This window comes from Flavobacterium sp. DSP2-3-1, from assembly GCF_049896865.1.
Lineage (GTDB): Bacteria > Bacteroidota > Bacteroidia > Flavobacteriales > Flavobacteriaceae > Flavobacterium.
This window is the reverse complement of record NZ_JAFCVD010000003.1, coordinates 230685-288355: the sequence shown is the minus strand read 5'-3', so window position 1 is coordinate 288355 and position 57671 is coordinate 230685. Positions and strand designations below refer to the sequence as shown.

At 33.8% G+C, this 57671-nt stretch carries 53 protein-coding genes; 35 read left to right on the top strand and 18 right to left on the bottom strand.

The features are described from left to right. Positions 1 to 232 precede the first annotated feature (232 nt). From corA to ACP7AT_RS05200, 12 genes are all read left to right on the top strand, one after another. Complete coding sequence (gene corA / locus ACP7AT_RS05255; RefSeq protein WP_426063294.1) at positions 233 to 1303, top strand: magnesium/cobalt transporter CorA; 1071 nt, start codon at positions 233 to 235, stop codon at positions 1301 to 1303. Between the two features lie 52 nt (positions 1304 to 1355). Then, positions 1356 to 3449, top strand: coding sequence for a phosphate acetyltransferase (pta, locus tag ACP7AT_RS05250; RefSeq protein ID WP_426063293.1), 2094 nt, complete (start codon positions 1356 to 1358; stop codon positions 3447 to 3449). Between the two features lies 1 nt (position 3450). After that, positions 3451 to 4650 carry an acetate/propionate family kinase gene (locus ACP7AT_RS05245; protein WP_426063292.1) on the top strand — a complete coding sequence of 400 codons (1200 nt, stop codon included), beginning with the start codon at positions 3451 to 3453 and terminating at the stop codon, positions 4648 to 4650. A gap of 98 nt (positions 4651 to 4748) precedes the next feature. Continuing rightward, the gene (locus ACP7AT_RS05240; protein WP_426063291.1) at positions 4749 to 7493 is read left to right on the top strand and encodes a histidine kinase; all 2745 of its coding nucleotides are present in this window, start codon (positions 4749 to 4751) and stop codon (positions 7491 to 7493) included. Between the two features lie 242 nt (positions 7494 to 7735). Beyond that, positions 7736 to 10717: a SusC/RagA family TonB-linked outer membrane protein gene (locus tag ACP7AT_RS05235; RefSeq protein ID WP_426063290.1), complete on the top strand. Its 2982-nt coding sequence runs from the start codon at positions 7736 to 7738 to the stop codon at positions 10715 to 10717. A 4-nt stretch (positions 10718 to 10721) separates the two neighbouring features. Next, positions 10722 to 12191: a RagB/SusD family nutrient uptake outer membrane protein gene (locus tag ACP7AT_RS05230; RefSeq protein ID WP_426063289.1), complete on the top strand. Its 1470-nt coding sequence runs from the start codon at positions 10722 to 10724 to the stop codon at positions 12189 to 12191. 87 nt (positions 12192 to 12278) lie between these two features. Then, entirely contained in the window at positions 12279 to 13661 is a 1383-nt protein-coding gene (locus ACP7AT_RS05225; protein ID WP_426063288.1) for a glucoamylase family protein, read from the top strand. A gap of 52 nt (positions 13662 to 13713) precedes the next feature. Next, a complete protein-coding gene (locus ACP7AT_RS05220) occupies positions 13714 to 14700 on the top strand; it encodes a hypothetical protein (protein WP_426063287.1) in 987 nt (328 codons plus the stop codon). Between the two features lie 65 nt (positions 14701 to 14765). Further along, entirely contained in the window at positions 14766 to 15470 is a 705-nt protein-coding gene (locus ACP7AT_RS05215) for a prolyl oligopeptidase family serine peptidase (protein WP_426063286.1), read from the top strand. Positions 15471 to 15714: 244 nt separating this feature from the next. Continuing rightward, on the top strand, positions 15715 to 18015 hold the full coding sequence (gene bglX, locus ACP7AT_RS05210) for a beta-glucosidase BglX (protein ID WP_426063285.1): 2301 nt from the start codon (positions 15715 to 15717) through the stop codon (positions 18013 to 18015). A gap of 142 nt (positions 18016 to 18157) precedes the next feature. After that, positions 18158 to 20254, top strand: a complete 2097-nt coding sequence (locus tag ACP7AT_RS05205; RefSeq protein WP_426063284.1) for a glycoside hydrolase family 97 protein — start codon at positions 18158 to 18160, stop codon at positions 20252 to 20254. A 140-nt stretch (positions 20255 to 20394) separates the two neighbouring features. After that, positions 20395 to 21774 carry a M28 family peptidase gene (locus ACP7AT_RS05200; protein WP_426063283.1) on the top strand — a complete coding sequence of 460 codons (1380 nt, stop codon included), beginning with the start codon at positions 20395 to 20397 and terminating at the stop codon, positions 21772 to 21774. A gap of 37 nt (positions 21775 to 21811) precedes the next feature. On the opposite strand, the gene ACP7AT_RS05195 is transcribed toward ACP7AT_RS05200, so the two are convergent. The 4 genes from ACP7AT_RS05195 to ACP7AT_RS05180 all read right to left on the bottom strand — a co-directional run bounded on the left by ACP7AT_RS05195 (position 21812) and on the right by ACP7AT_RS05180 (position 25451). Further along, positions 21812 to 22906 (bottom strand): PAS domain-containing sensor histidine kinase, encoded by a 1095-nt coding sequence (locus ACP7AT_RS05195; protein ID WP_426063282.1) that lies wholly within the window; start codon positions 22904 to 22906, stop codon positions 21812 to 21814. Between the two features lie 212 nt (positions 22907 to 23118). After that, entirely contained in the window at positions 23119 to 23964 is an 846-nt protein-coding gene (locus ACP7AT_RS05190; protein ID WP_426063281.1) for a hypothetical protein, read from the bottom strand. Between the two features lie 18 nt (positions 23965 to 23982). After that, positions 23983 to 24801: a 3-deoxy-8-phosphooctulonate synthase gene (gene kdsA, locus ACP7AT_RS05185; protein WP_426063280.1), complete on the bottom strand. Its 819-nt coding sequence runs from the start codon at positions 24799 to 24801 to the stop codon at positions 23983 to 23985. A 200-nt stretch (positions 24802 to 25001) separates the two neighbouring features. Continuing rightward, on the bottom strand, positions 25002 to 25451 hold the full coding sequence (locus ACP7AT_RS05180) for a 2-dehydro-3-deoxyphosphooctonate aldolase (protein WP_426063279.1): 450 nt from the start codon (positions 25449 to 25451) through the stop codon (positions 25002 to 25004). Positions 25452 to 25645: 194 nt separating this feature from the next. Between ACP7AT_RS05180 and ACP7AT_RS05175 the strand changes: the two genes are divergently transcribed. Both ACP7AT_RS05175 and ACP7AT_RS05170 read left to right on the top strand, forming a co-directional pair. Then, a complete protein-coding gene (locus ACP7AT_RS05175; RefSeq protein ID WP_426063361.1) occupies positions 25646 to 26206 on the top strand; it encodes a YeeE/YedE family protein in 561 nt (186 codons plus the stop codon). A gap of 44 nt (positions 26207 to 26250) precedes the next feature. Further along, entirely contained in the window at positions 26251 to 26667 is a 417-nt protein-coding gene (locus ACP7AT_RS05170) for a DUF6691 family protein (RefSeq protein ID WP_426063278.1), read from the top strand. A 44-nt stretch (positions 26668 to 26711) separates the two neighbouring features. On the opposite strand, the gene ACP7AT_RS05165 is transcribed toward ACP7AT_RS05170, so the two are convergent. The 4 genes from ACP7AT_RS05165 to prmA form a co-directional block, all read right to left on the bottom strand. Beyond that, positions 26712 to 27383, bottom strand: a complete 672-nt coding sequence (locus tag ACP7AT_RS05165; protein WP_426063277.1) for a lysoplasmalogenase — start codon at positions 27381 to 27383, stop codon at positions 26712 to 26714. 9 nt (positions 27384 to 27392) lie between these two features. Further along, entirely contained in the window at positions 27393 to 28664 is a 1272-nt protein-coding gene (locus ACP7AT_RS05160; RefSeq protein WP_426063276.1) for a sterol desaturase family protein, read from the bottom strand. A gap of 94 nt (positions 28665 to 28758) precedes the next feature. After that, positions 28759 to 29034, bottom strand: coding sequence for an ATP-dependent Clp protease adaptor ClpS (locus ACP7AT_RS05155; RefSeq protein WP_426063275.1), 276 nt, complete (start codon positions 29032 to 29034; stop codon positions 28759 to 28761). A 45-nt stretch (positions 29035 to 29079) separates the two neighbouring features. Next, positions 29080 to 29913, bottom strand: a complete 834-nt coding sequence (prmA, locus tag ACP7AT_RS05150; RefSeq protein ID WP_426063274.1) for a 50S ribosomal protein L11 methyltransferase — start codon at positions 29911 to 29913, stop codon at positions 29080 to 29082. A gap of 95 nt (positions 29914 to 30008) precedes the next feature. Here prmA and ACP7AT_RS05145 point away from each other — a divergent pair, with 95 nt between their 5' ends. Further along, positions 30009 to 31232, top strand: coding sequence for a porin (locus ACP7AT_RS05145; protein WP_426063273.1), 1224 nt, complete (start codon positions 30009 to 30011; stop codon positions 31230 to 31232). A gap of 54 nt (positions 31233 to 31286) precedes the next feature. Here the strand turns inward: ACP7AT_RS05145 and tpiA are convergent, their stop codons facing one another. The 4 genes from tpiA to ACP7AT_RS05125 all read right to left on the bottom strand — a co-directional run bounded on the left by tpiA (position 31287) and on the right by ACP7AT_RS05125 (position 34467). Beyond that, complete coding sequence (tpiA, locus tag ACP7AT_RS05140; protein ID WP_091204488.1) at positions 31287 to 32039, bottom strand: triose-phosphate isomerase; 753 nt, start codon at positions 32037 to 32039, stop codon at positions 31287 to 31289. A 65-nt stretch (positions 32040 to 32104) separates the two neighbouring features. Next, a complete protein-coding gene (locus ACP7AT_RS05135; protein WP_426063272.1) occupies positions 32105 to 32602 on the bottom strand; it encodes a TlpA family protein disulfide reductase in 498 nt (165 codons plus the stop codon). 199 nt (positions 32603 to 32801) lie between these two features. Next, the gene (locus tag ACP7AT_RS05130; RefSeq protein ID WP_426063271.1) at positions 32802 to 33902 is read right to left on the bottom strand and encodes a BT_3928 family protein; all 1101 of its coding nucleotides are present in this window, start codon (positions 33900 to 33902) and stop codon (positions 32802 to 32804) included. Between the two features lie 19 nt (positions 33903 to 33921). Next, the gene (locus ACP7AT_RS05125) at positions 33922 to 34467 is read right to left on the bottom strand and encodes a DUF1599 domain-containing protein (protein ID WP_426063270.1); all 546 of its coding nucleotides are present in this window, start codon (positions 34465 to 34467) and stop codon (positions 33922 to 33924) included. An 88-nt stretch (positions 34468 to 34555) separates the two neighbouring features. Here ACP7AT_RS05125 and folP point away from each other — a divergent pair, with 88 nt between their 5' ends. Continuing rightward, positions 34556 to 35380, top strand: coding sequence for a dihydropteroate synthase (gene folP, locus ACP7AT_RS05120; RefSeq protein ID WP_426063269.1), 825 nt, complete (start codon positions 34556 to 34558; stop codon positions 35378 to 35380). 2 nt (positions 35381 to 35382) lie between these two features. Next, positions 35383 to 36015: a hypothetical protein gene (locus tag ACP7AT_RS05115; protein WP_426063268.1), complete on the top strand. Its 633-nt coding sequence runs from the start codon at positions 35383 to 35385 to the stop codon at positions 36013 to 36015. Positions 36016 to 36058: 43 nt separating this feature from the next. On the opposite strand, the gene rlmH is transcribed toward ACP7AT_RS05115, so the two are convergent. The 3 genes from rlmH to ACP7AT_RS05100 form a co-directional block, all read right to left on the bottom strand. Further along, a complete protein-coding gene (rlmH, locus tag ACP7AT_RS05110) occupies positions 36059 to 36532 on the bottom strand; it encodes a 23S rRNA (pseudouridine(1915)-N(3))-methyltransferase RlmH (RefSeq protein WP_426063267.1) in 474 nt (157 codons plus the stop codon). A gap of 116 nt (positions 36533 to 36648) precedes the next feature. Continuing rightward, positions 36649 to 37140 carry a CIA30 family protein gene (locus tag ACP7AT_RS05105; RefSeq protein ID WP_426063266.1) on the bottom strand — a complete coding sequence of 164 codons (492 nt, stop codon included), beginning with the start codon at positions 37138 to 37140 and terminating at the stop codon, positions 36649 to 36651. Positions 37141 to 37248: 108 nt separating this feature from the next. Next, positions 37249 to 37683, bottom strand: coding sequence for a hypothetical protein (locus tag ACP7AT_RS05100; RefSeq protein ID WP_426063265.1), 435 nt, complete (start codon positions 37681 to 37683; stop codon positions 37249 to 37251). Between the two features lie 359 nt (positions 37684 to 38042). On the opposite strand from ACP7AT_RS05100, the gene nadC reads away from it, so the two are divergent. The 4 genes from nadC (at position 38043) to priA (ending at position 42898) form a co-directional block, all read left to right on the top strand. Then, entirely contained in the window at positions 38043 to 38900 is an 858-nt protein-coding gene (gene nadC / locus ACP7AT_RS05095; RefSeq protein ID WP_426063264.1) for a carboxylating nicotinate-nucleotide diphosphorylase, read from the top strand. Beyond that, a complete protein-coding gene (locus ACP7AT_RS05090) occupies positions 38897 to 39805 on the top strand; it encodes a YihY/virulence factor BrkB family protein (RefSeq protein ID WP_426063263.1) in 909 nt (302 codons plus the stop codon). The genes nadC and ACP7AT_RS05090 overlap by 4 nt, the downstream gene beginning before the upstream one ends. Before the next feature lie 122 nt (positions 39806 to 39927). Beyond that, entirely contained in the window at positions 39928 to 40356 is a 429-nt protein-coding gene (locus tag ACP7AT_RS05085; RefSeq protein ID WP_426063262.1) for a DUF2147 domain-containing protein, read from the top strand. A 76-nt stretch (positions 40357 to 40432) separates the two neighbouring features. Further along, positions 40433 to 42898 (top strand): replication restart helicase PriA, encoded by a 2466-nt coding sequence (priA, locus tag ACP7AT_RS05080; RefSeq protein WP_426063261.1) that lies wholly within the window; start codon positions 40433 to 40435, stop codon positions 42896 to 42898. A 10-nt stretch (positions 42899 to 42908) separates the two neighbouring features. On the opposite strand, the gene ACP7AT_RS05075 is transcribed toward priA, so the two are convergent. Continuing rightward, positions 42909 to 43604: a LytR/AlgR family response regulator transcription factor gene (locus ACP7AT_RS05075; RefSeq protein ID WP_426063260.1), complete on the bottom strand. Its 696-nt coding sequence runs from the start codon at positions 43602 to 43604 to the stop codon at positions 42909 to 42911. A 164-nt stretch (positions 43605 to 43768) separates the two neighbouring features. On the opposite strand from ACP7AT_RS05075, the gene rpsF reads away from it, so the two are divergent. The 6 genes from rpsF to ACP7AT_RS05045 all read left to right on the top strand — a co-directional run bounded on the left by rpsF (position 43769) and on the right by ACP7AT_RS05045 (position 48350). Continuing rightward, positions 43769 to 44110: a 30S ribosomal protein S6 gene (gene rpsF, locus ACP7AT_RS05070; protein WP_035671622.1), complete on the top strand. Its 342-nt coding sequence runs from the start codon at positions 43769 to 43771 to the stop codon at positions 44108 to 44110. 5 nt (positions 44111 to 44115) lie between these two features. Continuing rightward, the gene (rpsR, locus tag ACP7AT_RS05065; protein WP_086454224.1) at positions 44116 to 44412 is read left to right on the top strand and encodes a 30S ribosomal protein S18; all 297 of its coding nucleotides are present in this window, start codon (positions 44116 to 44118) and stop codon (positions 44410 to 44412) included. 65 nt (positions 44413 to 44477) lie between these two features. Beyond that, entirely contained in the window at positions 44478 to 44921 is a 444-nt protein-coding gene (rplI, locus tag ACP7AT_RS05060; protein ID WP_091204520.1) for a 50S ribosomal protein L9, read from the top strand. Between the two features lie 137 nt (positions 44922 to 45058). Next, positions 45059 to 45532, top strand: coding sequence for a DUF6495 family protein (locus ACP7AT_RS05055; RefSeq protein WP_426063259.1), 474 nt, complete (start codon positions 45059 to 45061; stop codon positions 45530 to 45532). 75 nt (positions 45533 to 45607) lie between these two features. Beyond that, the gene (gene ligA / locus ACP7AT_RS05050) at positions 45608 to 47635 is read left to right on the top strand and encodes an NAD-dependent DNA ligase LigA (RefSeq protein WP_426063258.1); all 2028 of its coding nucleotides are present in this window, start codon (positions 45608 to 45610) and stop codon (positions 47633 to 47635) included. Further along, positions 47610 to 48350, top strand: a complete 741-nt coding sequence (locus tag ACP7AT_RS05045; RefSeq protein WP_426063257.1) for a hypothetical protein — start codon at positions 47610 to 47612, stop codon at positions 48348 to 48350. The genes ligA and ACP7AT_RS05045 overlap by 26 nt, the downstream gene beginning before the upstream one ends. A gap of 15 nt (positions 48351 to 48365) precedes the next feature. Here the strand turns inward: ACP7AT_RS05045 and ACP7AT_RS05040 are convergent, their stop codons facing one another. Beyond that, entirely contained in the window at positions 48366 to 49277 is a 912-nt protein-coding gene (locus ACP7AT_RS05040) for a bifunctional metallophosphatase/5'-nucleotidase (protein ID WP_426063256.1), read from the bottom strand. A 152-nt stretch (positions 49278 to 49429) separates the two neighbouring features. Next, positions 49430 to 50206 carry a 5'-nucleotidase C-terminal domain-containing protein gene (locus tag ACP7AT_RS05035; RefSeq protein WP_426063255.1) on the bottom strand — a complete coding sequence of 259 codons (777 nt, stop codon included), beginning with the start codon at positions 50204 to 50206 and terminating at the stop codon, positions 49430 to 49432. 47 nt (positions 50207 to 50253) lie between these two features. On the opposite strand from ACP7AT_RS05035, the gene ACP7AT_RS05030 reads away from it, so the two are divergent. The 8 genes from ACP7AT_RS05030 to ACP7AT_RS04995 all read left to right on the top strand — a co-directional run bounded on the left by ACP7AT_RS05030 (position 50254) and on the right by ACP7AT_RS04995 (position 57630). Next, positions 50254 to 50772, top strand: coding sequence for a DUF6913 domain-containing protein (locus tag ACP7AT_RS05030; protein ID WP_426063254.1), 519 nt, complete (start codon positions 50254 to 50256; stop codon positions 50770 to 50772). Positions 50773 to 50779: 7 nt separating this feature from the next. Beyond that, entirely contained in the window at positions 50780 to 51667 is an 888-nt protein-coding gene (gene dapA, locus ACP7AT_RS05025; RefSeq protein ID WP_426063253.1) for a 4-hydroxy-tetrahydrodipicolinate synthase, read from the top strand. A gap of 168 nt (positions 51668 to 51835) precedes the next feature. After that, the gene (locus tag ACP7AT_RS05020; RefSeq protein ID WP_426063252.1) at positions 51836 to 52636 is read left to right on the top strand and encodes an outer membrane protein assembly factor BamD; all 801 of its coding nucleotides are present in this window, start codon (positions 51836 to 51838) and stop codon (positions 52634 to 52636) included. A gap of 8 nt (positions 52637 to 52644) precedes the next feature. Continuing rightward, a complete protein-coding gene (locus tag ACP7AT_RS05015; protein WP_035671643.1) occupies positions 52645 to 52962 on the top strand; it encodes a DNA-directed RNA polymerase subunit omega in 318 nt (105 codons plus the stop codon). A 7-nt stretch (positions 52963 to 52969) separates the two neighbouring features. Then, complete coding sequence (gene coaBC / locus ACP7AT_RS05010) at positions 52970 to 54187, top strand: bifunctional phosphopantothenoylcysteine decarboxylase/phosphopantothenate--cysteine ligase CoaBC (RefSeq protein WP_426063251.1); 1218 nt, start codon at positions 52970 to 52972, stop codon at positions 54185 to 54187. Between the two features lie 66 nt (positions 54188 to 54253). Continuing rightward, positions 54254 to 55138 (top strand): DUF4835 family protein, encoded by an 885-nt coding sequence (locus ACP7AT_RS05005; protein WP_426063250.1) that lies wholly within the window; start codon positions 54254 to 54256, stop codon positions 55136 to 55138. 52 nt (positions 55139 to 55190) lie between these two features. Next, positions 55191 to 56843 (top strand): DNA repair protein RecN, encoded by a 1653-nt coding sequence (gene recN, locus ACP7AT_RS05000; RefSeq protein WP_426063249.1) that lies wholly within the window; start codon positions 55191 to 55193, stop codon positions 56841 to 56843. A gap of 73 nt (positions 56844 to 56916) precedes the next feature. Further along, positions 56917 to 57630 carry a hypothetical protein gene (locus tag ACP7AT_RS04995; protein ID WP_426063248.1) on the top strand — a complete coding sequence of 238 codons (714 nt, stop codon included), beginning with the start codon at positions 56917 to 56919 and terminating at the stop codon, positions 57628 to 57630. Positions 57631 to 57671 lie beyond the last annotated feature (41 nt).

Sequence of the window (57671 nt, the reverse complement as noted above, 5' to 3'; positions counted from 1 at the left end):
TATTTTGAAAATGCAATTTTGAATAATTAACATAAATTAACATTCGTGGAATATGTAATTATTTATTATGCTTACATGATTTTTCTCATAGAAGAGATGGTTATTTCTGTGTATTTTCGCTTTAAAATTAATAAATAGTTAGGCATAACTTTTGATTTTAGCAATGCCAAAAGGCGGAAGTAGCCGTACTTTTGATTTTTTATTGTATTATTACTTTATAAATGATTTTTGAATGAGAAAAATTAAATACAAGAAAGGAAAGAAATTGCAACCTTACAATCTGGAATATACAGGGATTCACAAAACCAAAGATTCAGAGATGCAATTATTTGTTTACGATGATTTGAATTTAGAAGAATATGAGGATTTTAAGGTTTCTAATTTAGACAACTATATAGAAAAACAAAAAACGAATTGGGTAAATATTCACGGTTTAAATAATGTGGAATGGCTAAAATCTATTGGAAATTATTTTAAAATAGATAATTTCATGTTAGCCGATATTTTAAATACAACAAGAAGAACTAAACTTGAAGAATCACACGAATTTTTATTCTTTAATATCAAATCACTTTTACCTGCAGAACATTCAGATAATATTAGTGTTGAACAAATAAGTTTTTTGATAAAGGATGGTGTTTTAATTTCTTTTCAAGAAAAAAGAAGTGATTTTTTTACTCATATTCGGGAGCGGATTCGCACACATTCCGGCTTAGTGCGAGAGAAAAAAGCGGATTATTTGTTGTATATTCTGCTGGACGCTATTATGGAAAATTTCTACATTACTTTAGAAAATGAAGAAGACAAAGTAGAAGAGTTGATCAATCTTACCAAGAAAAGTGTAGATCCAATAATTTTAGAAAAGATTGAGAAACACAGGGATAATTTTAATTTCTTAAAACGATCCATCATTCCGCTGCGCGATTCTTTATATGATATTAAAAGCGTCAAGGACGACAATATTTTTAATGCTATGGAATCAGATACTTTCAGCTTTTTTTCTCGATTGCACCAAAAGAGTTTAGAACTTTTAGAACAAATTGAATCGGATATGGGATCATTAGAAAGTGCGTCAAATTTCTTTTTTTCGGCACAAACTCACAAGATGAATGAAATTATGAAAACGCTTACCATCGTTTCGGCAATATTTATTCCGCTTACTTTTATTGTGGGAGTGTATGGTATGAATTTTGAAAATTTGCCTGAACTAAAATATCAATATGGTTATCATATTGTGATGGGAATCATGCTTTTGATTGTGATGGGAATGATAATCTATTTTAAAAAACGCCGTTGGTTTTAATACGTAAAAAGCAATATCTCCAATTTTTTTGGAATTAATTTAAAAATAAAAAATGAATAAGGCCATTTATATAGCGACGAGCGAGCAAAATAGCGGTAAGTCTATTGTCACACTGGGACTAATGAGCATGCTAATTGGTAAAACTGCCAAGGTTGGTTATTTCAGACCAATAATTGAGGATACCGAAGAAGGAGGATTTGACAATCATATCGAAACGGTGTTAGGTCATTTTGGTTTGGATATCGAGTTTGAAGATGCATTTGCCATCACAAAAAGTAAACTAATCAAGAAAAAAAATAAAGGGAAAATAGGGGAGGTTCTCGATTTGATTATTGAAAAATATAAGAAATTAGAGGAACGTTTTGATTTTGTTTTAGTTGAAGGAACCGGATTTAGTGGCGAAGGAACGGTGATAGAATTAGATATGAATGTTCTGATTGCTAAAAATCTTGGAATCCCAACCATTATTGTAGGTTCAGGAGTAGGCAAAACGCTGGAAGAATTATTGGACAGTTTGTATCTCGCTTATGATTCTTTCAAAGTAAAGGATGTTGAGGTTTTGGCCGTCATTGCCAATAAGGTGCAGCAGGAGAATATAGAAATAGTAACGAATGGATTACGAAAAGCTTTGCCTGAAAGTGTAATGGTAAATGCGATTCCATTAGTCCATAATTTAAACAACCCAACAGTACAGGAAATCGTCAATGAGTTAGATGCCAAAGTTTTATTTGGTGCCGCTAATTTGAACAATCAAACGGGAAACTTTAGCGTTGGCGCTATGCAATTGTGTAATTATTTGCTGCATTTAAAAGAGAATAGCCTGGTAATTACTCCCGGAGATCGTGCCGACATTATTTTGGGCGCTTTACAAGCCAATGAATCCCTTAATTATCCCACAATTTCCGGGATTGTGTTGACAGGAAATATTTTGCCGGAAATCAGTATTTTGAAATTGATAGAAGGACTTTCGCCGGTTGTTCCAATTATTGCCGTTGAAGAAGGGACTTATTTTATCACCAATAAAATAGGATCCATAAAATCTAAAATCTACGCAAACAACAAGCAGAAGATTGAAATTTCTATTACTACTTTCGAAAAATATGTAGACTTAGACAACTTGGCTGAAAAGCTGATCACTTTTGAAGCTGAAGGAATGACACCAAAAATGTTCCAGTATAATTTGGTAAAAAGAGCCAGAAAACACAGGAAACATATTGTACTGCCGGAAGGAAATGATGATCGAATTATTATGGCGGCTTCCCGCTTATTAGAAATGGATGTGGTGGATATTTCTATCATAGGCAACAAGAAACAAATAGAAAACAAAGTTTCAGAATTGGGTTTGTTTTTTGATTTTTCTAAAGTGCAAATCATTAATCCGATCGAATCCGAGCATTATGATGATTATGTAAACACGTATTTTGAGTTGCGAAAAGCAAAAAACGTAACTGTAGGAATGGCGAAAGATTTGATGGAAGATGTTTCGTATTTTGGTACGATGATGGTCTACAAAGGACATGCTGACGGAATGGTTTCCGGTGCTGCACATACCACGCAACATACTATTTTACCAGCGTTGCAATTCATTAAAACAAAACCCAATTCCTCTGTCGTTTCATCGATATTTTTTATGTGTTTAGAGGACAGAGTTTCTGTTTTTGGAGATTGTGCCATTAATCCAAATCCTACTGCGGAGCAATTGGCTGAAATTGCCATTTCATCTGCCGATTCCAGTTTGGCTTTTGGAATCGAACCAAAAATCGCCATGCTTTCTTACTCATCCGGTTCTTCAGGAAAAGGAGATGAAGTGGATAAAGTGCGAACAGCAACTGAAATAGTCAGAAAAAAACGCCCCGACTTAAAAATTGAAGGGCCTATTCAATATGATGCCGCCGTAGATATGGAAGTGGGAAAAAGTAAAATGCCAAATTCAGAAGTGGCAGGACAAGCCAGCGTTCTAATTTTTCCGGATTTAAACACGGGAAATAATACGTATAAAGCAGTTCAAAGAGAAACTGGCGCATTAGCCATTGGACCGATGTTACAGGGACTGAACAAACCTGTCAATGATTTAAGCCGCGGTTGTACAGTTGATGATATTATAAATACAGTCGTGATTACTGCGATTCAAGCTCAAGGATTATAAAATGAAAATAGTAATTATAAACTCAGGAAGTTCCTCCATAAAATACCAATTAATTAATATGCCGGCAAATGAAGTAATTTGTTCGGGGATGATTGACAGAATAGGATTGGAAACTTCGAATCTAACATATGTTACAAATAGTACTAAATTAGAGGAAACGTTGCCTATTGCAAACCATAAAATAGGTTTGGAGAAAATTGCCAAATTACTGATGGATGAAACAATAGGAGTAATCAAAAGTACGGATGAAATAAAAGCTGTCGGTCATCGTGTGGTGCATGGCGGAAGCGCTTTTTCGAATACCGTAATTATTACCAGTGAGGTAAAAGACAAAATCAGAGAACTTTTTGATTTAGCACCCTTACATAATCCAGCGAATTTGGAAGGAATAAATGTGGCCGAGGAAATTTTCAATTCGGCAATACAAGTGGCTGTTTTTGATACTGCTTTCCATCAAACGATTCCAGTTGTGGCGCACAAATATGCATTGCCGAATTCCCTTTTGACAGACAATAAAATACGCGTATACGGTTTTCATGGAACGAGTCATAAGTATGTTTCAGAAAAGGCGATTCATTATTTGAAACAGAATATTATAAATAAAGTTTCGAAAATTATTACCATACATTTAGGAAATGGATGTAGCATGACAGCCATAAAAGACGGAAAAAGCATTGACCATACGCTTGGTTTTGGTCCTATGAATGGTTTGATAATGGGAACCCGAAGCGGAGATGTAGATCAATCCGTGATTTTTTATTTGGTTAACTCTTTGGGATATACGCTTGATGATGTCAATACGATGTTGCAGAAACAAAGTGGAATGCTTGGGCTTACAGGTTACAGCGATTTGAGGGATATTGAAGCGAATGCAGCGATAGGGAATGTTGATTGCCAGTTGGCTTTAGATATGAATGCCTATCGAATTAAAAAACATATTGGTTCGTATACGGCAGTTTTAAATGGACTTGATGCTATTGTTTTTACGGCAGGAATAGGAGAGAATTCCTCTTATATTCGAAAACTGGTATGTACAGATATGGATTATTTTGGAATAGAATTAGACGATTCTAAGAATGAAATTCGTTCAAATGAAATTCGGGAAATCAATACACCCGACTCGAAAACAAAAATATTGGTCATTCCTACTAATGAGGAAATCGAAATAGCCAATCAGGTATTTAAATTATTGACGAATTAAGAAATTAATCAACTTGAAAAAAGCTTCTGTAAACAGAGGCTTTTTTTATGGCTTTTATTTGAGAAATCTAATTATATTTGGATATAAAACGCCACATTTTGAAAGCAAGAATTACAGTATTGATCCTGTTATATTTTTTTTCGTTTCAACTTCATTCTCAAGAGTTGCTACCTTTTGTTGAAAATTACAACAAATCTGATTATCATGGGGATAACCAAATTTGGAATGTAGCACAAGGAAATGATAATGCTATGTATTTTGCCAATAATTATTATTTATTGCGGTATGATGGCGTAAAATGGGAGAAATATTCGTTACCCAACAAAACGATAATCCGTTCCATAATGGTGGATGGAGATAGAATTTATTCCGGTTCTTACAAGGAATTTGGTTATTGGTACCGAAAAAACGGAAAGATGTTTTATGTTTCTATTTCTGATAAAACAACGATTTTTGATGAGAGTGATAATGAGGAGATTTGGAAGATATTTAAATTTAAAGGCAAAATTTACTTTCAATCTTTTAATGGAATTTTTCTGTATGATGGAAAAATAATCAAAAAAAATAAGTTTGATTTTTTGGTTTCTTATTGCTTTCCGGTTGGCAATGAATTATTTGTTGCTACAGTAGAAAAAGGAATTTTCAAGATGAATAATTCCAAGTTTGAAAAAGTAAAAGGTTGGGACATTTTAGAAAATAATGTAATTCATGCTATTGAAAAATTTCAAAACAAAACTTATATTTTTACTAAAAAAAATGGAGTTTATGTTGACAATAATGGTGTTTTAAGTCCTTGGAAAAATCCTTTAAACGATATTTTAAAAATGGCTAACATCAATGTGGCTAAATTTATTAAAAACAATAAATTAATCATTGGTACAGCAAGTAAAGGTGTTTTTGTTTTTGATTTAAACACAAATTCCTATAAAAACATCAATAGAAATAATGTCTTGATGAACAATTCTATTTTGAGTGTGGGTCTGGACAAAGAAAATGATTTATGGCTTGGTCTGGATAATGGAATTGCACATATTGAGGTCAATTCGCCAATATCTATTTTCTATGATAACTCGGGCGTTTTAGGCTCTGTGTATTCTGTCGCTACTATTGATAAAGGTTATCTGATGGCGTCCAATCATGGTATTTTTAAATTAGAAGGCAATCAATTTTATATAGTTCCCAATACTGAAGGGCAGGCATGGAATATCAGTAAAATTAATAACAAATACCTGATAGGTCACAACGAAGGCACTTTTGTTTACGATAAAGGATTGCTCTATAAATTAAGTGCTGTACACGGGGGGTGGAATGTAGCAAAAAGCAGTATCAATAATTCGTATTTGCAAGCTACATATAGCGGCGTAATTATTTATAATGATATTGATGATTTGAATCAAAAGAAAAGTATAAAAGGATTAGTAAAACCAATTAAATATGTAGCTCAAAATAGGAAAAATGAAATATGGGCTGCCGATAACAACAGAGGTTTGTACCGCATTCTGTATAATGATGCCTATGAAACTACTGCGATTGAAAATGTTACCCAACGCAGCAAAATTAGTAATGATTTTGGTGTAAAAATATTTGAATTTAGAAACGACATACTTTTTTTGATAAATAAATCCTGGTATACTTACAATTCGATCACCAATCAACTGGAAGAAAATGAATTATTTAATATTAATTTTAAAAATGTATCAAATATTGTTTCTATTGATGAAAATTACTTTCTAATACTTCAAGAAGGCCTTTTGTACCATATTTATGCCAATGGCAATAAATTTGTCCGTACTGTTATTCAAGAGAAATATTACAAGGGGAAAATTATTAATGATAATTTAAAAGTTTTCAAAAACAAAGATAATTATCTGTTAAATCTCGATGACGGTTTTATCTCGTTGCAATTAAAGTACACGAATAAAATAGAATCAAATATAAAAATAGAAGCATTTGTTAATGATAATTTGGTCAGCAATAAAGCAACAATACCATACAATTCGGAACTTCGTGTAGATGTAATCTCAGGTGCTTTTGGTGCAGCAAGACCGAATTTATTTTACAAAATTAATGGAACTAAAGAATATATACCTGTAAATGAAGGTCTGATTGTCTTGAATAACTTGAATAGTGGTTCTAATGAGATTACCGTTTATCTTCATGATGGACTGAATTATGATAAAATTTCCAATTTTCAATTTGTTGTCGCTAAACCGTGGTATTTTTCTATTTGGATAATTTTATTGTACTTTATTGTAGTTGGAGGAATATTGTATTTGTATTACAAATGGAATAAAATGCGATACATACAGAAACTGGAATTGCGTGACGAGGAATTAAAACATCAAAAGAAAATTCTGGAGATGGAATTGAAAGCCGAAAACGAACTGAATATTCAGGAGTATGAAAAGCACATCTTAGAACTGGAATTGCAAACTAAATCATCTGAGGTTACCGGCAAATCACTTTCAATTGCGAAACAAGGTGAAATGATTGAAAACATTCAAAATATCCTGGATTCCGATGTGGATTTTAATAAACTGAAAAGTGAAATTAAAAAAGTTATAAAAATTAATGCCGTTAACAAGCATGAATGGGAAACCTTTGAAACAAATTTGAATCAGCTTCACAATGAATTTATAATTAACCTTTCTAAAAAATATCCTAATCTAACTTCGAAGGATATTAAGCTTTGCATTTACTTAAAAATGAATCTTTCGTCGAAAGAAATCGCACCTCTGATCAATATTTCTTTCAGGGGCGTAGAACTACATCGTTATCGTTTAAGGAAAAAATTGAACTTAGTTCAGGACGAAAACCTTTCTAAATTTTTATTATCAATATAAAAAAAGAGTTCTTTTTATAGATATTTTATTATTTAACCTCTTTTATTGTGGAATTAGAGTACATCATTACTACATCATTTAGATGTAGTATAATGTGTTTTTACCTTTCGTAGCTATTGTAAAATGGTGATTTTGTGTGCCAAATCAGTATTTTGATGTATTCATGTAGTAATTCCGTTTTGTCGACTATAACGTTGTAATTATCTAATTTGGCGTTACTAACTTTAACAAATTTTTAATATATGAGAAATTTTATTATTAGCTTTTTAGTACTTATTCTACTTCCTGCGTATATGTCTGGCCAAGTAATTAAGGGAAAGGTATTGGATCAAAGTGGAATTGGGATTCCAGGAGCAATTGTAATTGCAGCTGATTCTAGAACTTCTGCCGATACTGATTTTGACGGTAATTTTAATATTAATGCCAAAGTAGGCGAAATATTAAAAATTAGTATGGTAGGTTTTGAAGCTGTATCAGTAACTGCGACTGCGGGTGAAATGACTGTAACGCTTAACGAATCGAAAGACACTGAATTAAAAGAGGTGGTTATCATAGGTTATGGTTCGAGAAAAAAATCAGACAATACAGGATCAATATCACAACTTTCTGCAGCAGACATCACCAAAACTAAAGTATTGAATGCCACACAAGCGATTCAAGGAAAAGCGGCCGGTGTTCAGGTTATTGGAACTGATGTTCCGGGAAGCTCTCCTTCGCTAATTATTAGAGGTATTGGTACATATGGTGCTGACAGAACTCCTTTATATGTAGTAGATGGTATTCCTACCAAAAACATCAACAATTTGAACTCAAATGATATTGCCTCATTTGATATTTTAAAAGATGCATCATCATTAGCAATTTATGGAAATCAAGCCGCCAATGGAGTTGTAATTATTACCACAAAAAAAGGTAAAGGAGACAAGACTACTGTTGAATATGATGGGTTTTATGGCGTTCGTACTCCGCTAAGAACAGTTAAAATGGCAGGCTCAAATCGTTTTGCATATTACTCAGATGTGGCAGAACAAAACACCAGATTTTCAACCGATCAACGTTATAATACCAATTGGTTTGATGAAATTACCAGATTAGGAATGTATTCTTCGAATAACTTATCACTTTCTGGTGCTTCTGAAAAAATCAATTATTTATTCAGTTTGAACTATTATGACGAAAAAGGTGTTTTAGACGGATTGGATTTTAATCGTTTTACTTTTAGAAATAACAACGATTACAAGCTTTCGGATAAATTAAAAATTACGCAAACATTAAGTGGTTCGATTTCAAAGTCTACACCTAAACCGTTATCTGCTTTTACTTCAGCGTACAAACAATCGCCTTTAGTACCAGTTAAATATGACAATGGACGATGGGGAATGCCAATTATTGGTGCGGACGGACAAGCCTCTACCACTGGATCTTTGTTTAACAACGTAGGTAATCCTGTAGCTCAGTTAGCTTATTTTACTGAGGAGCAAAAAAATATATTGTTACAAGGAAGTCTTGCATTGGAATACAAAATTTTTGATGAATTAAAATTTACATCAAGAGTGGGATTGGAATACAACACCTTCAAAAGGTTTTCTTACACACCTACACGTGAATTGTGGTTAGCGGCAGATCCTTCAAGAGAAACAGCTAATTACTCCGCTTCAGAACCAATAAATGAATTGGTAACTGGAAGAAGTGATTACTTTAACTGGAACTTCGATAATTTCTTGACGTACAATAAAAAGTTTGCCGATATTCATGATATTGAAGTGACATTAGGTATGTCAGCTCAACAATTTGGCAGCCGCGAAGAATTAGAAGTAAGAGGTAGAAACGTACCTGAAAATTCTAACTATTGGAGTTTAAATCAATCTAGTGCTCCTTCTAATAGTCTTGTAACACGACACGTAATAGGAAATCAAAGAAATTTAATTGGATATTTTGCAAGATTCCAATATACATTAATGGAAAAATACCTTTTCACGGGTACGATTCGTAGAGATGGTTCTTCACAATTTGGTTCCGATAACAAATGGGGTAATTTTCCATCATTTGGTTTGGGATGGGTACTTTCTAAAGAAGATTTCTTAGCGGAAAGTAAAACAATCAATTTCCTAAAACTACGTGGTGGTTGGGGAAGATTAGGAAATCAAAATGTTCCTATTAACCAACAAACATTTAATTCAGGAGCAGGTTTAGGATATGATTTTGGAGGTTCACTTTATTCAGGAACTACTATTGGTGCATTTATTGACCCTACTTTGGGTTGGGAAATTACTGATGAGACTTCAGTTGGTTTAGACTTTAAAACATTAGAAAATAAATTATCAGGATCTTTGGACTGGTATGATAAAAACACTTCTAATGTAATTCTGAATGTTACTCCGCCGCTTACAGTGGGTACAGGAGCAACTCCTGCTCATGCAGGTGAAATCTCTAACACTGGATTTGAAGTTTCTTTGCGTTGGGATGATAACATCAATGATGATTTAAAATATTGGATTGGTGCTAATTATTCGAATAATAAAAATGAAGTTTCAAAGGTATTTAATCCATTAGCGATCAGACAAAATGGTGGTTTCATCAACAACGGACAGTTTACAAAAAGATTGGAAGTAGGACAACCTTTGGGAAGTTTTTATTTGTTTGAAGTAGCAGGTTATGATGCGAATGGGAATTTTACTTATTTTGATAAAGATGGTGGAATTACTTCGAATCCGGTTGAAACAGACAGAAAATTCTTTGGATCGTCACTACCAACTTATTATTACGGTATGAACTTAGGTTTCGAATACAAAAACATTGATTTTTCAGTGGATGCTTATGGAGTGGGTGGAAATAAAGTGTATAACGGTAAAAAAGCGCAACGTTTTGGTAACGAAAATATTGAAGCAAGTATTGCTACGGATTTTTGGACACCATCAAATACAAATGCAGGAAATCCGGCACCGTTTAATTCAGTTCCGTTATCTTCAGATTATTATTTAGAATCAGGAGCTTTCCTTCGAGTAAACAACATTACTTTAGGATACACATTGCCTAAAATAACAACATCTGTTTCTTCAGTTCGTATTTATGCAAGTGCAATAAATCCATTTATATCTCAAAAGTTCACTGGATATTCTCCAGAATTGAATAATGATGGTGATCCAATGGGACTGCAAGGAATTGAGTTAGATGCTTATCCTACTTTGAGTTCATTCATTATTGGTGCTAACGTAAAATTTTAATAAGATGAAAAAAATATTTATACCCATAACTTTAGTGGCTGTTGCGCTGCTTGTTACTAATTGTTCAAATGAATTTATAGAAGTAGCTCCGACAGAAAACATTGCCGAAGCCGATTTATTAACAATTTATAATGATAATGATGGCGCAAAAAGCTTTGTAACGGCTGTTTACAGCAACGCATTGAGTTTTAGCGCGAGTTCTTTTTCATGGAACGGATTAACGAGTATGACCTCAGATGATGCTGATAAAGGATCAGATCCTGGGGATTCAGGAACAGATAAAGACAAGTGTGATGCGCTTACTTTGGATGCTACATCTTTATCCGTTCAAGAAGTTTTTGAAACTAATTATCAAGGGATAAGTAAGGCTAACATCGCGTTGAACTACCTTCCTAGATTAGACAAAGCTGATGCTGCCGTTGTGGCACGATTAACAGGTGAAGCTAAATTTCTTCGTGCTTTAATGTATTTCAATTTGGTAAGATGTTACGGTGGTGTGCCAATTGTGGATCACGTTCCGGTACCATCATCTGCTGCAGATACTGATATGACATTAATACGCAAATCGAAAGAAGAAGTATATAAATTCATCGAAACAGATTTATTAGCGGCTATTGCGGCACTTCCTGAAAAATCAGGTTACGCAATTTCTGATTTGGGTAGAGCTACAAAAGGCGCTGCTCATGCCTTATTAGCCAAAGTATATTTATACCAAGGAAATTGGCAAGGTGTCAAAGACCAATGCGCTGCTGTTACAGGTTATAATTTAGTGGCTGATTATGCTACAATTTGGAGAGAAGTTGGCGAAGATAGTGTTGAATCTATTTTTGAAATCCGTGGTTACGGAGGAAATCCATCTCAAGGGATTGAAGGGTATATGGTTTCTCAAGGAGCCAGAGGAACAAGCGGATGGGGTTGGGGTTTTAATACACCAACTGCAAGTCTAGCTAATTCGTATGAAGCAGGCGATGTGAGAAGAAACGCTACAATTGTTTTTGCGGGCGAAACAATGTGGGACGGCAGAGTGGTTTCTCCACTTGTTGCTAATCCTAGATATAACGAGAAAGCGTATGTAAGTAATACCAAAGAAACATTTAATGGTGATTGGGAAACGACGAAAAATATTCGTGTATTGCGTTATGCAGAAGTTTTATTGATGCAAGCTGAAGCGGCAAACGAAAGTGGTACTGGTGATGTAACTGGACCTTTGAACAGAGTCAGAAACAGAGCTGGTTTAGCCAGAACAACCGCTACGGGACAAGTTGCTTTGAGAGCTGCAATTAGAGCAGAAAGAAGACATGAATTGGCTTTTGAACATGACAGATGGTTTGATATTGTAAGAACAGGTCAAGCGAAATCAGCTATGGCTGCTGACGGAAAAACTTTTGTAGAAGGAAAACATGAATTGTTTCCTATTCCTCAAAAATTTATCACGCAAGCGAATGGAAAAGCGACACAAAATCCAGGGTATTAATTAAAAATAAATCCCAAACCTTTTCTCTTTCCTAATGTATTTCGGGAAGGAGCTAGGGTAAAGGAAAACTACATAAAAAATCTAAAAATGATTAAATTTTCAGCTTTATTTATGCTCATTACTTTTCTTGGATGTGATTCTTCCGGACCAAGCACAGATAATGGTCCCGTAATTACTCCACCAGTTACTGTTACTCCGGTTGTAAAACTAACGGACGAGGAATTGTTGGATGTCGTTCAAAAACAAACTTTTGCTTATTTTTGGGATTATGCGGAGTCCAATTCTGGGATGGCTAGGGAGCGCTATATTCCTCAGGATCCTTCATTTGATCAAAATATTGTTACCACAGGTGGTTCTGGTTTTGGTCTGATGGCTATCGTTTCAGGAATGTCTCGTGGTTATATTTCAAAAGCACAAGGAGCAGAACGTCTGAACAAAATCGCTAATTTTCTAAATACTGCGGAGCGTTTTCATGGAGCTTGGCCGCATTGGATAAATGGTACTACAGGTCGCGTTATTCCTTTTGGAACAAAAGATAACGGTGGTGATTTAGTAGAAACCTCTTTTTTAGTGGCCGGTATGATCACCGTTCGAGAATACTTTAAAAACGGAACAACCGAAGAAAAAGCAGTAGCCCAAAAATTTGATGATTTGTGGAAAGGAGTGGACTGGCAATGGTACACCAACAATCAGAATAAATTATTCTGGCACTGGTCTCCTAATTACAACTGGGAAATGAATTTTCCTCTGGAAGGCTACAATGAATGTCTAATTACGTATGTTATGGCAGCAGCTTCGCCGACACATGCAATTGCTCCGGCTGCTTATCACGAAGGTTGGGCGAGAAGCGGCGGCATAGTTTCATCCAAAACTAAATACAATCTCCCTTTGATTTTAAAACACAATGGTGCCGAAGAATTTGGCGGACCATTATTTTGGGCCCACTATTCGTATTTGGGTTTAGATCCAAATCAATTGACGGATAAATATGCCAATTATTGGGATTTAAATTCCAATCATACTAAAATCAACTATTTATATGCAGTGGCCAATCCAAAAAGTTTCAAAGGATACGGCGCTAATTATTGGGGATTGACAGCTTCGTATTCTCGTAATGGCGATGGTTCTATTGGATATGATGCTCACATGCCAAGCAATGATAAAGGCGTTATTTCACCAACTGCAGCGATAAGCTCGATTGTGTATACACCGCTAGAAAGTAAAGCATTCATCCGTAATTTATATGAAAATTATAAAACAGAAACTTGGGGCGTTGCGGGATTTTATGATGCGCATAGTCAGCATTATCAATGGACTGCGCAACGTTATTTGGCGATAGACCAAGGACCCGAAATGGTTATGTTGGAGAATTATCGTACCGGTTTATTGTGGCAATTATTTATGAATGCTCCTGAGGTAAAACAAGGTTTGATTAATCTTGGTTTTCATTCTGGTAAATATGGATTTTAAGCAAATCCACTCAAATAAATAAAAATTATTAGTAATTAATAAAATATAAAACATGAAAAATAGTATAAAAATATTTTGTCTGACTACGGTGTTTTCAATTCAGTTACTGACAAGTTGCTCGGATAATGTAGACGCGAATGAGCCATTAGAATACCCTCCAATTGGTTCTTATAATACTTCTGATGATGTAAATGCTGGAAATCTGATTGCAAAATGGAGTTTCGATAATAGCATTGCTGATTCAAAAGGCGGCCTTACCGGAACAGGGAAAAATGTAGCCTACACCGAAGGTATCAAAGGTCAGGCTTTTCAAGGTTCTAAAGCTCAGGAGCGCTATGCAGTTTACAACAATGCAACTGCTGTAGGTGCGTTGAGTAGTTTCAGTTTCAGTTTTTGGATGAAATCCGGCCAAACCGTTCCTGATGGTGGTGCTCCGGGACAAGGAAAAGGGATTCAAGGAATCTTTTCTTTAGTAAACCCGGCTGGTTTTTGGGGAGGATTAAACTTGTTTCTTGAAAATCCTGATAATGCCAGACCTAATACTCTTCGTTTGAAAATGGGGATTGAAAACAAGAGAGTTGCATGGGGTGGACAAGGTCCAATTTTTAATATCGATGGAGCAATTGATACTTGGATTCAAGTGGTTTTAACCTATGATGCTGTAACTTCGAGATACACCGTTTATAAAAATGGAGAAAAAGGAACGACTAGTATTTATGGAACACCTTATGGTCCTTTTACGGACTTAAACGGTTCTTGTATTCTTTACGGGGATAATCCAGGTGGACCTGACGGAAGCAATGCAAATCCTAATAATGCGCCATTGTACGGTGCATTGGTTTTTGCAACTCCAAATTTATCTCAACTAGTGATTGGATCCAATCAATTTAGTACTTCACCATCGTTAACAACCACGCATGGAGACGAAGGCTGGGCAACAGATTATGCTGGATTGCTGGACGAAATGAGAATTTATAAATCAGCTTTAAACGCTAGCGAAGTAGTTGCTCTTTATAAATTGGAAAAAACAAATAGATAATAATTCATAAAGTAAAAACAGATTACTGAATCTTAAAAGTAATCTGTTTTTTTAATTCTTTTATAATGAATCCAAAGCTTCTTTTTCTTCTCTTAATGGTAACCCATTTTTCGTTTTCTCAAACTCAAATTATCGGGAAAATAAAAACGGAAATCGTACAAAAACGTGAATTAGCGTTTGCTTTACATATTCCAAAAAATACCAAAGAAAAAAAACCGCTGATTATTTTTCTGCACGGTTCTGGAGAAAAAGGAATGGATATTGAAAAAGTAAAATTGCACGGACCGTTCAAGTATTTGAAAAGTCACGACCTAGACGCCTATGTTTTGGCTCCACAATGTCCGGAGAATGAATATTGGAATGAAGAAGTGTTGTATCGATTGATTTTAAAAATCCAGAAAGAATACAATATTGATCATAGCAGAATTTATCTCACTGGTCTTAGTATGGGGGCTTGGGGCGCTTGGAATCTAGCTTTTGCACATCCTGAAATTTTTGCGGCTTTAGTGCCCATTGCAGGATATGTGGATAGAATTCCAATGGTAGAAAATTGTAAAATCGAAGCTATACCTATTCGGATTTTTCACGGATTATTAGATGATGTTGTCAATGTGGAGTATTCCATTACGATGTATAAAAAATTAAAAAGTTGTAACGCCAATGTGGAATTAACCATTTTTGATGACGCAAATCACGACAGTTGGTCCCGTGTATATGACAACCAAGAAATTTATGATTGGATGTTTAAACAAACAAAAAACAAACAATAAACGCAGGTCCAACGCATTAAAAATTGAACCATATAGAAACATAGAATTTAATTTAATTTTTGATTTAAATCTGTTCCGAACAGTCTAAATATAGGTGACCTAGAAAAAAAGCCAAACCTTTTTTTTCTATCGTGAACTCCTATCATCGCCAAAAATTTATTTTTAAAGAAATAAACACTATGTTTCTATGTGGTTTAAACTTAATTTATTTTAATGCGTTTGATCTAATAACAAACAGACAAAAATGAAAATCAAACTTATTATACTACTTTTTGGAATTTCTCTCTTTGGCTACAGCCAAAAAAAGCAAACTAAAAAGAACGTTAAAATTAAACCGAAAACAGAATTTGTTGCCGAATTAATATCGAAAATGACTTTGGAAGAAAAAATTGGGCAATTAAATTTACCCACTTCGGGAGATATTACAACTGGAGCTGCCAATAGTTCTAATGTAGCTAAAAATATCGAAGATGGAAAAGTAGGCGGTTTATTCAACATTAAATCAGTTCAAAAAATACGTGAAGTACAGAAAATTGCTGTCGAAAAAAGCCGATTGAAAATTCCGTTGCTTTTTGGAATGGACGTCATTCACGGGTATGAAACAACCTTTCCTATTCCGCTTGGATTGTCTTGTACTTGGGACATGAAATTGATTGAACGCTCTGCTCAAATTGCAGCTAAGGAAGCCAGTGCTGATGGTATCAACTGGACATTTTCGCCTATGGTTGATATTTCTCGCGATCCGCGTTGGGGCAGAGTTTCTGAAGGTTCTGGTGAAGATCCGTTTTTGGGAAGTCAGATAGCCAAAGCAATGGTGCATGGATACCAAGGAGATGATTTGTCGAAAAATAATACCATTTTATCCTGTGTGAAACATTTTGCCTTGTATGGCGCGCCCGATGGGGGTCGTGATTATAACACGGTTGATATGAGTAGAATAAAAATGTACAATGATTATTTCCCTCCTTATAAAGCCGCTATTGATGCCGGCGTCGGTTCGGTCATGGCGTCTTTCAATGAAATTGATGGAATTCCAGCAACCGGAAACAAATGGTTGATGACTGATGTGTTACGAAAACAATGGGGTTTTAAGGGTTTTGTGGTTACTGATTTTACAGGGATTCCTGAAATGATAGAACACGGAATGGGCGATTTACAAACCGTATCTGCTTTGGCATTAAATGCCGGAATTGAAATGGATATGGTCGGTGAAGGTTTTCTGACGACTTTAAAGAAATCATTGGAAGAAGGAAAAGTAACTATCGAACAAATAGATAATGCAACTCGTCTTATTTTGAATGCCAAATATGATTTGGGATTGTTCCATGATCCTTATAAATATTGTGATGAAAATAGAGCTAAAACCGAAGTTTTTACAAAAAGCCACAGGGCTGAAGCAAGAACGATTTCAGCACAATCATTAGTTTTATTAAAGAATCAAAATCAGTTGCTTCCTTTAAAAAAGTCAGGAACTATTGCTTTAATCGGACCATTGGCCGATGCCAAAGAAAATATGGCAGGAACCTGGAGTGTGGCCACCAATATGGAAAAATCCATTTCACTATTGGCAGGAATAAAAGAAGTAGCGGGGAATGGAACCAAAGTGCTTTACGCCAAGGGAAGCAATCTGGATTATGACGCTGCTTTCGAGGAAAAAGCCACTATGTTCGGGAAAACCTTGCACCGTGATAATAGAACTACCGAAGAATTATTGGCGGAGGCGGTGAAAATTGCGAATCAATCGGATATAATTGTCGCTGCCCTTGGCGAATCTGCAGAAATGAGTGGAGAAAGCAGCAGCCGCACCAATTTAGAGATTCCACAAGCTCAAAAAGACCTATTGCAAGCCTTGTTAAAAACAGGAAAACCAGTTGTTTTGGTTTTATTCACAGGTCGTCCATTGGTGTTGGTTCAGGAAAATGAAACGGTTCCTGCAATATTGAATACTTGGTTCGCAGGAAGTGAAGCAGGCGCGTCCATCGCGGATGTTTTGTTTGGAGATGAAAATCCTTCCGGAAAATTGACAACTACGTTCCCAAGAAGCGTTGGTCAGGTGCCTATTTATTACAACCAAAAAAATACGGGAAGACCATTAGGAAACAAAGAGGGTAAGTTCGAAAAATTCAGATCGAATTATATTGACGAAAGAAATGAACCTTTATTTCCTTTTGGTTTTGGATTGAGTTACACGACTTTTGGATATTCTAACTTGAAAATTTCATCCGATAAAATGAATTTCAACGAAAAAGTAAAAGTTACTGTAGATGTAACTAATACCGGTAATTTTGATGGTAAAGAAGTGGTTCAATTGTATATACGAGATTTAGTGGGTTCAGTTACAAGGCCACTAAAAGAATTGAAAGGATTCCAAAAAATTGCTGTTAAAAAAGGAGAAAAACAAACAGTTACTTTTGAAATTTCTGTTGAAGAATTAAAATTTTACAATTCGAATTTACAGTTTATAGCAGAACCTGGTACTTTTCAGGTTTTTGTTGGTACAAATTCGAACACCGACATGAAAGTTAGTTTTGATTTAATTAAATAGATTTGGTTTGTTTATTTATGATCGGCCCTTCAGTATTTTTACTGAAGGGTTTTTTTTAACAAAAAAATGGTATTTGTTATAAGTTACACTTTGAAAAACGGCTATTTTATTTACTTTTATCAATTCAAAAAAATCATTCAAAATGAAATATTTATTCTTTCTTTTTCTACTTTTTCTGTTCAATTTTGGGAATGCCCAAAGCGTTCAATCCCCATCGGGAAAAATAGCTTTAAATTTCAAATTAACGGTTAATGGACAACCTTCATACGCTGTAAATTATAAAAACAAAGCGGTCATTTTAGAAAGTGCTTTAGGCATAAAATTAAAGGGAAAACCAGCTTTAGATGCTGATTTTGAAATCCTGACTTCAAAAACTTCTAGTTTTAACGAATCTTGGAAGCCAGTTTTAGGGGAACAATCAAGCATCGTAAATCATTATAATGAACTTATAATTTCTTTAATCAGCAAAGAATCTAAAGTAAAAATGAATATCATTTTTAGAATTTTTGATGAAGGAGTAGCTTTCAGATACGATTTTCCAAAACAAGCGGAGCTGAATTATTTTATCATTGCTGATGAGGTTACGCAATTCAACTTAACCGAAAACAATAAAGTATTCTGGATTCCAGGAGATTTCGACAGCAATGAATACGAATACAATGAAACTAAATTTTCAGACATTGATAATAGCAAAATCAATATGAACAACGGAATTGGAGTGAAATCGATTCCTGGTAAATATATGGTCCAAACGCCATTAATGATGAAAGCGCCATCAGGATTGTATCTTAATATTTTTGAAGCGGCATTGGTCAATTATCCGGTGATGCACCTGAATGCTGATGTGACGAATTACAAATTGAAAGCCGAGTTGGTTCCTAATGCCATTGGTGATAAAGCCTATTTGCAAACACCCTGTGTATCGCCGTGGAGAACAATAATGATTAACGATGATGCCAGAGATATTGTGGCTTCTAAAATGATTCTCAACCTAAACGAACCGTCAAAATTAGAAGATACTTCTTGGATTAAACCTATGAAATATGTTGGGATTTGGTGGGAAATGCACGTAGGGAAATCCACTTGGGATTATGCAGGCTCTCAAAATGCCACTAATTTTGCAGATGCACCAAAAGCGTCTGGAAAACACGGCGCTACTACTGAGAATACTAAAAGATACATTGATTTTGCCGCTAAAAACGGTTTCGACGGTGTGCTTGTTGAAGGATGGAATGTAGGTTGGGAAGATTGGAACGGGAATTGGAAAGAAGAAGTTTTTGATTTTACAACGCCGTATCCGGATTTCGATATTGCGGCTCTTTCAGCTTACGCCAAAGAAAAAAAGGTTAAAATGATTATGCATCATGAAACATCTGGTTCTGTTAGTAATTACGAAAGACACTTGGATCGCGCTTTTGATTTGATGAAAAAATACGAGTATCCGGCTGTAAAATCAGGTTATGTGGGTAAAATTATTCCACGTGGCGAATTTCATGACGGACAATCCATGGTAAACCATTTTAATTTTGTTGTAAAACGTGCTGCGGATTATAAGATAATGATTAATTCTCATGAATCTTCAAGACCAACCGGTTATGGAAGAACGTATCCTAATTACATCGCTGCCGAAGCTGCTCGTGGGAATGAATTCAATGCATGGAGTGTCGGAAATCCGCCTATGCACGAAACTATTTTGCCATTTACCAGACAACTGGGCGGACCAATGGATTATACGCCGGGAATCTTTGAAATTAAAATGAGTTATTATGATAAAAATAAAACCGAGCAGGTTCATACGACTTTAGCCAAACAACTGGCTTTGTACGTAACGATGTATTCTCCACTGCAAATGGCAGCCGATTTATTAGAAAATTACGAGAAATACCCGGATGCTTTTCAGTTTATTAAAGACGTTGAAACGGATTGGGACGAAAGCAAGTATTTAGAAGCGGAACCGGGCGATTATATTACTGTTGCCCGAAAAACAAAAGGAAAGGAAACTTGGTTTCTTGGCGCAATTACTGATGAGAATGCCAGAAAATCAGAGATCAAATTAGACTTTCTGACCAAAGGTAAAAAATACAAAGCCATTATTTATCAAGATGCGAAAGATGCCGATTGGAAAAACAATCCGATTGCGTACCAAATCAAAACAATTGTGGTGACCAACAAATCAAAAATTAATTTGAATTTGGCTCCAGGTGGAGGAACAGCAATCAGTTTTGAACCAATCCAATAATAGTTAAATCCTGCAAGAATTTAAAACTTGCATGATTTTTTTTGAATCTTACCTTAGATATTCGTTAAGAATTACGAAATTGCCACAACAACCAAAACCAAAATTGTAAAGAAAAATACCAAAAAAGACCTGAATTTATTATGAAAAAATCAATTGTTTTAGCCACACTTTTGTTTGGTGGAATTACTGCTTTTGCGCAAACCAAAGACGAGCAAACTTTAAAGGAAATATACAAATCCTCCTTGACCGATGCTAAATGCTATCCTTGGCTGGACCATTTATCCAATACCATTGGATCCCGATTATCAGGTTCAACTGGAGCAGAGAAAGCGGTTTTGTATGCCAAAGCACAGTTGGAAACACTGGGATTAGATAAGGTGTATCTTCAGGAAGTAATGGTGCCAAAATGGGTGAGGGGCCAAAAAGAAATCGCTTATTTACAAGTGGGAAAACAAAAAATAACTTTTCCAGTATGTGCGCTTGGTGGCTCCGTTGCCACTCCTAAAAAAGGAATACAAGCAGCTGTGCTGGAAGTAAAGAGTTTAGAAGAATTAACCGCATTAGGGGAAGAAAAAGTAAAAGGAAAAATCATCTTCTTCAACAGAGCGATGAATCCTGAATTTATCGAAACTTTTAAAGCATACGGAAGTTGTGTCGACCAAAGATCATCAGGAGCCAGAGAAGCCGGGAAACTGGGTGCAGTAGCCGTAATTGTCAGATCGATGAATTTGCGCTTGGATGATTTACCGCATACCGGAGCAACTAATTATGGTGAAATCGCCAAAGGACAACGAATTCCGGCTGCTGCTATTAGTACAAATGGAGCCGAACTTTTAAGCAAAAGTTTAAAACAAAATCCGAACGCATCATTTTATTTCAAACAATCCTGTCAGACCTTTGACGATGTTTTATCGTATAATGTGGTAGGAGAGATGAAAGGTTCTGAACATCCTGAAAGAATAATGGTCGTTGGCGGGCATCTTGATTCTTGGGATTTAGGAGACGGATCTCACGATGATGGCGCTGGATGTGTGCAAAGTATGGAAGTGTTGAATATCTTCAAAAATATTGGATACAAGCCAAAAAATACGTTGCGTGTGGTATTATTTATGAACGAAGAAAACGGTGTTAGAGGCGGAAAAGAATATGAAATGCAGTCCAATAAAAACAACGAAAACCATATTTTTGCTTTAGAAAGTGATTCGGGCGGGTTCTCACCAAGAGGATTTTCAATTGATTCTGATGAAGCTAATTTCAATAAAATCAGTAGTTGGGCCACGTTATTCGAACCATATTTAATTCACAAATTTGTAAAAGGACATTCCGGTGTTGATATTGGTCCTTTACAATCCAATCATATCGTAAAAGTGGGATTGCAACCGGATTCACAACGTTATTTTGATTACCATCATGCTGCAAATGATACTTTTGATGCTGTCAACAAAAGAGAGTTAGAACTGGGAGCAGCAGCTATGGCTTCCTTACTTTATCTGATGGATCAGAATGGTATAGTAAAATAAAAAAAACTTTAATTTGAAGGTGCTAAAATCATTTTTTTTAATATTTGAAAGAAATAGTGAATTTAGCACCCTCATTAATTTTACTCTCCACTGCAATTCGGCCACCTAAGCTCGTAATGTGATTATAAACTAAATAGAGTCCTATACCGTTACTGTCGCTATTGCTATGAAATTTTTCGTACAATCCAAAAATCTTATCTTTAACTTTTTCCATATCAAAACCAAGTCCATTATCAGAAAAAATTAATTGGTTCACTCCGTTGACTTTTCTGGATTGGATGGTAATAACGGGTGCTTGATGCGGTTTTGTATATTTAATGGAATTAGTGAGTAAATTTAAAAAAATACTTTTGATGTATGCTTTGTTAAAAATAACTTGTTCAAAAGCTGAAAAGTCAATATCAATAATTGCTCTTGAATCTCTTACCAAAGAATTTATAGAGGCAAGGACTTCGTGAAGGGATTCATTTAAATTTATTTCTTCTATTTGAGTATTGATACTCTCATTTTCAACTAATTTATCGATAGAATCATTTAAAGTTTGTTTTAAGTTTTCACTGGTTAATTTAAGAATTTCTATTAACTCTAACGTTTCTGGATCATTAATTTTTGAAACATCAATAAGGCTGAAAACAGAAAGCATATTATTTATGGGAGACTTTAAATCATGTGAAGTTTTATGAGACAAAAGCGTAAGTTCCTTATTGATTTGTGTAAGATTTGTAAGAAGTAAATTTCGTTCTTCTTCAACTCTTTTTTTATGCGTGATGTTCTTGGCAATGGCGTACACTAATTTCTCGGATTCCACAGGCATTGATGTCCATGACAACCAGACAATCTCCCCGCTTTTAGTTAAATAACGGTTTTCGAAATTCAAAAGAGGTTTATTTTTGTATACTTCTTCCCTTGTTTTTATGGTAATTTGAAGGTCGGCGGTGTAAATAAAACTGCTGATTGGTCTGGAATATAGTTCTTCTTCCGTAAAGCCTAATAATTTTGAAACAGCAGGATTTATTCTTTTGAAATAGCCATCAAATCCTGCAATGCAGATAAAATCAGCTGAGATATTAAAGAAATTATCAAAGTGATAGTCCGTTTTTAAAGAAGATATAATGGTGTTATTTTTGGCCATTTATAATTTTAAAGAACTTTTTGGTGTTAACATTATTCAACTTAAAATAAACAAATTCGATGGTTAAATTTAACTAATTAAAATTTAAATAAAGAAAAAAAATCAAACAATTCAAATCTTGTTAATTTTATACTTTTTGATTTATTTTAAGTGAAATTCATAAAAAAAGCCATCAGAAATGACAGCTTTAATAATTTTTGACAATGAGTGAATTAAATTCTAAAAATTCCTCCCGCGGCAATGATTTTCTGAAAAAAGAAAAAATCCTGTGAGGCACTATCTTCGGCATTTTCGGTAGTTCGTATGTCCTGCATATTAATATAGCCACCTTTCAGCTCTCCTTGAATGTAAAAGTGTTTGAAAAAAGTAACATTTAAACCTGCTTTTAATGAAGTTCCATAACCTGAAACATGAAAGTCATCGTGACGTTCTTTTCCTAACAAAGTTGTGTTTGTTTTTGGGTATAATAATCCAAAACCAACACCCTCTGTTAGATTAACTTGAATTTTGTCGGTATTTCCAATTTTGAAAATAGACGAAATATCATCATGTCTTGATAACTCAGTATTTACATAATTTAAACCATCAGTGTGTTCGTACTTAAGAAATTCTTCAGTCAGAAGCACTTGATTATTGCCCAATAACTCATCATAAGATCCCGGATTTGGATAATACCCATTGATGTCAACGGCCTTATTTTGTGACATCACATATTTCATGTGATCTACGCCTATAGCAAAACTGTAATGATCGTTCATGAAATACCCCATTCTAAAATTAGTCTGCGGTATGGTCATACGGGCTGGATTGATGTAGTCTACATGCCAGCCTTTTGGTTTGTCGTGTGCTTGAACATTTTCTAAGGTAAAATCGTAATCTTTACCTTGAAAAGTTATGTCTGATTTGGAGTAACTGTCTCTGTTTCCTCCCCACGAAATAAAAAATTTCCCTTTGTTATGAGTTGAATATTTACCTCGAATTTCTGTAGTTTCCTGTGCAATTGTGTTATTGGTAAATATAATAGTAAGGAATGCGGAATATAATAAAAAATGTTTCAATGAATTGGGGGCCTAAATTTAAAATGTATTTATTGTTTTTCTAATTGCAACTAATTTGGTCATTAAGGATTCAAAATAATCCAAATGCAACATATTAGCACCATCGCTTTTTGCGTTAGCAGGATCAAAATGGGTTTCTATAAAGATTCCATCCACGCCTACCGCAATACCAGCTTTGGCAATAGTTTCAATCATATCAGGCCTTCCACCAGTTACACCAGCCGTTTGGTTGGGTTGTTGCAAGGAGTGCGTAACATCAAGAACAGTGGTAGCGTATTGTTGCATCGTAGGAATTCCTCTAAAATCAACAATCATGTCTTGGTAGCCAAACATCGTTCCTCTATCTGTAACCATCACGTTTTCATTGTGACAATCCAATACTTTTTGAACAGCATGTTTCATGCTTTCAGGGCTCATGAATTGTCCTTTTTTCAAGTTGACTACTTTTCCTGTATTGGCAGCAGCCATAACTAAATCCGTCTGACGCACTAAAAAAGCTGGAATTTGCAACACATCAATATATTGAGCCGCCATATCCGCATCTTCATTGGTATGAATATCCGTAACAGTGGGAACTTTAAAAGTTTCCGAAACTTTTCTAAGGATTTTTAATGCTTTCTCGTCTCCAATTCCTGAAAAACTGTCAATTCTAGAACGGTTTGCTTTCTTGAAAGAACCCTTAAAAACGAAAGGGATTTGTAAATTTTCAGTAATACCAACTAATTTTTCGGCAATTCGCATCGCCATTTCTTCACCTTCAATGGCGCAAGGCCCTGCAAGTAGGAAGAAGTTGCCACTGTCAGTATATTTGATTTGTGGAATATGTTGTAGGTTCATAATATGATTTTTTAAAGGTGCAAAGGTAGTTATGATTTGCGATTTACGATTTACGATTTCCAAATAATTTCCCGCATTAACTTTTTTTTAGGAGCTGTTTCCTGCTGTCCGTTACAATCTCCCTAAAAAACGGGAGGATTTTCCCTTCCATCAGGGCTACGGATTTGGTTTACAAGGATGTTAGGGTATTCTAAAATCTATTATTTTTTCAATGAAAGTCCCAATGGAACCATCAAAACTCCTTTTTCATAGATGTTTAAATATAGTATAACTGGTTTTTTCTGCCCCACCCATTTTAATTCATAAACATCCAAAAATCCTGCACCCAACTCGCTTCTTTTTGTTGGAAACGGGCAACAGCTTTCCAGTTTAGAAAATGTGATATTTTCACCGTTGGGACCCGCTAACGCATTCAAAAACCGAACTTGATTTATTGTTTCATTTTCGGTGTTGTTAAAGAAAATATTGATTGGGTAATCTTTGTCGTAGCCATATTTTTTGTCTTTACTGTATTCGGTAATCACAAAAGTATTGTCTTTTGAAAGAGTAAGATTTGGCGCTTTATCATCTGTGTTTTTTATAGTTGATTGTGTACTGGAGCAAGATGTTACTCCAATTAGTAATGCAATAAAAAGGATTGATTTTTTCATATTTAAAATAATTTTACAGGTAAAGTTTAAAATAGCAATTACAATACCATGTAATTTAAATAATACAAATATAAACAGAACTTTAAACCTTACAGCGTGTTCCCGTAATAATTTGAATTCGCACTTTTTAACTGTCAGAACTATTTCTTCCAAAATTTCGTAAAATGCTTCTTATCTTTACACAAAAAAACAATATGGATATTATTTTTCAAACATGGTCCTGGTATTTTTCTGGGTTTTTGATTGGTATGATTATGCTTTCTTTGATTTATTTTGGAAAGTCGTTCGGGATGTCTTCTAACTTGCGTTCATTGTGTTCAATGGCTGGTTTAGGAAAACGAGTAGCCTTTTTTGATTTTGATTGGAAAGCACAACGGTGGAATTTAGTAGTCGTTCTAGGAGCTATGTTAGGTGGTTTTGTTGCCGTTCATTTTATGAGTGATGCTTCAAATGTGGCTATTAATCCACAGACAATTGCACAATTAGCACAACTTGGTATTGAAGCTCCAAACGGAAAATTATTGCCGGACGCTCTTTTTGGAACATCAATTTTACAATCACCAAAAAGTATTTTCATACTGCTTATTGGTGGTGTTTTGATAGGTTTTGGTTCTCGTTATGCCGGTGGTTGTACTTCTGGACATGCAATTTCAGGTTTGAGTAATTTACAAATTCCTTCTTTAAAAGCAGTTATCGGATTTTTTATCGGTGGGTTGATAATGGTACATTTTTTATTGCCATTAATTGTAAAGTAGAAAATAGATAAGCTCTAATTATTTAAAAATTTAAAATATAAAGCATGAAAAATATACTAAAATATATATTGGTTGGATTTATTTTTGGAATTGTTCTAACCAAATCTGAAGCTGTTTCTTGGTATCGCATTTATGAAATGTTTCAATTTCAGTCGTTTCACATGTTCGGAATTATTTCTGTGGCTATTTTGACAGGAATTATTGGTATTCAAATCATAAAAAGAAATAACATAAAAGACATTAAAGGAGAATCGATTGAAATTCCGGATAAAGAAAAAGGATCTGCACGATACTGGATTGGTGGATTGTTTTTTGGATTGGGATGGGCTTTGGTCGGTTCTTGCCCGGGTCCTATATTTATCTTGTTGGGTGCCGGTTTTTGGACTGTTTCAATAGTGCTTTTTGGCGCACTTTTGGGAACTTATTTATACGGATTATTAAAAAGTAAATTACCTCATTAATCGAAAAATAGCTTAAATCAAAGTAGCGTTTTCGTATGAAGATGCTACTTTTTTTTGTTTAATTTTAAAATCCCAATGACAATCAAATACTGCGCAAGCAAATAGGTAGCCATAATCAGTAAGGAACTGTATTGCAACGGCGCATAGAATTTATCAAAGGCCAAAAGACTATCAGAAGCTACAAAAACGATAGCTCCAATTAAAATATAGCTATTGGCAGGTTTTTGCCAGTTTAAGAATCCTTTGAGCGCAAACAATAACATAATTGAAATTGTCAGCGCATAAACAAAAACAGGAATTTTTAAATCACCCAGACTTGGCAGTAAAATCAGCATTATTACTATTAAATAGAAGGCAATTGCGGTAACTCCAACCCAAAAAATGATTTTACTTTTTTTTAAATTAATCTTTAATTGTTTGCTGAATAGTATTATGTAGGAAATATGCGAAAGTAGAAAGGCAATCAATCCTGCTATAAAATACAATTCTCCTTTGTCAGCGAACATCAAAATAATATCACCTACCCATGACAAAGTCAAAGCGGATAATAGAATTTTCTTAGTAGAGAACGTTTCTTGAAAATAAACAGCTAAAAGTAAAAATGGCAACAAAAAAGGTTTTAAAAACCAAGCTGTATTTTCATTCCCAAAAAATATAAACGAAATATAAACGAGACTAAATCCGATAAAACTATTTAATAGTACGTTGCTTTTCATATGTTGTTTTTAAGATTGCGTTACAATCATTTTTTCTTTTTCGAAATTAATACTGACAAAATATATAGTTACAATCAATGACAAGATCAGATAAACTGCAACAACATAACTCGCAAAAGGAAAGAGTTGATCCATGCCAAACCAACCTCCAAAATAGAAGATTAGTCCAATTCCGAATGCAAAACGAATACTTTCCCAGAATACAGAAATTTTACGGGTGTCCATCAGTTCTGTGTAACTGTAAACGGTCAGGAAGATGAATGCGCCGTAAATAAATACATTTGGCAAACCTATTATGGCAATGGAATTATACATGTAACTTACAAGTAACAACGTAATGATAGCTTGAAATAAGGACCAGTACATCAGTTTTTTAGAATGTTGAACTCCATATTTTTCAAAATCAAAAACATCGGTAATTTTGGTTACGGGATATCTCTCTTCAAAATTTTCTGGACGCCAACCTGTTGGTTTAAACCAAATGGTAAACTTGTCTTTCCAGTTTTCCGCGCGCCAAGAATCTGTAATCAGCAACCATAAATGCTGAAAATTAATCCTAATGGGATTCCAGGTTCTCGCTGGTCTCGTGATTCCAAAAACTGGTGGAACAGTTTCTAATTCCGCTTGAAAAGTACCAAACAATTTATCCCAAATGATGAATATCTGTGAATGATTCTTGTCCATATATTCTGGGTTAATGGCATGATGAACCCTGTGATGTGATGGCGAAACCAGTATGTTTTCCAGAAAACCAATTTTCTTTATGTGCTTGGTGTGATACCAGAATTGGAGGAATAAATGAATCGGCAACGTTATTGCAATTACTTTGGAGGGAACTCCTAAAAGAGCAGCCGGAATTAATAAAAAGGTAAATAGATTGACAAAACTGGAAATAGGTTGGCGTAGGGCACAGGCCAGATTGAATTCCTCACTACTATGATGAATAGCATGTTTGTTCCATAAAAAATTAATTTGATGAGACCAACGATGACTCCAATAGCCATAAAAATCTATAGCAATAAATCCAATAAAATAGGTGAAAATGTTAGCCTCAAGATCGAATAATGCTATTTTCGAGACAATCCAATTGTAGGAAACCAAAGTAATGCTAAGTCCCAAAACATCTTTCATCGAGTTCACCATTCCAGAGCTCACGCTGGAAACAGAATCCATGTTAGGTGACGTATCTTCCCCTTTGTAATGCCCATAAATTTTCTCGATGATAATCAATATCAAAAAGACGGGCATCACAAAAACTAAAATTTTACCATATTCTTCCATAAAAACACTTTATATTACTCAAATATAGAATAAAAGAGAATGTTTTTGAATTATTCACAGTAATTTATTTCTCAATGGGAAGTCCTTATTCTTCTTAAATTATTTCTGCATTCAATCCTGCTTCTAATAATTGGGTGCATTGTGGTTTCAATTTGTCGTAAGGACCCGTTTTGACGGTACATTTACCATTATAATGCACAATTAATGAACATTGTTCGGCTTGTTCCGGAGTGTGATTACAAACGCGAATTAAAGTTTCAATGACATGATCAAAAGTATTTTCATCATCATTATAAACAATGATTTCGTTGTTTAAACTCGCGGACTCTTTTACACTGACTCTCTCTCTTACTTTTTCTTTAGTACTCATTTTGTACGTTTTTGTACTTTCGTAATTAATAAAAAAATAATACCACTAATTTACGAATTTTAAAGATACCCAATTGTTTCTTTCAAATTTTTTAACATACGTAAGGCCTTTTTCGGCGCACGAAGAGTCTATAAATGGTATATCTTCGTGATAAAACCCGCTTAGAAGTAGTGTTCCATTAGAATTTAAACTGTCTACGTAATTTTGCATATCGTTCAACAAAATATTCCTGTTAATGTTGGCAATAATTAAATCGTATTTTTTGCCTTCTAGTAATCCAGCTTCACCTTCATAAACTGTAATATGTTTGCAATTATTGCGTTCGGCATTTTCAATGGAGTTTAAATAACACCAATTGTCAATGTCAATAGCATCAATTGGTTGGGCACCTTTCATCTCTGCAAGAATCGCTAAAATGGCAGTTCCGCATCCCATATCAAGGGTTTTCATTCCGGTAACATCCATTTCCAACAAATGCTGAATCATCATGTGTGTAGTCTCATGATGACCTGTTCCAAAACTCATTTTTGGCTCGATAACGATATCAAATTCGGCATTCGTTTTTGGGTGAAAAGGAGCACGTACGTGACAATTTCCCTCTACATCAATGGCTTCAAAATTCTTTTCCCATTCTTCATTCCAGTTTACTTGGTTAATTTCTTCAAAAGTATAATCAATCGTAAACTCTTTGGATTGTAAAATGTGAATATCTTCTAAAATAGTTTCATCCCATAAATCCTTTTGAACAAAAGCCGAAATCCCTGTTTCAGTTTCTGTGAAACTTTCGAAGGCTTTTTCGCCCAACTCTGCAATTAGTATTTCAGAGCCTAATTCTTTTGGAGTAACAGTAAAATGATACCCAATATAAATGTTTGACATGCTTATTTTTTTTGCAAAGGTAACAATCACTATTTAAACCGCATTTGTAAATCAAATTTTATTTTACATTTGCACCGTTAACACACAACTTTACAATGAAAAAAATTATTTTATTTTTTATTTTTCTATCCAGTTTTACCAGTATTGCTCAAGTTAATATAAAACAAAACAAACAGGATAATGATTTAAAATTATCGGCACTTCCTTATTATAGTTTTGGTAAAGGAATTGGAATAACTTCACCTGACAGTCTCTACCAATTAAATATTCGTTTTCGAATGCAAAACAGATTAACTTATTATGAAAATGAGGATGAAAAAGGCGCTTACGATGGACAAATCCGAAGATTACGTTTGCGATTAGACGGGTATGTGGGAAGTCCAAAATTTTTATATGCAGTTCAATTGTCATTTGCTCCGGGCGATGTTGGTGAAATTAGAGAAGGTGAGAACATAAATATTATCAGAGATGCAGTTGTTTTTTACAGACCTAACAGACACTGGAATATCAGTTTTGGACAAACAAAATTACCAGGAAATCGCCAGCGTGTGAATTCTTCAGGCGGATTACAGTTAACGGACCGATCGATTAACAATGCCAAATTTACAATTGATAGGGATTTTGGTTTTCAAGTTCACAATATGAACGAATTTCAAGAGAAATTTTCCTATAATTTTAAAACAGCTATTTCAACAGGAGAAGGTCGAAATATTACGGGGAATACAGATGCAGGTGTTGCCTTAACTGGTAAGGTAGAGTTGTTACCGTTTGGAGCGTTTTCAAGAGACGGAACCTATTTTGAAGGGGATATTGTAAGAGAAAAAAAGCCAAAATTAATGCTTTCAGGAGCTTTTCAGCAAAATAATCACGCCAAAAGAACTCAAGGTCAATTAGGGAATGATTTATTCGAATCTCGTACTATGAAATCATTGATGCTGGATGTTTTGGTTAAATACAACGGTTGGGCCGCCATGTCAAGTTATATGTCGAGAACTACTTCAAGAAATGCCGTTACGATAAATCCATATGATATTTCACAATCTAATTTTGCTTTTGTTGGTAACGGATTTGATCATCAATTGAGTTATAATTTTCCTTCCAATTATGAAATTATCGGCAGATATTCCACTCAAAAAGTAGGAGCGGATATCCGGACTTTGGCTCCAAATGCTAAACAGTACACTATTGGTTTAACCAAATATGTTTGGGAACATACTTTTAAGTTGCAAAGTGAATTGACTTTTGATGCTTTAAATTATTTTGACGGAAGCACAAAAAATAATTGGTATGTACGTTTTCAGGTGGAAATAGGAATTTAAAAAAAAAGCGATGAAATAAATCATCGCTTTGTTTATAAAGTTTAAAAATGATATTTAAATAGCATTGACAATCGCAACAAAATCATCAGCTTTAAGCGCAGCACCGCCGATAAGACCACCGTCTACATCAGGTTTTGAGAATATTTCTTTTGCATTATCCGGTTTTACACTTCCGCCATAAAGAATAGATACATTTTCTGCAATCTCGCTTCCATATGCTTTACGAACTGTTTCTCTGATAAATTCATGCATTTCCTGCGCTTGTTCTGGTGAAGCTGTTTCTCCGGTTCCTATTGCCCAAACTGGTTCGTAAGCTAAAACAATATTATCCCAGTCTTTTGCTTCAATATGAAATAAACCGTCTCTTAACTGATTTTCTACTACGTTAAAATGATTTTTTGATTGACGGTCTTTTAACTCTTCTCCAAAACAAAAAATAACTCTCATGTCATGTTCCAAAGCTGTATTTACTTTGTTAGCAATTAAAGCATCCGTTTCATGAAAGATTGCTCTGCGTTCTGAATGTCCCAGAATTACAATATCTACACCAACGCTTTTAAGCATATCAGCTGAAATTTCGCCTGTAAAAGCGCCACCTTCTGCTTCATGAACGTTCTGTGCAGCTACGTCAATATTAGTAAATTCTAAATGATCAACAGCGGAAGCCAAGTTTATAAAAGTAGGAGCTACAATAACTTGAACAGCTGTGTCTGTTGGAATTTTCGCTATCAATTCATTTAATAAATCCTCTGTTTGCTCTGCATTTTTATGCATTTTCCAGTTTCCGGCAACAATCTTCTTTCTCATTTTAATTGGGTTATATTTAGTTTTTGGCTATGTTATTTAAAATTGTAATTGAACAATTGAATGTATTATTTTAAATCTTTAAGGGTCTTATTGATTTTATCAAAATCGGTTTCTATGGCGCGGTATAAAATAATATTGCCATTTTTATCCACAATGATGTATCTTGGAATCCAGTCTACGTCTACGGCTTTAGCAAATACACCTTTCATTTGGTCATTTGCCATAAAATGACCTCCTTTTAATTGGTGTTTTTCAATTCCAGCTTTCCATTTATCGGCGGTTTTATCCATCGAAATAAATAAGTAGGCGACTTCAGGATTATTAGCTTGTAATTCTTTTAGTTTGGGCATTGCTTTTACACAATCTCCACACCATGAAGCCCAAACTTCTATTACCAAGGTTTTTCCTTTATATTTTTTTAGGATATCCTGAAAAGCGACTTGGCTCCCGTCAGTGGCCAAAAGGGTTTCTGATAAAGCTTCTTTAGAGAATTCAGTTTTTTCTGTACTTGAGGTGCAAGAGAATGTTGCAAACGCAATCAGTAATGCTATTATTCTTTTCATTTTCAATTTGTTTTTAACAAAGTTAAACAAACAATTTGAATGCGTTGTTAGTAAGAAGTAATTTTGAAAGCATTTTCCGAAAATTACAAAGCAATAACGTTATAGTCTAAAAATAATCGAAAGCATTTATCATTTCTTTTAAGTCCAAAGTCGTAAAGGTGTCCATTCGGGCTTCACGACTTTAAACAATATAATTTTTTTAAAATTTTAAATCATCAATATCATTGTGATGTACCTTTTGTTGTATCGTTCCTTTTTCAATCAAAATAATACTTGGATTGGCTCTTTCAATCGTTTTTACGGTAATAGCATCACAAAAATAGAAGTCAAATGTCAATTTAAATTGTTTTTTTGCAGCAGCTATTTCTTCTGCTGAAGATGCAGTCATACCAACTACTTTATAACCTTTTTCTTTAGCTTCTTGATTTAACTTTTCCATTTTTGCCATTCCACTGTGATCTGCTTTAACCAAATCATAAGCGGTTATTAACATCAATTTTGGTTCTGCTAAAAATTCCTCTTTATAATCGGAGCCGTCTTTTTCCATTGTAAAATCATGAATGGGAGGAACGTACCCTTCCGTGATGACTTTGTCTTTTCGGTCAACAAATACAGCACCTTCAGGAATTGCCATTAACTCTTTTTCAGTAAATTCTTTGTTGACACCGCCAACTTTGTAAATAAATACCATTTCCACTACCGATTTCTCAGCTCCGTCGGGAATTCGCATTCCTTTTTGAATATTGTTCCCTACTTTATAAGGTCGGAAATCGATTAAAGGTAAATGGTTCAATACCCAAACTCCCGTAAGCGAGGATAAAACGATACTAGCGTAAATAACTATGTTTTGTAAGCTATTACTAAACAACGGTTTTACTAATTTTTGATTAAAAAATAATATCAGAATAAAGAAAAGTAAAACGATATCTTTAGTGAAAGATTGCCAAGGTGTCAGTTTTAATGCGTCGCCAAAGCAACCACAATCTTTTACCACATTAAAATAAGCAGAATAAAAAGTTAGGAAAGTAAATAATACAATCAAGATTAATAAACTCCAAACAGTAAATTTTGTCTTGTAACCAATGAGCAGCATAATTCCCAAAACTACTTCTAGAATTACTAAAAATAAGGCAATTCCCAAAGCAAATGGAATGAAGAAGGGCATGTTGAAAACGGGTTCACTGAAATATTCCGCTAATTTATAAGAGAACCCAATTGGGTCATTCAGCTTGATTAATCCAGAGATAATAAATAGAATTCCAACGAAAATTCTAGAAAATTGAGTAATTATATTTTTCATGTTTTGTTATTGCTTTTAATTAATTATTTCCAAAACCCATTAGAATCAAGGCAAAAACCGAATAATTTATCATATCCTGATAGTTAGCATCGATTCCTTCAGAAACTAATGTTTTTCCTTTATTGTCTTCAATTTGTTTGACACGAAGTAGTTTTTGCAAAATCAAATCTGTCAGTGAACTCACACGCATTTCTCGCCAAGCTTCTCCATAATCATGATTTTTATCTTCCATTAAATTTTTGGTCAATTTGATTTTAGCATCGTACAATTCAGTTGCTTTTGCAACTTCTAAATCGGGTTGGTCCGCAACGCCTAATTCCAATTGAATCAACGCCATGATGGAATAGTTGATAATCCCGATAAATTCGCCCGTTTCATCTTCATCAATTTTGCGAACTTCGTTCTCTTGTAAGCTTCTAATTCTTTGGGCTTTAATGTAGATTTGGTCTGTCAATGAAGGTAATCTTAAAATGCGCCAAGCACATCCGTAATCTTTCATTTTGTTGATAAACAGCGCTCGACAAATCGTAATTACAGTATCATATTCATTTGAAGTATTCTTCATTATTGGTGTATATTTGTATTCAAATTTTTTCAAAAATAAGATAATTTTTTTGAATGTAGAATTTTGAAGTCTTTAAAACTGTAAACGAATGACGATTAACTGCAAAGGATTACTTGTTGACTTATCAACTCCCAAAGTAATGGGGATTTTGAATGTGACTCCAAACTCTTTTTTTGATGGTGGAAAGTATAAAAATGAAACTGAAATATTATCTCAAGTTGAAAAAATGCTACTTGATGGCGCAACTTTTATAGACATTGGGGCTTATTCTAGCAAACCAAATGCAGAATTTGTCTCGGAACAAGAAGAAATTTCGAGAATTGTTCCTGTTGTTGATTTGATTCTAAAGCATTTTCCAGAAATAATAATCTCGATTGACACGTTTAGAAGTGAAGTGGCCAGAGCTTCGATTGAAAGCGGTGCAGCTATCATCAACGATATTGCAGCCGGAAATCTGGATGATAAAATGCTGGAGACAATAGCAAAATACAATGTTCCGTATATTATGATGCACATGCGAGGAAACCCGCAAACGATGCAAACACTCACTGACTACGATGATATTGTAAAAGAAATGTTGTTCTATTTTTCTGAAAAAATAGCGCTGGCCAGAAGTTTTGGAATTAATGATTTAATCATCGATCCGGGCTTTGGCTTTGCTAAAACAATAGCTCAAAATTACGAAGTATTTCAAAAAATGGAATTGTTTAACATGCTTGAGTTGCCACTTCTTGTTGGGATTTCAAGAAAATCCATGATTTATAAAACGATTGACACTACAATAGAAAATTCGCTAAACGGAACTACGGTTTTGAATACTCTGGCATTGATTAAAGGAGCAAAAATCCTGCGTGTTCACGATGTAAAAGAAGCTGTGGAATGCGTCACATTATTCAATAAAATCAATTTATAACGATGAAATATTTTACTCTGATTGTTCTATTTACTGTATTCTCTTGTGGAAACAAAGAGGCTGTTTTATTGCCAAAAGCTAACACAACAATTGTCAAAAATGTTGTGGATCTTTCGCCAATCTATATTTTTTTTAGGACAAAAGGTAAAGATACGCTGGCAGAAGTAAACCGAAAAAACAGTATTATTTCTACCAATTGGATTCTAAATGTAGACAAACGTTTGCCGTTGCGACTTACAATTCCGGAAATCATGAAATTGCAACAAAAAAAGCGTGAAGAAAAAGCACACAAGAATGAAAAGGCCGAAAATTATTATTCTTACGCCGATACGATTGGTAAAAATCTCGCCTTTATTCCTTTTACAAATGTGTATTACAAAATGGAAAAACCAAAGTCAGGAGTTGTTGTCTTTTTTACCAAAAACAATGAAATTTTAGTAGATGATATTGTGGTAAAACAAGAAGAACTGCAAGCCTATTTTAATAAAGCACCACATAACAAATCCAGCCAATACATTTTTTGCTTTAATAAAAACTTGAATTTTGGAAGTTACATTCAAGATAAAATTTTCATAAATAGTTTAAAGTTGCCTTCATCGGAATTTAATATAAAACAGGAAGAGTTTATTTTTTAATCAAATCAACTGAGAACTGAGATTAATTATTAAACACTCAATTTTACTGATGATGATAAGGTTCGTTTCTTAAAATCGTGAAGCCGCGGTACAATTGCTCTATAAAGAATAACCGCACCATTTGATGCGAAAAAGTCATTAAAGACAGTGATATTTTGCCTTGTGCTTTGGCATAAACGGCATCTGAAAATCCATAAGGACCACCAATTACGAAAACTAATGTCTTTACTCCGGAGTTCATTTTCTTCTGTAATTCTTCTGAAAATCCTACACTGGAAAAATTTTTTCCGTTTTCGTCCAACAAAACAAGTTGGTCCGTTGGTGTAATTTTCGCCAAAATCAGCTCGCCTTCTTTCTCTTTTTGTTGACTTTCGGATAAGTTTTTTACGTTCTTGATATCAGGAATAATATCTAAGTCGAACTTAATGTAAAAAGACAACCGCTTCATATAATCGTCTATTAAAGATTGTAAGGCTATGTTATCAGTTTTACCGATAGCAATCAATTTAATGTTCATTTTTGTTGAATTTCAGAGGCGCGAAGATAGAAAAATTAACAGTTTCAAAGCATATTCTCATTGATGGAAATTGATAATTTGACTTTAAGTTTGTATAAAGAAAACTAAGATAATATTTATTTCACCTCGATGCTATCAATTAGTAACTGAAATGTTTCCTTTTGTTTATTACCTACAAGGAAAGCAATTTCCTCTAAATTAGAACCGTCATAATTAGGTAGATCTAGTTTTTGTCCTCTGAAAGCAGGATATAATTCGCTAATTGGAATTTCTACAGTTTGCCAATCTGTAGTAGTTTGAAAAGGAGATACATACGAATGGGAATCAGTTTGATTGGGCTTAACTCTGAATTGGTATTGTTTACCATCACCTTTAAGACGGATAGAAATGTGTTTAGCATCTGTCAAATCAATTGGTTCACAAACATATTTTACGGAACAAAATCCGCCATTATTTTCTAACGAAACGCTGCCTTCAAAAGTTCCAAATCCATCGGAATTCAGATAGAATTTACTTTGAGATTTCCCGCCCATCACAGCGTCGTTTACAATTTTCCAATTGTTTAAGTCACTTTTTAAATTAAAATCAAAAATTAAAATTGGTTCCATAATAATGGGTATAGGAAATTATTTAGTGCTAATTAATGTTTTTATTAAATGCAATATTTAAGATTTAAAAACTAAAAGTAGCGTCAACTTTTTAGGATTTATACCTAATTATTTTGGCAACGGAGCACCAACAGCAATATCACAGCGATGATTCGTTTGTCCGTGTGGCGGATTCATGCCTTCAGCGGTAGGCATTGTTTCCGGTTGAGTTGTAGTTACTGTGTTCGCAGGAACAGCTGTGTTTTGTTCTGGAGTTGCTGAAGCATTTGTAGTAGCCGGAGCGCTTAATGGTTCGCCGACAGCTATATCGCAACGATGACCCGCTTGTCCATGCGCCGGATTCATTCCAGCTGCTACGGTTGTTGGCTGCGTATTTGTATTTTGTTGTTGTTGGGTGGCAGTTTGCGACTGACTTTGCATTTGTCTGCCAACCTCAGTAAAAGGAACTACATTTGTTGGAGTGGTATTTGATGTTTCTACTTCTTTTTTACAAGAAGTGAAAAGTAATGCTGTTACAAAAAAAAGGCTTAAAAAAGATTTCATAAATATTGATTTGATTACTATTTTCAAATATAAGATTTTAAATAATAAATGCCTAAATAAAAATTATTGATTTCGTGTAAACTTGTTTGGATTAAATCTGCCAAATCTTTACTTTTTACCTTGAAATCCACGAATTTGAGATAAAATTGATGGTGGTTTTTTCCTGTCTAAAAATCAGAAAATATTATTTGTTTTATATCCTTGTTTACTAACGGAATGAAGCCACAGATTCTGATTTTGGGTTGTAGTTTAGTAAATAAAATAGATCCGTTTGTTACTTTTTCTAAAGATGCCAGTTCGTAAATTTTCAATTCCACAAAATATGCATTACTTTAGCATTCTATAAATTTCCTATAAAAATGATTAGCGATATACAGTTCAAAAACGAGTTAGAGATATTGATACAAAATGCCATTCGGGAAGATGTTGGACCAGGGGATTACAGTTCATTGGCTTGCATTCCGGCATCAGCAACAGGAAAGGCAAAACTACTTGTGAAAGAAGACGGCATTATTGCTGGTGTAGCTTTTGCAAAAATGGTTTTTAAGCATTTAGACGCTAACCTTCAGATTGAAACTTTTATCGAAGATGGAACTACAGTAAAAAAAGGAGATATTGTTTTTCATGTTTCTGGGAGTTCGCAATCTATTTTGAAATCAGAACGTATAGTTTTGAATTCAATGCAAAGAATGTCAGCAATTGCTACTAAAACCAAAGAATATGTTCGTTTGTTAGAAGGAACAAATACAAAAATTCTCGATACTCGTAAAACAACACCAGGTTTTAGAGCATGTGAGAAATGGGCAGTCAAAATTGGAGGAGGCGAAAACCATCGTTTTGCGTTGTATGACATGATAATGCTTAAGGACAATCACAATGATTTTGCGGGCGGAATTACTTTGGCGATAGCCAAAACCAAAGCATATCTCAAAGAAAACAACCTGGATTTAAAAATAATTGTGGAAGCCAGAAATCTGGATGAAATTAAAGAAATTCTGGAGAGCGACGGAGTTTACAGGATTTTAATAGATAATTTTAATTTTGAGGATACTAAAAAAGCAGTAGCTTTAATAGGTACAAAATGTTTGACAGAATCCTCCGGAAATATTAACGAAAATACGATTCGGAACTATGCGGAATGCGGCGTAGATTATATTTCGTCTGGCGCATTGACGCATTCTGTTTTTAACATGGATTTGAGTTTGAAAGCATTATGAGCAAAGAAATTGAATTGAAACTACGAAGAATTCCAATTTTACGGAATCTTATGTTTGGTTTAAAAAAGATAAAACTACCTTGGTTAGAAGGTTTGTCTTTGTATGATTTGATCGAAATATATGGCCTTGGAATCATTGAAAGCGCTTTAACTTATCACGCCAGTGCCATTGCGTTTAGTTTTTTCATGGCATTATTTCCTTTTGCATTATTTATTTTAAATTTAATTCCATTTATACCTATTGAAGGTTTTCAAGAAGATTTTTTGATGTTTGTTAAGGACGGAGTGCCACCAAATACTTATGATGCTATTTACAAAATCATCAGCGATATTCTGAATAATAGTGATTCCGGATTGTTATCTTCGGGATTTATATTGTCTATTTTCTTGATGGCAAATGGATTAAACGGAATTTTAGGAGGTTTTGAAACCTCTCGTCATGTACTTATCAAAAGAGGTTTTGTTCGTCAGTATGTAGTTGCATTGGGAATGTCGTTATTACTGTCCTTACTGTTATTAGTCACAGTGGCAATAATCGTAGTTTTTGAAGTTTTTATTCAAAAAACAGTCTTTAGTGATCAAATTCAATTAATCGTAATTGGCCGTTACGCTTTTGTTATTTTGATGATTTTAATGACCACTTCGATACTTTTCAAATTTGGTACAAAACACGACAAAAACCGTGCATTTATCTCGATAGGTTCAGTGTTTACAACCATTTTAATTATTTTAGATTCGTATTTTTTTGGGATATGGGTCACAAAATTTTCACAATACAATGAATTATATGGCTCAATAGGAACATTATTGATTTTGATGTTTTATATTTGGATCAACTGTATGATATTGCTGTTGGGATTTGAATTGAATGCCACAGTAAATAAACTAAAAGCAAAAAAAGAGTAAAGTATTAAATTAAAAATAGGTTTAAAATTAGGAGCTATTTCCTGCTATTCGTTTTAATCTTTTCTTTTTTAAAGAAAAAAAGAAAAGGATTTCCACTGCTATCAGGGCTAAAAAAAGAAGAAATGAAAAAAATTATCACAATTCTGGCATTATTTGCTTCAATGGCTTTTTATGGTCAAAATCAAACTGTTCTAGGAAAATGGAAAACCATTGACGACGAAACCGGTAAAGCAAAATCTATTGTTGAAATCTACGAACGTTCCGGTAAAATTTACGGTAAAATCGTTGATATAATTGATGCCGAAAAGAAAAAAAGCTTGTGTACGGAATGTACTGGCGCGGAGAAAAATAAACCGGTTATGGGCCTTGTTATTATCAAAGGACTAAAAAAAGATGGTAAAGAATACAATTCAGGAAAAATCCTTGACCCAACTACGGGGAAACAATACAAATGCTTTTTAGCTTTGGACGGAAATGATAAATTAAAAGTTCGAGGATATATTGGTGTAGCCTTATTTGGAAGAACACAAACTTGGAATAGAGTAAAATAATTATAAATTAAGAGTTATGAGTTTAAAGTAAAAAACTACGCATAACTCACAACTCACAACTCTTAATTACTATTAAATGCATTTCGTCGAAGTAATTTTACCACTTTCTCTAGCTAAAACCTTTACCTATAGTGTTTCCGAAGCGGAGTTTCATTACATCAAAAAAGGAATGCGGGTTGCGGTTCCTTTTGGAAAAAGTAAAATTTATACGGCTTTAGTTATTGAAATTCATCAAAATAAACCCGCATTATACGAAGCCAAGGAAATTCATCAAATTCTCGATGAAAGACCCATTGTAACCGAAATCCAAATTGCGCATTGGCAATGGATTGCTTCTTATTATATGTGTGCCATTGGGGATGTGTATCGTGGCGCCATGCCAAGTGCACTTTTGCTGGAAAGCGAAACCCTTATTTCTCAAAAAACCGATTCGTTTATCGATACCAGCCTACTTTCAGATGATGAGTTTCTGGTTTATGAAGCTTTGCAACAGCAAAATTCATTAAAAGTGCAAGATATTATTGCGATTTTAAACAAAAAAAATATTTTCCCTGTTATTCAAAAACTGGTTGATAAGAATATTTTAGTGCTTCAGGAGGAAATTCAAGAAAGTTACAAACCTAAATTAGTTCGATACGTACGTTTACATCCAAAATATGAATCCAATCAAGGCTTAAGTGAGTTATTGGAAACATTGAAAAATGCCAATAAACAAAAGGAAATCGTAATGCGTTATTTCCAATTGTGCGCAACTGAAAAGACACAAGGTAAAGCAAAGCCCATTACCGTAAAAAAATTAATTGAGGAAGCTAATTCTTCTGCTGCGATTGTAAAAGCGTTAATCGAAAAAGAAATTTTTGAGGATTATTTTCTACAAGAAGACCGAGTAAATTTCAACGGGAAAATAAAAGAAGATGAATTACGATTAAGTGCAACACAACAGACGGCTTTCGAGGAAATTAAAGAAAGTTTCACTCATAAAGAAGTGTGTTTGTTGCACGGGGTAACTTCCAGCGGAAAAACTGAGATTTATATTAAACTCATCGAAGGATATTTGGCAACGGGAAAACAAATCCTTTATTTATTGCCCGAAATCGCTTTGACGACTCAATTAGTGGGACGTTTAAGAGCGTATTTTGGAAATAAAGTGGCTGTTTTTCATTCGAAATACAACAATAATGAGCGAATTGAAGTTTGGAATCAAGTCTTGCAAAAATCTGAGAAAGCACAAGTGGTAATAGGAGCAAGGTCTGCTCTGTTTTTGCCATTTCATGATTTGGGATTCATAATTGTAGATGAAGAGCATGAAAAAACCTTCAAACAAGTAGATCCGGCTCCGCGATATCATGCGCGCGATGCGGCTATAGTGTTGGCACATTCGCATAAAGCAAAAGTACTTTTGGGTTCAGCGACGCCAAGTATAGAAACGTATTTTAATGCCACATCACATAAATTTGGTTTAGTGGAAATTTTCAAGCGCTTTGGAAACGTGATGATGCCCAACATCGAATTGGTGGATTTGAAGGACAAGTACTTTCGTAAAAAAATGACGGGACATTTTAGTGATGTTTTAGTTGAAGAAATTACAAACGCATTGTCATTAGGAGAACAAGTAATTTTATTTCAAAACAGAAGAGGTTATTCTCCCATCATTGAATGCATCACTTGCGGTCATGTGCCACACTGTTTACAATGCGATGTGAGTTTGACGTACCATAAAAATAAAAATCAATTGCGCTGCCATTATTGCGGATATAGCATGGCTAAGCCTACGCATTGTCACGCGTGTTCCAGTGTTGATTTGACTACAAAAGGCTTTGGAACCGAACAGATCGAACAAGAATTGATTTCTATTTTTCCAAATTCAAAAATAGGAAGGATGGATCAGGATACTACGCGCGGAAAATTTGGTTTTGAGAAAATCATTGATAGTTTCAAAAATAGGGAAATAGATGTCTTAGTTGGAACTCAAATGCTGGCTAAAGGATTGGATTTTGATAACGTAAGTTTAGTGGGAATCATGAACGCAGATAATATGTTATTTCATCCTGACTTTAGAGCTTTCGAAAGAAGTTTCCAGATGATGACGCAAGTTGCAGGAAGAGCTGGACGTTCTGAAAAACAAGGAAAAGTAATCATACAAACTTATAATACCAATCATAATACGATACAACAAGTAACTAACAATGATTATTTGGGAATGTATAAAGAGCAATTGTATGACCGGCAAATTTATAAATACCCGCCGTATTTCAGAATTATAAAACTGACTTTGAAACAGCGTGATTATGATAAATTAAAAGAAGGTTCTATGTGGTTGTATCAAGTGATGAGTCAAAACCTGAATATGCCGGTATTAGGTCCGGAGGAACCGGCTATCAGTAGAATTAGAAATGAATACATTCGAACAATAATTATCAAAATCCCTCAAAATGCGTCTATTGGAAACACAAAAAAAACTATTCAGAAAATGTTAAATAGTTTTGAGGCTGTTGCTCAGTACAGAGCGATTAAAGTTACGTTGAATGTAGATTTTTATTAATGACAAGATATTAAGAAAAGGAAAGGGCTCGAACTAAATCTTCTTTTTTATGGCGACTCAAAGGAATTTTTGTCATTCCAATTTCAGCGTATTTGCTGTTGAAACGTTCCACTTTATCAATATTGATGATATAGGACTTGTGTACTCTGACAAATTTTTCTTTTGATAAATCATTCTCAAAAGATTTCATGGTAGAAAGTACTAAATTGCTGTCTTCTTCGGTGACAACTCTAACATAATCACCAAACGCCTCAATCCATTTTATTTTAGAAGTAAATATTTTTAGTTTTTTTAAATTACTTTTAATGAAAATATGCTCTCCTTCTTCTTCTTTATTGTCCTTTTTAAGTAAATAAAAATCTATAGCTCTTTTGACCGAAGCATTGAATCTATCGACTGCAATTGGTTTCTGAAGGTAATCAGTGGCATCATAATCAAAAGCTTTCATTGCATATTCAGCCTTTGAAGTGATAAAAATAATTTGTGGTTTTACTTTTAAGCCATCTAGAAAATCAAAACCGTTAATTACTGGCATCTCGATATCAAGAAAAATCAAATCCACATTATGAATAGACATACAACTTCTTGCTTCGATTGCATTAGAAAAATCACCTATTAAATGTAAATTCTGATGATTATTAACTAACTTAGCGATAATCATTCTCTGGATAGAACTATCATCCACCACGACACAGTTTAATTTCATAATTTTGTATTTTAGATTTGGCTACGTAAACGTAATACTTTTTTATTAAAAAAAAATTAATAGAGCCGATTTTTTTACTACACATCGAATAAAACGAAAGAAGACTTGTTTATTAAGAATTAATGGTTACTTTTGCACCCAAAATAACAAATAAATATATATTTATGAATCATTATGAAACTGTTTTCATTTTAAATCCCGTTTTATCTGAAGTTCAGGTAAAGGAAACAGTAAGCAAATTTGAAGATTTTCTTACTAGTAGAGGAGCAGAAATGGTGTCGAAAGAAGACTGGGGCCTTAAAAAAATGGCTTACGAAATTCAAAACAAAAAAAGTGGTTTTTACCATTTATTCGAATTCAAAGTAGCTGGAGAAGTTCTTATTGCTTTTGAAACTGAATTTAGACGTGATGAAAGAGTAATGCGTTTCTTGACTGTAAGTCTTGACAAACATGCTATTTCTTGGGCTGAAAGAAGAAGAACTAAATTAAAATCTACAAAAGCTTAATTATCATGGCAACATTACAACAATCGGCTTCAGGAAAAAAAGACGGAGATATCAGATATCTTACGCCTTTGAACATAGAAACTAACAAAACTAAAAAGTATTGTCGTTTCAAAAAATCAGGTATCAAATATATTGATTATAAAGATGCTGATTTCTTATTGAAATTCGTTAATGAGCAAGGAAAAATTCTTCCTCGTCGTTTGACTGGAACTTCATTGAAATACCAAAGAAAAGTGTCAGTTGCAGTGAAAAGAGCACGTCACATTGCTTTAATGCCATACGTGGCTGATTTACTAAAATAATAAAATAACTCAGTTGTTGGTTTTCTGAAATAAGAAACCTAACTTCTATAACAAAGGACAACAACATGGAACTTATATTAAGACAAGACGTTCAAAATTTAGGATTTAAAGATGATATTGTAACGGTAAAAAATGGTTATGGTCGTAACTTTTTGATCCCACAAGGTCACGCGCATTTAGCAACTTCTTCTGCAAAGAAAGTATTAGCTGAAAACCTAAAACAAAGAGCACACAAAGAAGCTAAAGTGGTAGCAGATGCAAAGGCATTGGCGGAAGCTTTGAAAGCTATCGAAATTAAGATTTTTGCGAAAGCAGGTGGTGAAAAATTATTTGGTTCAATCACCAATATTGATATCGCTGAAGCTTTAGCTAAAGGAGGACAACAAATCGAAAGAAAATTCATCACAAGCGGAATTGTTAAACGTACTGGTAAATATACTGCCAGCGTTCGTTTACACAGAGATGTTATTGTTGAATTAGATTATGAAGTTGTTGCTGAAAAAGCATAAATTTTTATAAATTTATATAATTAAATCTCGATGGAAGTCGGGATTTTTTTTGTTTAGTCTGAACTTGTTTCAGATTCTTTAATTCATAAATAAAGAGCATCTTAAATAATTAAGATGATGAAATAAATTTAGCATAAATGAAATACTCAAGATTAACAAAAGAGCAATTTGAAGAATTGAATCAGGAATTCAGTACTTTTTTAGCAACTCAAGCTATTGATAGAGCAGAGTGGGATACAATTAAAGCTTCAAAACCAGAAGTGGCCGAACAAGAGTTAGACGTTTTTTCTGATTTAATTTGGGAAGGTGTTCTCTCAAAAGCAACCTATTTAGAACATTTTTCTAAAAATCATATTTTCCTCTTTCATTGTTTTGATACCCATGTTCAATCGATTGTTTTGAAATCATTGGTGCCTGAAGTTGATTTTTTGACTAAAGAAGGATTGCAATGGCTTAGCGATAATATGTTTACGGATACTATTGAAATGAAAGTGGGTAAAAAAGAGTTTACGGAAGAGCGTAATACTTCAATTTTTGAATTAATACAACAAGGTTCGTTTTTGAGTGATGGACTTTTATTCCAGCAAATAAATACAATTATAGCATCATAATTGCATTGTTATTTCTTTTAAATTGGTTATTTTAGTACACTTTTTAAAAACTAAAATAGCCAATTTTTATTTTCTATGGATATTCAAAATACGATTCAAAAATTAAGGGAGGAATTAAATTTACACAATTATAATTACTATGTGTTAGATAAACCTATAATTTCTGATTATGAATTTGATTTTAAATTAAAGCAACTTCAAGAACTTGAAAGTCAGTATCCGGAATATTTTGACGAAAGTTCACCATCTCAACGTGTAGGAGGAACCATAACGAAAAACTTCCAGACTGTAACGCATGAATACCGTATGTATTCTCTTGATAATTCGTATTCTAAGGAAGAATTAATCGAATGGGAAAAACGAGTTCAGAAGGTCTTAGGCGATGTCCCGCTAGCGTATACCTGTGAATTAAAGTACGATGGTGCTTCAATTAGCATTACCTATGAAAACGGAATTCTCAAACGTGCTGTTACGCGTGGAGACGGTTTTCAGGGAGACGATGTAACAAATAATATTAAAACTATAAAATCAATTCCGTTGAAATTAAAAGGAAATTTCCCTTCTAAATTTGATATTCGTGGCGAAATAATTCTGCCATTTGCAGGTTTCGAAAAGATGAACCAGGAATTAATTGAAATAGGTGAAACACCTTACTCAAATCCGAGAAATACTGCTTCTGGAAGTTTAAAATTACAGGATAGTGCTGAAGTTGCAAAACGACCATTGGATTGTTTGTTGTATTTTTTAATTGGCAATAATTTGCCTTTTAAATCGCAATTTGAAGGCTTAGGAATGGCCAGGCAATGGGGATTTAAAGCTCCTAAAGAAGCCAAACTGGCACATAATTTGGATGAAGTTTTTCAATTCATTGATTATTGGGACACTCACAGGCATAATCTTCCTTATGAAACCGATGGTGTAGTAGTAAAAGTAAATTCTTTTCACTATCAGGATGAATTGGGTTTTACTGCAAAATCACCTCGTTGGGCAATTGCCTATAAATTTAAATCAGAACAGGTTTCGACAAAATTAAATTCTATTTCGTATCAGGTAGGACGAACAGGTTCTATAACTCCAGTGGCAAATTTAAATCTTGTGCAATTAGCCGGAACTATTGTTAAACGTGCTTCTTTGCATAATGCGGATCAAATCGAAAAATTGGATATTCGTGTTGGAGATACCGTTTTTGTAGAAAAAGGAGGGGAGATTATTCCTAAAATTATTGCTGTTGATTTGACTAAGCGTCTGGATACTTCAGAGACTACAAAATACATCACTCATTGTCCAGAATGCAATGCTGAATTGGTAAGAAGTGAAGGTGAAGCCAATCATTATTGTCCTAATTTTTACGGTTGTCCGCCGCAAATTATTGGGAGAATCCAACATTTTATTTCAAGGAAAGCAATGGATATTGAAGGTCTTGGCGGTGAAACGGTAACCTTATTATTCAATAACGGGTTGGTTCATAATTATGCCGATTTGTATGAATTAACAGTTGAGCAAATTCGCCCTTTGGAGCGAATGGCTCAAAAATCTGCAGAAAATTTGGTGAATGGTGTAGCGAATTCAAAGAATATTCCTTTTGAACGGGTTTTATTTGCACTTGGAATACGCTTCGTTGGTGAAACAGTAGCGAAAAAATTAGCTAAACATTATAAAAGTATCGATGCATTGCGTCAGGCTACTTTGATGGATTTGATTTTAGTGGATGAAATTGGTGAGCGAATTGCACAAAGTGTACTAGATTTTTTTGATAATCAGGAAAATAGTATTATCATTGAAAGACTTAAAAAATATGGAATACAATTTGAAATTATTGAAAAGGTAAATCCAAATGCTACCGAAAAACTTTCGGGCAAAACGTTTGTTGTTTCAGGAGTATTTGAGAAATTTTCCAGAGACGATTTGAAAAAAGCAATTGAAGATAATGGAGGAAAAGTGGGAAGTTCCATTTCGGCAAAAACGGATTATGTTATAGCTGGTGATAATATGGGACCCGCTAAATTAGACAAAGCCAATAAATTAAATGTTTCAATAATTTCGGAAGATGATTTTATCACTTTAATTAATAAAAGTAATGCAGCTACTGACAAAAAATTATAATTTTACACAAGGAAACGCAATCGTTGGTTTAATTTTTTCTTTTGCAATTATCGAAGTTTTGGCAGAATTATTTTCATTCAAAGTAATTTTGTTTGCATTTCGACCTTTGACGGCGTTGTTAATACTTTGTCTTTATTGGTTTACTTCTAAGGAGAGGAGTATTCTTTTTTTTGTAAGTTGGTTTTTTTTGCTGCTGACTAGTATTTTAATTCTTTCAGAATCACTACTTTTTTTAATGTTAGGATTAGCCGGAATTGTAATCCATCGAATTTTACTCATACTATATATTATAAAGTTGAATAAGGTCAGCGATTTTGTACCAATACTAATAGCAGTAATTCCTTTTATTTTTATTTTTTCTTATTTGCTTTCTATTTCGGATGAAATTCCAAAGGAGAGTTATTATCCTTTAATAATCCAAAATATTTTGGTATCTATTCTTGGAGCAGTTGTTTTGTCTAATTATTTTATGAATGAAACTAAAAATACACCTTGGCTGTCAATCTTTGGAGTATTATCTATAGCGCTGTATTTTACTGTATTTATTGAGAAATGTTTTTTATCTAACTTACCTCCAACGTACTTTAGACCATTGGGAATGGTTTTGTATGTAATGAGTTATTATGCTTTTTATAAATTTGTCATTGATACCGAAAGATTCAATGCAGATGTAAATGAAGATAAAAAACAAACTACTAAAGTTTATTTCAAATAATAAAATCGGTTATAGCTACACTATAATCGATTTTCCTTCAAAAGCTTTTGATTTATTATTATCTACATAAAAATCTATTCTTCCTAAGTTAATACCGTAGCAACCTACCTGATTTACCAAAACTTCTTTGCCCACAAGATTCTTTGCAACCGTAGGTTTGTCCAAAAAAGTATGAGTATGACCACCAATGATTAAGTCAATATCCTGGGTCAGCTCGGCTAATTTTAAATCACAAATCTTATTTGGCTCGTCTTTGTATTTGTATCCTAAATGCGACAAACAAATCACGATATCACATTGCTTTTCTTTCTTTAAAATCCGAACCATATCTTGAGCAGTCTCGACAGGATTATTGTACACGGTTTCCTTATACATTCCTTTGTCAACCAATCCTGCAAGCTCGATTCCAAGCCCAAAAACACCCACTTTTATTCCGTTTTTATTGAATATTTTATATGGCTTTACAAAACCATCCATCACAGTATTTTTAAAATCATAATTGGCAGACAGGAATTCAAATTTAGCGTGGGGCATCTGCGCATGTAAACCTTCAACACCATTATCAAAATCATGATTTCCTATTGTAGATGCATCATATTGCATCATACTCATCAACTTAAACTCTAATTCTCCACCGTAATAATTAAAATAAGGCGTTCCCTGAAAAATATCACCTGCATCGAGCAACAATACATTTGGATTTTCTTTTCTGATCGTTTCAATCAAAGCTGCTCTTCGTGCCACGCCGCCCATATTTGCATTTCTAGGGTGATCCGCAGGAAATGGATCAATATAACTGTGAACATCATTAGTGTGTAAAACCGTCAATTGTCTGGTTTTAGAGATATCAAAACTGCTTAATGACACACCTAAACTCAATAAAGCTGAACCAGCAGCTGTTTTCTCTATAAATTCTCTTCTTTTCATTTTATGTTTTTTGGAGCTATTTCCCGCTTTACGCTATATCCACGCTAAAAAGCGTGGGATGCCGCTTCAATCGGGGCTATAACTTTATATTTTCAAAATTACTTTCAATTGTTTAAAACTAAATAATGCGTCTAAACTCTTAATACTTATTTTTATTCTACCGTAATTCTAACATCTTTTATCACAGGAATAGTGTCAACTTCTTTAAAATAATCAATAAGGATATTTCGTAATTTGTATTCTAAATCAAATTTCTGAACACCTTTTTTAAAGAAATTCATGTTGTCTCCGCCATTAGACAAATAATCATTGGTTCCCACATAATAAATGGTCTCTTTTTGAATAGGATTCCCTTGAACTAAAATATTTTTGCCAACATTATTTTTATCAATTGTAAAAGTTACTCCAGATAATGGATGTGGTTTCTTTTCAGCGATAAAAAAGTCGACCATTTCAAGTATTTGCTCTCCTTTTAATGCAATCACCACCAAACTGTTTTCAAACGGCATGATTTCAAAAGCTGTTCTTGATGTTACATTTCCTTTTGGAAGTATCGAGCGAATCCCTCCGCTGTTAAGCAAACAAATGTCAATATTCTTTTTTTCTCTGGCTTGAAATACGACATTTCCTCTCATTAAGGTAACATCAGCCATCAAATTACCGATTGTAGTTTGCCATTTACCATTGCTTTTATCCAATGTTTCCGGACAATAAGCCAACACGCTGTCTAAATCTTTGGTAATGTGTGCCCTATACGGTTTTATAAAATTTTCAATTGCAGGAACTTGATTCTCCTTTTCAGTAATAGGAATTCTTTTTCCTTCTATTTTGGTGACGTAATTTTGTTTGCTGCAAGAGGCAACAAATAAAAATGTTAAGAATATAACAAAAAGTTTAGAAACGTCGTTATACTTTTTTAGATTTACCATTTTAAATGCGACTTAATTAATTAATTTTGTAACCAAGTAAAAGTAATATGTTTTTGAATTATATAAAGAATTTTTTATTAAAAAAAACATTAAAAAATAGCTTGCAAGATTCAAAAATGAATCACTCCTCAGGTATTGTACAAACAGTTGGTTTGTTGGTAGATGTAACTAATTTTTCGGCAACCGAATTATTGATTGCAGAGTTAGTAATAAACGGAATTTTAGAGAAAAATATAAAAACAATCCTTTATTGTGATGCTATTAAGAAAAAACAAGTATCGAAATATCCCATATTTAGCGGAGCACAGCTAAAATGGAATGGAGAAATTAGAGGTCATGAGATTAATGAGTTCAGCAATGAAAAGTTTGATTTGTTAATCAGTTTTTATGACATCGAGAAAGCAATTTTAATGCAAATTACGCATGATTCTAAAGCGCAATTTAAAGTTGGCTTTTCATCAATAGACAAAAGATTAAATCATTTTATAATCAAAGCGGAAATCAATAGTGACGCCGTTTTTGTAAATGAGTTATTTAAATATTTAAAATTATTAAACAAAATATAGATATAATATGCAATCATTAATAGGAACTGGAGTTGCTCTTGTAACTCCGTTTAAACAAGATTTTTCAATTGATACTGAAGCATTAAAAAGAATTGTAAATTTTTCTATCGATGGAGGAATTGAGTATCTTGTCGTTTTGGGAACCACGGCAGAAAATGCAACTTTGTCTCAAGACGAAAAAGAATTAGTTATACGTACCGTAATCGAAGCAAATAATGGCGCTTTGCCATTAGTTTTGGGAGTGGGAGGAAATAATACAGCAAAAGTTGTTGATGAGTTAAAAACCAGAGACTTGTCAGCATTTTCGGCTATACTTTCTGTTTCTCCATATTATAATAAACCAACGCAGGAAGGGATTTACCAACATTTCAAAGCCGTTGCTGAAGCTTCTCCAATCCCGTTAATTTTATATAATGTTCCAGGAAGAACAGCAAGTAATATGCTGCCTTCAACTGTTTTGCGTTTGGCTAATGATTTCGAAAATGTTATAGCTATAAAAGAAGCGGCAGGAGATATTGTTCAGGCGATGCAATTATTAAAAGACAAACCGAAAAATTTTCTGGTAATCTCCGGTGATGATATGATTGCTTTACCGATGGTTTTAGCAGGTGGATCAGGCGTAATATCAGTAATTGGTCAAGGTTTTCCGAAAGAATTTTCTGAAATGATTCGGTTGGGCTTAAATCGCAAAGTAGATGAAGCATTCAAAACGCAATACCTTTTAGCGGAGTGTATCGATATGATTTTTGAGCAAGGAAATCCAGCTGGAATCAAACAAGTATTTTTGTCACTGGGAATTTCTGAAAACACAGTGCGTTTGCCATTGGTAAATGTTGATGATACGTTAGCAAACAGAATTGATAAATTTGTCAAAAAAGTAAATAGAAAAGGTTAAAAAATCGGTCTTTTTATTAATAAAAAATATATTTTGAAGTCGCTGAATTAATAACTAAATTTGCCACCGAAACTTCGGTATGGTTTTGTGGGTTGTTTCAACTTGCAAATCATGATAAAAGGAAAAAAATGAAATCAAAGATTCACGAAATCTAAAAAACAATATTAAATGTTGAGTAAAAAAATAATATCTCTATTGCTTCTTGTTGCTGTTTTCAGTTCTTGTAATGAGTACCAAAAAGCATTAAAAACCGAAGATGTTGCTGTCAAGTTCGAAATGGCGACTCAGTTATATGATGCAGGGAAATATTCGAAAGCGATTCGTATTTTTGAACAAATTGCTCCAGCTTACAGAGGAAAACCTCAAGCGGAAAAACTTTTTTATATGTTCTCGCAATCGTATTACAAAACAAAACAATACTATTTAGCCGGATACCAATTTGAAAGTTTCGTCTCGGGTTACCCTAAAAGTGAAAAATTAGAAGAAGCTGCTTATTTAGGTGCAAAAAGTTATTCAATGTTGTCACCAGTTTACAGTTTAGATCAAACGGAAACTAATAAAGCACTGGATAAACTGCAGTCTTTTATAGACAATTATCCAAACTCACAATACATTACTGAAGCAAATACTGCTGTGAAAGTATTAAGTGAGAAAATTGAGAAAAAAGTATTTGAAAATGCGAAAGGATACAATACAATTTCAGATTTTAAATCGGCTATTGTGGCTTTAGATAATTTTGTTTCTGATTATCCTGGAACGCCTTACAAAGAAGATGCATTGTATTATAAGTTAGATTCTGCATATCAATTGGCCATCAATAGTGTTCCTGCAAAAATGGAAGAACGATTGAATGTTGCCAAAGTTTCACAATTAAATTTGATAAAATTTAATGCAGAAACGAAATACAAAAAAGTAGCTGATGAAATGTTAGTTCGAATAGAAAAAGATTTACAAAAATTTACTAAATAAATAAAGTCATGGATTTAAAAAAGACGAATGCTCCAGTAAATACAATAACATACAACAAAAATGTTATTGAAGAACCTACTGGTAATGTGTATGAAGCGATAACCATTATGGCTAAAAGAGCAAACCAAATCAACTCTGAAATTAAAAAAGAATTGACAGAGAAATTGGAAGAATTTGCTACATATAATGACAGTCTTGAAGAAGTTTTTGAAAACAAAGAACAAATTGAGGTTTCAAAATTTTACGAAAAACTACCTAAGCCACACGCTTTAGCAGTTCAAGAATGGTTAGACGGTAAAATCTACCACAGAGATTCAAATAAATAATAGTACGATGTCAGTTTTAAGCGGTAAGAAAATTCTACTTGGAGTTTCTGGTGGAATTGCAGCCTATAAAACAGCATCATTAGTACGACTTTTAATAAAAGCAGGTGCACATGTCCAAGTGATAATGACACCTGCTTCTAAGGATTTTGTAACTCCTCTTACTTTATCCACGTTATCAAAAAATCCTGTTCATTCCAGTTTTTACAACCAAGACGACGAGAATGAAAAATGGAACAATCATGTTGAATTAGCACTTTGGGCTGATTTGATGGTTATTGCGCCCGCAACAGCAAATACTTTGTCAAAAATGACAAATGGGACTTGCGATAATCTTTTGATCGCAGCTTATTTATCGGCAAAATGTCCGGTGTATTTTGCTCCTGCAATGGATTTAGACATGTACAAACATCCCTCAACGATAGCTAATTTCTCTTCTTTGTCTCGATTTGGCAATGTTATAATTCCTGCTGAAAGCGGTGAATTAGCAAGCGGATTATCCGGTGAAGGAAGAATGGCGGAACCTGAAAATATTGTAGCTTTTATTGAAGCCGATTTAAACAGCAAATTGCCACTTAAAGGAAAAAAAATATTAATTACTGCTGGCCCCACTTATGAAGCAATAGATCCGGTACGCTTCATAGGAAATCATTCTTCGGGTAAAATGGGTTTTGATATTGCCTCAAGCGCTGCGAATTTAGGTGCTTCTGTGATTTTGGTTTCGGGACCTACAAATTGTAAAGTTTCAAATCCTTTAATCGATGTTATTTCAGTAGTTTCTGCCGAAGAAATGTACAATGTTTGTCATCAGTTCTTTGCTGACGTAGATGTTGCAATTGCAGCGGCAGCCGTAGCTGATTATAAACCTAAGATTGTTGCTCAACAAAAAATCAAAAAAGTAGCGGATAACTTTACAATTGAACTCGAAAAAACGAAAGATATTTTAGCTTCTTTGGGTGCTCAAAAGAAAAATCAGTTTCTGATAGGTTTTGCTTTAGAAACAGAAAATGAAATTGAAAATGCAAAGCTGAAAATTCAGAAAAAAAACTTAGATTTGATAGTTTTAAATTCTTTACAAGATCAAGGTGCAGGTTTTGGTAAGCCAACGAATAAAGTAACTTTTATTGATAAATATTTCAATATTGAACCTATGGAATTAAAATCAAAAGAAGCAGTGGCAGATGATATCCTAAATAAAGTAATATCGCACTTAGGAATTCAACGATAGCTAACAATACGTGATGGCTTATAATAGTTTTGATTTGGACAAAAGCAAAATAATAGAAATCTACAGATGAATAAAATAGTTACTTTTTTGCTGCTTTTTATTGTTGGTTTTGCCCAAGCGCAACAACTAAATTGTGTGGTTACCGTAGATTCAAAAAGGTTGAGCGTCACCAATCAGCAAGTTTTTAAAACCTTAGAAACATCTGTAAGCGAGTTTTTAAATAAAACAGATTGGACGGGTCAAGCTCTAAAGCAAAGTGAAAAAATTAATTGTTCAATGTATATTACTGTTTCTAGCAACAGTTCGGATCAATTTACAGCAACAATTCAAGTACAATCTTCCAGACCAGTATTTAATTCTTTTTATTCTTCACCTGTATTAAATTACAACGACAAAGACTTTAATTTTAGATACACAGAGTTTGAAAATCTAGTATTCAATCCCACTACGTTCGATTCTAATTTAGTTTCGGTGCTAGCTTTTTACAGTTATGTAATTTTAGCAATGGATGCCGATACATTTGTTGCTGAATCTGGAACGCCTAATTTTGAGATTGCTCAAAATATTTCAAATGTTGCGCAACTAGGCGGTTCCAAAGGATGGAGTCAAGCTGATGGAAACCAAAATCGTTACTTTTTGATAAATGATATTTTATCTCCAACTTTTAAACCAGTCAGACAAACCATGTATGATTATCATAGTGGATTAGATTTAATGAGTCAGGATTTAAAAGTTTCGAAAGAAAAAATAAAAGCATCATTGGTTAATTTAGCAAAATTAAACCTTTCAAGACCGAATGCCTTTTTAACACGTGTCTTTTTTGATGCTAAATCAGATGAAGTTGTTTCTATATTTTCTGGTGGACCCAGTATTACCGTATCAGATTTAGTTGATAATCTGAACAAAATTTCTCCTTTAAACTCAAGCAAATGGGTAGCAATTAAATATTAATTGGTCTTCAATTTACTTTTATTTTACTTCTCCCTAAAAAACAATATATTAAATGATAACGTCACTTTCGATAAAAAACTATGCTTTAATAGAAAAATTGACTATCGATTTTTCAAAAGGTTTTTCAACAATTACCGGAGAAACCGGTGCGGGTAAATCAATAATTTTAGGAGCATTAGGATTGGTTTTAGGAAAAAGAGCCGACTTGACTTCTTTAAAAAATAAAGAAGAAAAGTGTATAATTGAAGCTCATTTTGAAATTTCTAAGTATAGTTTGCTTCCTTTTTTTGAGGCCAATGATTTAGATTATGAAAATGATACTATAATTAGACGTGAAATTCTTCCTTCCGGAAAATCAAGAGCTTTTATCAATGATAGTCCCGTAAATCTGCAGGAATTACAGGAACTGAGCTTGTTCTTGATTGATATTCATTCGCAGCAGCAAACCCAAGAACTTTCGGATGAGAATGTGCAGTTCGAAATTATTGATGCAATTGCCAACAATAAAGAAACAATTCTGGAATATCAATCGCTTTTAAAAAGCTATAAATCGGATAAATCCAAATTAAATTCGCTGCTGAAAAGGCAAAGCGAATCTAAAAAAGAGCAAGAATACAATACTTTTTTATTGGATGAATTAATAGCAGCACAATTAAAATCAGGTGAACAAGAATCTCTTGAGGCTGATTTTGAAAAATTAAATAATGTTGAGATTATTAAAGAATCTATCGACAGATCTCTGGCTGTTGCCAATGAAGAACAAATTGGTGTACTGCATAATTTGAATGAAATCAAGGTTTCATTACAAAAAATAGCCTCTTTTTCATCGGAATATCATACTTTGCTTGAGAGGATTACAAGCTTGACAATTGAGTTTGATGATATTTCGGATGAAATGAACCGTTGTTCTGAAAAACTGATAAATGATCCGCAACAACTGGATTTGATAAGTCAGAAGCTTCAGGTAATCTTTACTTTGCAAAAGAAACATCAGGTTTCATCTGTGGATGAATTACTTCAAATTCAAGCAAATTTGGAAAATTCAGTTTTGGAGCTAGGTAGTATGGAAGAGGAGATTGCTGCACTGTCGCTTTCTATCAAACAAAAAACGGTTGAATTGGATGCTTTTTCGACAACAATTCATAATAATAGATTGGTTTCGATTCCAGTTTTATCTCAAAAATTGATTACTATTTTAGAAACGTTGGGAATGCCAAATGTTCGTTTCAATATTGATATTAATACGACGGAAACCTATTTTCAAAACGGAAAAGATGAGCTTCAGTTTTTGTTTTCTGCCAATAAAGGAACTGATTTCGGTTTGTTGAAAAAAGTGGCTTCCGGCGGGGAAATGTCTAGGATAATGCTATCAGTTAAAGCGATATTGGCACAATATTCAAAATTACCAACATTGATCTTTGATGAAATTGACACTGGTGTTTCTGGAGAAATAGCTATTAGGATGGGGGAAATTATGAAAGAAATGAGCCAAAAAATGCAAATTTTTGCAATTACGCATTTACCCCAAATTGCGGCAAAAGGAAATGAACATTTTAAAGTGTTTAAATCGACTGTTGGCGAGGATACGCAATCGGAATTGAAGCTCTTGAATGACGATGAAAGAATTGTTGAAATCGCGCAAATGTTATCAGGAACGGTTGTCTCTGATTCGGCCTTAAATCATGCTAAAGCCTTGCTGAACTAATATTTTGCTTTACATTTGTCTCTGACAAAATTAACACGGATTTAATTAAATTTTACTATTTAAAAAATAAAATATGTATTTCAAAAAAACTATCGGAGTATTGACTGTAATTTGCATTTCTTTTTTTAATAGCTCTTTTGGGCAAACTTTAGATTCTGATCAAGTAGCTGGTTCAGGTGTAGCCAATAATTCTATATATTCTGTTAGTGATTATTCAGAAGGATTTTATGTTACTTTAGAAGACTTTATTAATAAAAAAAAGACAAAACTTAATCCAGTTGAACGCAGAACAATTGTAGGGTTTGAAAAAAAATTAATACATAAAAATTCTATTGTTGATCATGTTTTTCTATACACTATTGCTGATCAAATGAAATTGACCGGAGTTTTTGCTGTTTCACTCAATGGAAATCTTTATGTACAACAAAAAAATTTCCGAAAATATGCAGTGAAAGGTGATAAGAGTGAAGAAGGAGATAATCCAAATTCGTATCACAGAGTATTACAAGCCGGAAAGTTTCTATATTTAGAGGCAGAGCTTGCTAATGGTTGGTCAAAAGGATTGGCTTATGGAAGTGGTGGAGCTATAGGCGGTGTTATTGGTTCTTCAATGAATAGACTGAAAGGAATTGTATTTGATCTCAATAAAAAAGAGTTTAATGTTTTAAAAGACTGTAATGATTTTAACGAGTTTTTAACCAGTTATCAAGTAGAAAACGTGAAATGTGAAAACAGGAAAATAGATATAATCACGGTTAGGGAAAATATTAGTAAAATAATTAAATAAGGTATTTATATTTTTTTGAATTAAAGAATATGAAAGTCTAA

Excerpts from the sequence above, each read along its gene's own strand:
- ligA (WP_426063258.1), top strand. The coding sequence starts at position 45,608 with ATGGATATTCAAAATACGATTCAAAAATTAAGGGAGGAATTAAATTTA.
- ACP7AT_RS05015 (WP_035671643.1), top strand. The coding sequence starts at position 52,645 with ATGGATTTAAAAAAGACGAATGCTCCAGTAAATACAATAACATACAAC.
- pta (WP_426063293.1), top strand. The coding sequence starts at position 1,356 with ATGAATAAGGCCATTTATATAGCGACGAGCGAGCAAAATAGCGGTAAG.
- tpiA (WP_091204488.1), bottom strand. The coding sequence starts at position 32,039 with ATGAGAAAGAAGATTGTTGCCGGAAACTGGAAAATGCATAAAAATGCA.
- ACP7AT_RS05075 (WP_426063260.1), bottom strand. The coding sequence starts at position 43,604 with ATGAAATTAAACTGTGTCGTGGTGGATGATAGTTCTATCCAGAGAATG.
- ACP7AT_RS04995 (WP_426063248.1), top strand. The coding sequence starts at position 56,917 with ATGTATTTCAAAAAAACTATCGGAGTATTGACTGTAATTTGCATTTCT.
- ACP7AT_RS05200 (WP_426063283.1), top strand. The coding sequence starts at position 20,395 with ATGAAAAAATCAATTGTTTTAGCCACACTTTTGTTTGGTGGAATTACT.
- kdsA (WP_426063280.1), bottom strand. The coding sequence starts at position 24,801 with ATGAACCTACAACATATTCCACAAATCAAATATACTGACAGTGGCAAC.
- ACP7AT_RS05215 (WP_426063286.1), top strand. The coding sequence starts at position 14,766 with ATGAATCCAAAGCTTCTTTTTCTTCTCTTAATGGTAACCCATTTTTCG.
- nadC (WP_426063264.1), top strand. The coding sequence starts at position 38,043 with ATGATTAGCGATATACAGTTCAAAAACGAGTTAGAGATATTGATACAA.
- bglX (WP_426063285.1), top strand. The coding sequence starts at position 15,715 with ATGAAAATCAAACTTATTATACTACTTTTTGGAATTTCTCTCTTTGGC.
- ACP7AT_RS05220 (WP_426063287.1), top strand. The coding sequence starts at position 13,714 with ATGAAAAATAGTATAAAAATATTTTGTCTGACTACGGTGTTTTCAATT.
- ACP7AT_RS05105 (WP_426063266.1), bottom strand. The coding sequence starts at position 37,140 with ATGGAACCAATTTTAATTTTTGATTTTAATTTAAAAAGTGACTTAAAC.
- recN (WP_426063249.1), top strand. The coding sequence starts at position 55,191 with ATGATAACGTCACTTTCGATAAAAAACTATGCTTTAATAGAAAAATTG.
- corA (WP_426063294.1), top strand. The coding sequence starts at position 233 with ATGAGAAAAATTAAATACAAGAAAGGAAAGAAATTGCAACCTTACAAT.
- rpsR (WP_086454224.1), top strand. The coding sequence starts at position 44,116 with ATGGCAACATTACAACAATCGGCTTCAGGAAAAAAAGACGGAGATATC.
- ACP7AT_RS05225 (WP_426063288.1), top strand. The coding sequence starts at position 12,279 with ATGATTAAATTTTCAGCTTTATTTATGCTCATTACTTTTCTTGGATGT.
- ACP7AT_RS05035 (WP_426063255.1), bottom strand. The coding sequence starts at position 50,206 with ATGGTAAATCTAAAAAAGTATAACGACGTTTCTAAACTTTTTGTTATA.
- coaBC (WP_426063251.1), top strand. The coding sequence starts at position 52,970 with ATGTCAGTTTTAAGCGGTAAGAAAATTCTACTTGGAGTTTCTGGTGGA.
- ACP7AT_RS05235 (WP_426063290.1), top strand. The coding sequence starts at position 7,736 with ATGAGAAATTTTATTATTAGCTTTTTAGTACTTATTCTACTTCCTGCG.
- ACP7AT_RS05130 (WP_426063271.1), bottom strand. The coding sequence starts at position 33,902 with ATGAAAAATATAATTACTCAATTTTCTAGAATTTTCGTTGGAATTCTA.
- priA (WP_426063261.1), top strand. The coding sequence starts at position 40,433 with ATGCATTTCGTCGAAGTAATTTTACCACTTTCTCTAGCTAAAACCTTT.
- ACP7AT_RS05090 (WP_426063263.1), top strand. The coding sequence starts at position 38,897 with ATGAGCAAAGAAATTGAATTGAAACTACGAAGAATTCCAATTTTACGG.
- ACP7AT_RS05055 (WP_426063259.1), top strand. The coding sequence starts at position 45,059 with ATGAAATACTCAAGATTAACAAAAGAGCAATTTGAAGAATTGAATCAG.
- ACP7AT_RS05045 (WP_426063257.1), top strand. The coding sequence starts at position 47,610 with ATGCAGCTACTGACAAAAAATTATAATTTTACACAAGGAAACGCAATC.
- ACP7AT_RS05030 (WP_426063254.1), top strand. The coding sequence starts at position 50,254 with ATGTTTTTGAATTATATAAAGAATTTTTTATTAAAAAAAACATTAAAA.
- ACP7AT_RS05180 (WP_426063279.1), bottom strand. The coding sequence starts at position 25,451 with ATGAAAAAATCAATCCTTTTTATTGCATTACTAATTGGAGTAACATCT.
- ACP7AT_RS05115 (WP_426063268.1), top strand. The coding sequence starts at position 35,383 with ATGAAATATTTTACTCTGATTGTTCTATTTACTGTATTCTCTTGTGGA.
- prmA (WP_426063274.1), bottom strand. The coding sequence starts at position 29,913 with ATGTCAAACATTTATATTGGGTATCATTTTACTGTTACTCCAAAAGAA.
- folP (WP_426063269.1), top strand. The coding sequence starts at position 34,556 with ATGACGATTAACTGCAAAGGATTACTTGTTGACTTATCAACTCCCAAA.
- ACP7AT_RS05135 (WP_426063272.1), bottom strand. The coding sequence starts at position 32,602 with ATGAAAAGAATAATAGCATTACTGATTGCGTTTGCAACATTCTCTTGC.
- ACP7AT_RS05040 (WP_426063256.1), bottom strand. The coding sequence starts at position 49,277 with ATGAAAAGAAGAGAATTTATAGAGAAAACAGCTGCTGGTTCAGCTTTA.
- ACP7AT_RS05165 (WP_426063277.1), bottom strand. The coding sequence starts at position 27,383 with ATGAAAAGCAACGTACTATTAAATAGTTTTATCGGATTTAGTCTCGTT.
- ACP7AT_RS05020 (WP_426063252.1), top strand. The coding sequence starts at position 51,836 with ATGTTGAGTAAAAAAATAATATCTCTATTGCTTCTTGTTGCTGTTTTC.
- ACP7AT_RS05195 (WP_426063282.1), bottom strand. The coding sequence starts at position 22,906 with ATGGCCAAAAATAACACCATTATATCTTCTTTAAAAACGGACTATCAC.
- rlmH (WP_426063267.1), bottom strand. The coding sequence starts at position 36,532 with ATGAACATTAAATTGATTGCTATCGGTAAAACTGATAACATAGCCTTA.
- ACP7AT_RS05245 (WP_426063292.1), top strand. The coding sequence starts at position 3,451 with ATGAAAATAGTAATTATAAACTCAGGAAGTTCCTCCATAAAATACCAA.
- ACP7AT_RS05155 (WP_426063275.1), bottom strand. The coding sequence starts at position 29,034 with ATGAGTACTAAAGAAAAAGTAAGAGAGAGAGTCAGTGTAAAAGAGTCC.
- ACP7AT_RS05125 (WP_426063270.1), bottom strand. The coding sequence starts at position 34,467 with ATGAAGAATACTTCAAATGAATATGATACTGTAATTACGATTTGTCGA.
- rplI (WP_091204520.1), top strand. The coding sequence starts at position 44,478 with ATGGAACTTATATTAAGACAAGACGTTCAAAATTTAGGATTTAAAGAT.
- ACP7AT_RS05170 (WP_426063278.1), top strand. The coding sequence starts at position 26,251 with ATGAAAAATATACTAAAATATATATTGGTTGGATTTATTTTTGGAATT.
- rpsF (WP_035671622.1), top strand. The coding sequence starts at position 43,769 with ATGAATCATTATGAAACTGTTTTCATTTTAAATCCCGTTTTATCTGAA.
- ACP7AT_RS05085 (WP_426063262.1), top strand. The coding sequence starts at position 39,928 with ATGAAAAAAATTATCACAATTCTGGCATTATTTGCTTCAATGGCTTTT.
- ACP7AT_RS05005 (WP_426063250.1), top strand. The coding sequence starts at position 54,254 with ATGAATAAAATAGTTACTTTTTTGCTGCTTTTTATTGTTGGTTTTGCC.
- ACP7AT_RS05160 (WP_426063276.1), bottom strand. The coding sequence starts at position 28,664 with ATGGAAGAATATGGTAAAATTTTAGTTTTTGTGATGCCCGTCTTTTTG.
- ACP7AT_RS05175 (WP_426063361.1), top strand. The coding sequence starts at position 25,646 with ATGGATATTATTTTTCAAACATGGTCCTGGTATTTTTCTGGGTTTTTG.
- ACP7AT_RS05230 (WP_426063289.1), top strand. The coding sequence starts at position 10,722 with ATGAAAAAAATATTTATACCCATAACTTTAGTGGCTGTTGCGCTGCTT.
- ACP7AT_RS05100 (WP_426063265.1), bottom strand. The coding sequence starts at position 37,683 with ATGAAATCTTTTTTAAGCCTTTTTTTTGTAACAGCATTACTTTTCACT.
- ACP7AT_RS05205 (WP_426063284.1), top strand. The coding sequence starts at position 18,158 with ATGAAATATTTATTCTTTCTTTTTCTACTTTTTCTGTTCAATTTTGGG.
- dapA (WP_426063253.1), top strand. The coding sequence starts at position 50,780 with ATGCAATCATTAATAGGAACTGGAGTTGCTCTTGTAACTCCGTTTAAA.
- ACP7AT_RS05145 (WP_426063273.1), top strand. The coding sequence starts at position 30,009 with ATGAAAAAAATTATTTTATTTTTTATTTTTCTATCCAGTTTTACCAGT.